We start from the raw sequence: 43907 nt of genomic DNA, 5'->3' as shown, positions 1-43907 counted from the left end.
CGATTGAGGCCGCCCGTGCGGGTGACGCTGGCAAAGGCTTTGCCGTTGTCGCCGCTGAGGTTAAAAACCTTGCCAATCAGACCGAAAAAGCGACCGAAGAAATCGCCGGTCAGATTTCCGGCATCCAGAAGGCAACAGGTGAGTCTGTGACAGCCATCGGTGATATCGGAACGATCATTGCCAGCCTCAATGAAATCGCCACCACGATTTCAGCAGCCGTCGAAGAACAGGGTGCAGCAACCGATGAGATCACGCGAAATGTGCGTGGTGCAGCGGACAGAACCCGTTCGGTATCAGCATCCATCACCGAGGTTGCCAACGAGACGGGTAAAACCGGTCAGTTGTCTGGCGAAGTTCTGACAACATCCAAGGTCGCATCCGAGAAAGTCCGTGAAATGCGCAACCGCATCACCAACATTCTTGAAGATCTGCGTCAGCAGGCACGCGACCGCGCTGCCTGATCATTTGATAAGGCGTCAAACACCAAAAACAAAGGCCCGCCGATTTGGCGGGCCTTTGTGATTCTCAGATTAATCTAACATTGATGGCTAGGCGCTTGGCCAGCTACCCTTTAGGCGTCCGCCTATCCGGACTGATTCAATACGCTTGGCCAATCCGGTGTTATTGTCGGTTTCGACAAAAACACCACAAACTGTCGCCGGGCCTTCTGCTGGTTCGAACCGGCCGGATGGCATTTTGGTCAGGAATTTCCGGACCGAGGTTTCTTTTTTCATGCCGATGACCGAATCAAAATCACCGCACATGCCAACATCGGTTTGATAGCCCGTACCATTTGGCAGGATTTGCGCATCAGCAGTTGGCACATGCGTATGTGTGCCCAAAACGAGTGACGCGCGTCCATCGCAATGATGGCCAAACGCCATCTTTTCGGATGTGGTTTCCGCATGGAAATCAAGGATGATGGCATCAACGTTCTTGCCAAGCTTATACTTGGAAAACAGTTTGTTCGCTCCCTGGAATGGGCACGACATCGGGTCCATGAACAAACGGCCCATCATGTTGATCACGCAGACTTTCTTGCCCGAACGGGTTTTAACAACGTAATCCCCCTTCCCCGGTGTGCCATCCGGGAAGTTCCAGGGACGCAGAAGTTTTTCATCTTCGTCGATATAGGCAATAATTTCGCGCTGATCCCAGACATGGTTGCCTGTGGTCAGAACATCCGCGCCAGCATCATAGAATTCCTTGCAGATTTTGGCCGTAACGCCAAAGCCATGGGCTGCGTTTTCGACATTCACCACCGCGACATCAACAGACAAACGATCGCGGAGCATCGGCAATGCTTCCAAGGCAGCTATACGACCGCTCTGACCCAGAACATCGCCGAGATGGAGTAAACGCATATTATTTCCTGTGTTTCTTCACATGACCAGAATGCGGACATGCTTTTTAAGGGCAGCACCCAAACCCGGGACGCACCGCAACTGCATTACGTAAAGGAGACGGGATATGTTCAGATATCTTCAATAAATAAAGCGGGAGCCACACTGCCGTTGGTCATATGGTAATTCCTCGTGACCTGCGTGTGCAGGTGGGCGCCGTTTAACGAGACCACGGCCTCGACAGGGACAGCTCCCTAGAGAAATGAGCATCGGCCCCGGGAATTAGCGAACCTGACGCACAGGGCAGCTCCCTTAATGCTGTCGTTCTTGATCACCGCGAACGGCGCATCGCAAACGGGTCAGCGAACGGAACTTAGTCCTCGATTGGGGTAATTTCAAGTGCCTTGAGAATTTGTACTTTGCCAAGGCCCCGTCTTTCTCAGGTCCATGCCCGGCCTTTGCAACACACTTTGGCCGTTCACAGGGGTAACAATGGCCCAGCCCCACCAAAAAAAACCAATCAATCCTTGATCAGCTTTGCGGCGATGCCTTCGATCCTACCAGCCATATTTTCAATATTTTCCGCCAACGCGTCGCTTTCAGCAGCCGAAAGACTTCCCGGCTCGGCAACGGTTGGCTGTTCTGGTTCTGGTTTTGGCGCACGCAGTTGCTCATGGGCATCACCCAGTTCATCGGCAATCAACAAACTTGTCATCACCAGCAAACGCTGTTCACCGATCTGGCCGACCGCGCCAGAGATTTCCTTAACCCGTTCATCGACATAATTTGCCAAAGAATGGATGCGTTCTTCCTGACCGTCATCGCACGCGATGTCATAACTGCGGCCATTAATGCGAATGGAAACCTGTGCCATGGGTTATGCCTGCTCCTTGACGGGTTCTTCTGAAAGAACGAGTTTTAGCTGGTCAACCGCGCCATCAAGCCGTGCCGAAACGGTTTCTGTGGTGTGGGTAAGCTTGTCGTAATCCGCACGCAGCGCTGAAAGCTGACTGCGCAATGCTTCGACTTCCTGCACGTCAGACGACAGGTCCTGTGCATCCTGATCCAGCACCGACTCCACGGCGGTATCAAGACGGTCCATTGCTGTTTTTAGCCGATCACTTGCCTGTTGCAACCGCGACATAAATTCCTACCCGATATTATACGTTTTCGAGGGCCACAGATCGCCATGATCTGCGGCGAATCATCACAATCGACCATAAAGCCAACCGATGATGTCATGAAAATGGCCGAAGTATCCGTTACCATTGCAGTGATCAATTTTTCTGCGCTACCACAAACGTACGAACGCGAAAATCAATTATTCCAACACAATGACGGTAAACCTCTGAAAACATAGTTCCTCAATCGCACCAACGTCAACATGCCGCACGAAAGCAATGCACCATGAGAATATCCATTAGCCAGATTTAAGGTAATCGGCGTCGTTTTTTGACAGAATCGGTTGACGGATGGCGCCCATAAGGGCATCTTCCGCGCGAATTCCGTTAATGTTTGAATAACCGTATTTAAGTGTTTTCATCGCCCGACCGCGAAACCCCCAGGAACCGCATCTCATGACGACGCAAACAGAACACAACCGCATGGCCAACGCCATCCGCTTCCTTTCGGCCGATGCTGTCGAAAAAGCTAAATCCGGTCACCCGGGCATGCCAATGGGCATGGCAGATGTTGCGACTGTTCTTTACACCAAATTCTTGAAGTTCGATCCGAAGCATCCGAACTGGCCGGACCGCGACCGTTTCATCCTGTCCGCAGGTCATGGTTCTATGCTTCTGTATTCGCTTCTGCACCTGACCGGATACGAAGATTTCGATCTTGATCAGATCAAGAATTTCCGTCAGATGGGCTCGCGCACGGCCGGTCATCCGGAATACGGCCACGGCGAAGGCATTGAAACCACCACCGGCCCGTTGGGTCAGGGCATTGCGACCTCGGTTGGTTTCGCCCTTGGCGAGCGCATCATGAATGCCCGTTATGGCAATGGCGTTGTCGATCACTTTACCTATGTGATCGCCGGCGACGGTTGCCTAATGGAAGGTATTTCGCAGGAAGCCATTTCGATGGCAGGCCACATGAAACTGTCCAAACTGATCGTCCTGTTTGACGACAACGGCATTTCCATTGATGGCCCAACGTCGCTTTCGACGTCTGAAGATCACACCAAGCGCTTTGAAGCTGCTGGCTGGGATGTTCAGGCAATTGACGGTCACAATCCGGCCGCCATCGAAGCCGCCATCGCCAAAGCAAAAACCACCAACACCCCGTCGATGATTGCCTGTAAAACCGAAATCGGTTTTGGCGCCCCGACCAAGGGTGGCACCTCGGCAACGCACGGCTCCCCACTCGGTGCCGAAGAACTTGCCGGTGCACGCAAGAAACTGGGTTGGACGTCTGAGCCGTTTGAGATCCCAGCCGACGTGCGTGACGCATGGACCGCTGCTGGTGCACGCGGTGCGGACGACTTCAATGCTTGGGGTGGTCGCTTCGAAGGTCTTGATGCCGCTTTGAAAGACGAGTTCGAGCGTCGCATCGAAGGCAAGCTTCCGGAAAACTGGATCGAAGCGTTTAACGACTATAAAAAGCAGATCACAGCAGATCAGCCGAAGGTCGCCACCCGTAAGGCGTCCGAGAACGTTCTTGAAGTTCTGACCAAGGCGATCCCGGAAATGATCGGCGGTTCTGCCGACCTGACCGGTTCGAACAACACCAAGACCAGCGTTCAGGCCCCGATCACCGCCGACGGTGGTTATGAAGGTGGCTACATCTATTACGGTATCCGTGAACACGGCATGGCCGCAGCCATGAACGGTTTGGCCCTGCATGGCGGCGTCCTACCCTATGGTGGGACCTTCCTGGTCTTTACCGATTACTGCCGTCCGGCAATCCGTTTGTCAGCGCTCATGAACCAGCGCATTGTTTACGTCATGACCCACGATTCAATCGGTCTTGGCGAAGATGGCCCGACCCATCAGCCGGTCGAACATGTTGCTTCGCTGCGCGCAATGCCGAACGTCACTGTCATCCGTCCGGGTGACGCGGTTGAGACCGCAGAAGCATGGGCAATGGCAATCACCAACGAAACCGGCCCGACCGTTCTGGCCCTTACCCGTCAGAACCTGCCGACCCTTCGTACCGAATACCGCGAAGACAACCTTGTCGCACGTGGTGGTTATGTGATTTCCGATTGTGACGGCGACCGTCAGGTCACCCTGATCGCGACCGGTTCGGAAGTTGAAATCGCCGTCGACGCACAGGCCAAGCTGAAAGCAGACGGCATCAATGCTGCTGTGGTTTCGCTGCCGAGTTGGGAACTGTTTGACGCCCAGTCACCGGAATACCGCAAAGACGTCCTTGGCAGCGCACCGCGCGTCGCCATCGAAGCCCTGTCGGTATTTGGTTGGGAAAAATATGTTGGCGATACCGGCAAGGTTATCGGCATGCATGGATTTGGTGCTTCTGCACCGGCTCCGGTTCTGTATGAGCATTTCGGCATCACTGCCGAGGCATTGGTCAAAGCGGCCAAGGAACTGGTTTAATTCAGAGGGCCGGATCGGTAATATGCCGATCCGGCCTTTTTTCTTTGGGTTTAAGCCCCAAGTCGTGATTGATACTCCCCAGGTAGCAATCAGTATAATTTTGGAGGGATGAATGGCTATTCGCGTAGCGATTAATGGTTTTGGTCGTATCGGCCGTCTTGTTCTGCGTTCAATCGTTGAAAGCGGCCGCACCGATGTTGAAGTGGTTGCCATCAACGACCTGGGTGACGTGTCCACCAACGCACATCTTCTGAAATATGATTCTGTTCATGGCGTTCTTGCCAATGACGTCAAAGCCGAAGGCGAAAACCTCGTCATCGACGGCAAGGCGATCAAGGTTTGCTCTGAACGTGATCCGGCGAACCTGCCATGGGCAGCACTGAATGTTGATATTGCCTTTGAGTGCACCGGTATCTTCCTTGACGAAGCCGGTGCTGGCAAACACCTGACGGCGGGTGCCAAACGCGTTCTGATTTCCGCCCCTGCAAAGGGTGATATCAAAACCGTTGTTTACGGCGTTAACAGCGACAGCCTGTCTGCCAGTGACGTGATTGTTTCGAACGCATCCTGCACCACCAACTGCCTTGCACCTGTTGCAGATGTTCTCAATAAAACCGTTGGCATCACCAAGGGCTTCATGACCACTGTTCACGCATTTACCGGTGACCAGAACACGGTTGATAGCCTGCACAAAGACATGCGCCGTGCCCGTTCGGCATCACTTTCGATGATCCCGACCTCGACCGGTGCGGCTAAGGCTGTTGGTCTTGTTCTGCCGGAACTGAACGGCAAGCTGGATGGCACTTCTGTGCGTGTTCCGACCCCGAATGTCTCGATGATCGATCTGACCTTTGTTGCTGGTCGCGACACCACGGTTGATGAAATCAATGCTGCGATCAAAGAAGCTGCTAACGGCCCGCTTAAAGGTGTTCTTGGCGTCTGCGACGAACCGCTGGTTTCGATTGATTTCAATCACAACCCGAACAGCTCGACCTTTGACATCACCCAGACTCAGGTCATCGGTGGCAACTTTGTGCGTATCCTGTCGTGGTATGACAACGAGTGGGGCTTCTCGAACCGTATGAGCGACACTGCTGTCGCCATGGCGAAGTTCCTGTAAGCATCTCTGATCAGATTATCTGATTGATGCTTTTGCAAAGTGCCCGAAGTATGTATCGCTTCGGGCACTTTTCTTTTCCTGGGCAGTACGGCACAGTTGAGCCCATCCCTGCCCGTCCGAAATGACGATGCCCGACCAAGCGCACAGGAGTCAATCGTGAGCCTTTTGTTCAAAGAACTTGATTACCGGCCAACCCCGATGGGGGTGCTCAGCCTGCGCAGGCGGCGTGAACTCAGCCTTGAGATCGATGTTTATGAAATCAAGCTGGATGACGAATATCTGATGTCGAGCCTGTTTACCGATGCCGAGGTGGCACTCGCCGACCTTGGGTTGGCCGAGCTTGACCGAAATAATTTGAATGTCGTGGTTGGCGGGCTTGGTTTGGGCTATACCGCCAAGGCAGCCCTTGATAACCCAAAGACCGGCAAACTTGCGGTTCTTGATACGTTAAACGAAGTTATCGAATGGCATCAGGAAGGGTTGCTGCCCCTTGGCGAGCAACTCGCGCATGATACGCGCTGTGCGCTGGTGCATGGCGATTTCTTTGCCGCCTCCTTTGCCGACACACCGGGCATGAACCCGGCCGAGCCGGACGTTAAACATGACGCCATCCTTTTGGATGTCGATCATTCACCGTCGAACGTTTTGCATCCCGATCACGCGCGGCTTTATACCAAAGACGGCCTGAAACGGCTTGCAAGCCATCTTGTGCCAGGCGGAATTTTTGCCCTTTGGTCGACCGAAATGCCCGAGCCGTGGTTTGAAGCAAACCTGAAATCCGCCTTTGACAGCATCCGGGCCGAGGTGATTACCTTCAAACATCCGGTTATGGACCGCGAAGACATCAATACGGTCTATATCGCGCGCACACCTTCATAAGGCGGCCTTAAAACCATATCGCCATGACATCATCACACGCAGATCTGATCATTCGCATTCACGGTATTGCCGGGGCCCGTGCGGCCTGCCGGGGGATGGCAAGCGTACCCTTTACGCTGCTGTCGCCGTTAAATGCCGCAATGTCGCTTGGGGCTGGTTGGTTTGGCGCTGTTATTGATCAGGTGCGTCAGGAATTTCCAAACTCGGACTTCAAGGCAATTCTTGATTGCCGTGGACGGGTATCGGGTGCCTTGGCTGCCATTGAAATTGGCCTTGATGGTGTGATTGTCGAGCCGGATACGTCTTCGCAATTTGACCGCTTGTCAGACCTTGGCGCACAGTCAAATTGCCACGTCGCCCTCGACCTTCCCAAAGACAGTTCGATCTATGAGATGGGTGATGACGTCCTGCCCGATCATGAATTGGACCGCCGGTTGCGGCTACATCTGACGGACTAGTATCAATTGCCAAACGCCGTGTCAGAGGTTACATAACTGACAGGAAATCATCAGGAATTATCATCGTGAACGCAGACGAGCATGCCGGCCTTTACCTTCTGACCCCGCCGAAAATCGAACTTGCCAGCTTTACGGAAAAGCTGAAGTCGGTTCTTGATACTGGTGCGGTCGATTGCCTGCAATTGCGCCTGAAAGATGTTGGCGATGACGAAGTCCGCAAGGCAATTGATGCGATTTTGCCCTTGTGTAACAGCCTCGACATTCCGCTTATTCTCAATGACCGGCCCGACATTGCCAAAAAGTCGGGATGTGACGGTGTGCATGTCGGCGAGGACGACGTCAGTTATGACGAGGCGCGCGCCATCATGGGCGAAGAACACAGTGTTGGTGTGTCGTGCTATGACAGTCGCCATCGGGCAATGGAACTTGGTGAAAAAGGGGCTGATTACGTTGCCTTTGGCGCGTTTTACCCGACCGAGACCAAAGAAGCCAAAACCAGCGTCACGCCGGAAATCCTTGAAATCTGGACGACATTTACCACCGTGCCCTGCGTTGCGATTGGCGGTATTACGGCGGAAAATCTGGCGCCAATCGTTCTGGCTGGCGCAGACTTTGTCGCGGTCACGGGCGGTGTCTGGAATCACCCCGATGGCCCTGAGGCCGGTGCACGGGCGATCAAGGCAGCAATCATCGCAACCGACATCGAATAATCCGCGAACCGTAAAAACGGCTGGGCGGACAAATATTTGCCGGTAGCCATGCGTGAACGATGGGGGGTTATGCGCGATCCCCCTGTTCAATCTGCTTGCAGCACAGACAGCAAACTGGTAGTTAACGCCTCTTAAATGGGGCAAGTGTCCCCTATTACATTGTGAATCTGTGATCTGAAAGAACGGTTGGTGCCATGAAAATCAACGGCAACGAAATCCGTCCGGGTAACCTTATCGAACATAAAGGTGCCCTGTGGCGTGCGGTAAAATGTCAGGCTGTCAAACCAGGTAAAGGCGGTGCTTTTAACCAGGTTGAACTTAAAGATATTCGTAGCGGCACCAAGCTGAACGAGCGTTTCCGTGCATCGGAAACCGTTGAGCGCGTTCGTCTTGAGCAGAAAGGATACACCTATCTGTTCGCTGATGGTGACATGATCACCTTTATGGACAGCGAAACGTTCGAACAGATCACAGTAAACGCCGACCTTGTTGGCGAGCCTGCTGTTTATCTTCAGGATAACATGGTTGTTACCATCGAATCGTTTGAAGATGAGCCGCTTGCCGTAACCCTGCCCGAGCATGTTGTCTTCAAAATTGTTGAAGCAGATGCCGTGGTAAAAGGTCAGACGCAGTCTTCTTCTTTCAAACCAGCCGTCCTTGAAAACGGTGTTCGTGTGATGGTGCCCCCGCATGTTGAATCGGGTACGCGCATCGTCGTGAACACTGTCGAAGGCACCTATCTTGAGCGTGCCAAGGATTAAGGATTTTTCCCGTCCTCTGGTTTAAGGATTGGGCCCATCCATATGAATGGAATGGGTCCCGACCCTCCTTTTAATTCAAATTCCGGGAGATATGCCGTGCGAGGCGCCGCCCGTCGTTCAGCAAATATCAACGTCATGTTCAAGGCCGTCGAAAAGGCTGCCTATGGACTAAAACGCGACTTCGGTGAAGTCGAGAACCTTCAGGTTTCGATGAAAGGCCCGGCAGATTTCGTATCTTCGGCTGATCTTCGTGCCGAAAAACGCCTGCGCGAAGAGCTTGAACGCTCCCGCCCCGGATACGGCTTCCTGCTTGAAGAAGGCGGTGAAATCAAGGGATCCGACCCTGAACATCGCTGGATCATTGATCCGCTTGATGGGACCACCAACTTCCTGCATGGCATTCCGCATTTTGCCATTTCTGTTGCCCTTCAGAAGGGCGATGAAATCATTGCCGGCATCATTTATGACGTCGCCAAGGATGAATTCTTCTGGGCGGAAAAAGGCGTTGGTGCGTTTCTTGATAACCGTCGCCTGCGTGTTTCGGGCCGTCGTCGGCTGAATGAATGCGTTTTGGCGTGTGGTGTTCCCCATATTGGCCACGGCGACCATGCCGTTTTCGAAAAACAGCTGCACACGGTCATGGACCGTTGCGCTGGCGTGCGCCGCATGGGTGCCGCATCGCTTGATATGGCATATGTCGCAGCTGGCCGTTATGACGGTTATTGGGAATCGCACATCAATGCGTGGGATATCGCGGCTGGTCTTATTCTGATTTCAGAAGCCGGTGGCTATGTCCGCGATGCCAAAGGTGGCACCAACATGCTGGGTACGGGCAGTGTCGTCGCTGCTAACGACTATATCCAGCCGGTTCTGGCCAAGGCGCTAAAAAAAGCAGTTACCGACTAACTGTCGGCTTTTATTACCGTTTTTTGAAAGGGCCCCTTCGCATTTTGTCGAAGGGGCCCTTTTTCTTTTGCCGTCAAAGCGGTTGTCCATTACCTGGCTCTAAGCTATGGTGCATGGTACTGCACGCCGTCGCCCAATGCGAGGCAACCAGACAACAGGGGGGGTATTCGATAAGAATTATCGGGTGCCTAACGATCGACACAAAACTGTGTGAAATAGAAAAACGTTATACAAGACGGTTTCAAACACAGGGTATTAAGGGGCCTGCGATTTGATGGGGTATTCCAAGATTTCGGTGCTGGCATTAATGACTGCACTCGGAACCAGCGCGTTCTTCGGCGGCAATGCTTCCGCACAACAATACTCCCCCGTTTCTGTAGACAGCAACGTACAGGTCAATTGGGACGTTGCCGACGGATATGGCGGACAGACAACCGTTCCGCAATATTTGTCCCCCAGTGTATCGCGTGAGCATATTGTCATGCCGGGCGGTGATTTGATCTATCCCGAAACACGCCCTCAGTCGGCTTTCCTTGCCAATGACCAGTTCTTATCCACAGGGAATGATTCATATGACGGTGGTTTTGAAACTGTTGTGATTGACGGTGCTGGCGGTAATGCCGTCCCAAGTCAGTCACAGTTCTATGGTGTGCCCGGTGTGTCTGATACCCCCATGTCACCCTCAATGGATGACGGTGCGAACCAGACAATCGCCTTGCGCCAGCCCGAGGCAACCACAGCCCCGCGAACCAAACCCGCAGCGCCGACAACAGTCGCAGCAGCACCCTCTTCATCCTCCTCATCTTCTGGCACTGCGCCAACGCCACTGACCAAACCTGCGCCTGCTCCGGCGGCTTCAACCATGACCGAGACAGCAAGCGCACCGGCCGCTCCGGCGACAGAAACCACCATGGTTGAACCGCCAAAGGCGCCGCCGCTTCCGAGTGCCGAAAGCAAGGCATCCGAAGCCCCCGCAGCACCGGTGGTTGAGCCAATTGGCAGTGGATCAGAAATTCCGGTTGCACCGACATCTGCGCCCGATACGACGTCTCAGCCAGCCCAAATGGCAGAAGTCGCACCGGCAGCACCCAAGCCTGAACCAAAACCTGCACCCGCTGCCGCACCGGCGGCTGAGGAAGCATCGCTTCCACCAGCCTCCAAAGCACCTGCCGCGAGCACCTCAACCGGTGCGGGCGAATACAGCCTTGGCTTTGCCAGTGACAGCTTTGAACTGACCAGTGCCGCCCAAAGCGAGCTTAATCAGGTCATTGCCGCCATGAGCAACGACGACAGCCTGCGCATTCAGCTGCAGGCATACGCTGAAGGCGACAGTGCAAATGCCTCTAAGGCGCGCCGACTGTCGCTTTCGCGTGCGCTTCAGGTTCGTTCCTATCTTATCGACAAGGGTGTGCGTTCCACACGCATTGACGTTCGCGCCTTGGGTGCGAATGTTCCGTCCGGCCCGGCAGACCGCGTCGATATCAAAACAGTTCAACGCTAGGATTAATCCGCTATGAGCAATCATTCGGCCAATGGTACCGGCACAGTTACGCCCATTACCAAACCCGGAAGTTATCTGACACGTATGGCCGTTTTTGTGGCCATTATTGTCGGGGTTGGCGCCCTGCTTTACCCGGCCCTGTCTGATGCCTTTATGGCCAATATTGTTCTGAACGGCCTAATTATCGGCGTCTTTTTCGTGGGTGTTATCTATACATTCCGCATGGCCGCAAGTCTGGCCCCGGAAGTCACCTGGATCGAAGATTTCCGCCGCAACCGCCCTGGCCTGACATCGCAAGTTCCGCCCAAACTGCTCGCCCCGATGGCCAGCATGATGACCGAACAACGCCGTGATCGCCCGCAACTCTCTACCATGTCGACCCGAACAATCCTTGATTCCATCCGTTCGCGTCTGGATGAAAGCCGTGAACTGTCGCGTTATATCGTCGGCTTGCTTGTTTTCCTTGGCCTGCTCGGCACCTTCTGGGGCCTTCTGCAAACGGTGAATTCGGTTGCCGGCGTCATCAGTGACGTCAATGTCGGCGGCGGGTCCAACATGGATCTTTGGTTCTCCGAACTTAAAAATGGTCTTGCTGAGCCACTTGGTGGCATGGGCACAGCGTTTTCATCTTCCCTGTTTGGCCTTGCCGGATCGCTTGCCCTTGGTCTTTTGGACATGCAGGCCGGTCAGGCGCAAAACCGTTTCTTCAACGATCTTGAAGAATGGCTTTCAAGCTTTACCCGTCTTGGATCGGGAAGTGCTGTTGGTGATGGTGAACAGTCTGTTCCTGCGTATCTTTCGGCCCTGATTGAACAGATGGCCGACAATATGGAAGGGTTGCAAAACTCGATCCAGCGGTCGGAAAGTTCACAGATCAAAAGCCATAACACCCTGATTGATCTGGCCGACAAGCTGTCAACGCTCACCGATCAGATGAAAGCCGAACAGCAATTGATGGTCAAACTGGCGGAGAACCAGATGCACCTCAAACCCGTTCTCGATCAACTTGCGGATTCGATGAAAATGGGTAGCTTTGGCATTGATGATAATACCCGCGCCCACATCCGGTCCCTTGATAGCCAGCTTGGCCGTATTGGCGAAGAACTGACCATGGGCCGTCAGCAATCGACACAGGAAATCAGAAGCGAAATCAAACTTCTGGCCCGGACCATCGCCGCCATCGCCGAGGAGGGCTGATCGCATGATCGGGCTTTCGCGCCGTCGTAATCGCGATGTAAACACTTGGCCGGGCTTTGTTGATGCGCTGGCAACGCTTCTGATGGTGATCATCTTCCTTCTGATGATCTTTGTTATTGCGCAGGTGTACCTTGGCGCGGCTCTATCAGGCCGTGATGAAGCGCTCAGTGACCTTACCGCACAGGTCAACGAGCTTACCAACCTTCTGTCGCTTGAGCGTGGCAACAATCAGCGCATGGAACTGGAACTGACCCAGCTTACGACCGAGCTTTCCAACACCAGTGACCAGCGCGACGACCTGAAATCACGTGCAGCTGCCCTTGCCAGCCAACTTGCCGATGCCCAGCTTTCGGCTGACGACATTGAAAAGAAACTGCTCGCAGCGCTGGCATCGATTGAAGACAAGGATGCCGAACTGAACGAGATCCGCGAAAGCAAGAACGAAAAAATCGAAGATCAGGACGCCCGGATCGCCGAACTTTCCGCCCTTCTGGCATCGCGTGCCGCCGCCCTTGAGACGGAAAAGAAACTCAGCACCGAGGCCAAGGCACAGGTCGCAGCCCTTAATCAGCAGATGCTTGCCCTGCGTCAGCAACTGCAAAAAATCGAAGCCGCCCTTGAGGCTGCCGAAATCGAAAACGCCGATAAGGAAGCCCAGATTGTAAACCTTGGGCAGCGCCTGAACGCAGCACTTGCGACCAAGGTCGCCGAATTGCAGCGCTATCGTTCGGAATTCTTTGGCCGGCTGCGCGAAGTTCTGGGCGATCGTCAGGATATCCGGGTTGTCGGAGACCGGTTTGTTTTCCAGTCCGAGGTCCTGTTTGGTTCTGGCTCAGCTGATCTTGGCGAAGGTGGCCAGGAACAGCTGGCGAAACTTGGCGAGACGCTCAAAACCATCTCCGCTGACATTCCTGATGATATCGACTGGGTGATGCGGGTCGATGGCCACACCGACAAAGTGCCAATCCGCAACCTGCAATTCGCATCAAACTGGGAACTGTCAGCAGCACGTGCGATTTCGGTGGTTAAGTTTCTGATCGACCAGGGTGTTCCACCCAACCGTTTGGTCGCAGCCGGGTTCGGGGAGTACCAACCCCTCGATAACCGGGATGACGAAATCGCCTATCGCCGCAACCGGCGTATCGAGTTCAAGATCACCGAACGATAAGTCATCGTGCGAAACAGTCCATCAACGGCACCCCATCGTGGGTGCCGTTTTCGTTTTTAGGCCGTTTTACGTCGTAGAAAAATCTTGGAACCAATCGACACATCGGCACGTTGGTCACAAAGGAGCCTTTCAGAATAAAGGAGGCCACGATGACCATTCTCAATCCCCGTCGGGAAACCGTTGGTGTTTTTCACGATCTCTCTGCTCTGCAACATGCAGCAGAAGACCTTGGTTCTGCGGGCTTCGCGCAAACAGACCTCAGCCTGCTGACAACCGAACACACCATCGAAGACAAGCTCGGCCACATTTACCGTAAGGCCGAAGACATCGACAACGACCCTAACATGCCGCCGCTAGCCTATACGACACCGACCCCGATCGGCAATGCCGAAGGTGCCCTTGTTGGTGCCCCAATGTATGCCGCAGCATTTGGTGCCGCAGGGGCTGTGATTGCAGCAGGCGGACCGATTGCTCTGACCATTTCAGCCATCATCGGTGCCGGTGGTGTTGGTGCCGCTGCAGGCGGTGTCATTGCCGCAATCATCGGGAAACGATATTCCACTGAATTACAAGATGCCCTTGATCAGGGCGGGTTGTTGCTTTGGGCCAAAACACCTGATGAACCAACGGAAAATCGGGCCAAGGATATCCTTACCCGGCATCAGGCCGAACTGGTCGGCACCCACGAAGTGGCAAATTCACACACCAAACGCGACATGCTTTAACGGGCCCTTCGTCAGCACCGTTCCCTGTTGCTATGACAGTGCCTGCGTATCGATCAAATCAATGATCAGAAAAACAGTCCTCATTTCCGGGGACTGTTTTTTTGTTCTCGAAGAGACTCGTATTATGGATTGGGCCACCACACGACCATAAGTCGTGGTTCTGGATAGAGGCAAGATTAAAAGTAGAATGTGTGCGAAAACCTCCACTTCAACCGTACTTAACACCTAGTAGAAGGGGAAAAACAACCCCCGCCAAAATATGACGGGGGTTGTAAGGAGCCTTGACCAGCAGTCTATTCATCAAGCTTTTCTGGCCGTCATTGCATTAAACAGATGAATCGTTAAACGGTTCGAACGTCGTCGAGGAAACCGGTCACATGGCTTCGCAACTCGTCATTGGCAGCTGCCAAACGACCGACACTGTCAAGCTGACCGTTGGATAGGTCCCCGCTTTCCGTTGTGGCATCTGCAACGTTCTTAACGGCATCAGTAATTGCGTTATTGCCATTGGCGGCCCCCTCGACGCTGCGTGAGATTTCCTCTGTTGCAGCACCTTGTTCTTCGACGGCGCTGGCAACCACCGACATCAGTTCATCGATTTTGTGAATGGTATCAGCAAATCCACGCACGGCTTCGGACGCAGCACCGGTTTCACTTTGCATTTCCGAAATTTTTGCCGTGATTTGCTCTGTGGCCTTAACGGTTTGTGATGCGAGGTTTTTCACCTCACCGGCAACAACAGCAAATCCTTTGCCAGCCTCACCGGCACGGGCAGATTCAATGGTCGCATTCAGTGCCAGCAGGTTGGTTTGGTCAGCAATATCGCTAATCAGGTTAACCACCTCACCCACACTTTGTGCGGCATCGTTGAGCTTCGCGACGCGTTCGTTGGTGCGTTCGGTTTCATCAACGGCCATCTGCGTGATTTCAGTAACACGCGCAATTTGCGCCGAAATTTCGGAGATGGAGGCCGACAGCTGTGCCGTCGCAGATGCAACTGTTTCGAGATTGGTTGAGGATTCCTCAGCCTGTTCCGACACATTCTGCGCATCATGATTGGCCCGCACAGCATGGGACGACAAGGTTTCGGACGCAGAGCGTACTTCATCCAGTGCTTTATTCACGGACGTCAGGACGTCTTGGATTTTCTCGTCAAAGCCAGCAGCCAAAACGCCCATACGCTTGCTGCGTTCAATTTGACGTTCGGCTTCGACTTTTTCCTGCTCGGCCATACGCGCCCGTTCGCGGGCATTTTCACGGAAGACTTCGAGAGATTTGGCCATCGCCCCGACTTCGTCGGCCCGTTTCATATCCAGAATTTCGATATCAAGATTACCGGATGCCAAACTGCCCATGGCGTCTGTCATTTTACGGATTGGCGTTGCAATCATGCGTGACAATGTCCCGCCAAACAGACCGGCCATCGCAATCAACAAAATGACCCCGACGCCCAATGTGATCTGGAAAATATTCATCGCCTGTGCGACCTGTGCTTCAACGTCGAGGACAAGTTGATCAATGTTCTTTGCCAACTCATCAGCAAGCATGCTGACCTCATCTGCCAAAGCACGGGGCTCACCGGATGCTTCAATTGCGCGCGCATGGTTGACGGTTAAATAATGGCGCATCAGCTTGGCCTGCTCGGCGGCGATTTCTTCCCACCGATCAATTGCGCCATCCATCTGCTCTATCAAGTTGCTGATTTCAGGGTTTATGGTTCCATATCCTTTGAGAACATCTGTTCGGATATCGATTTCCTGAAGCGATTCCTCGTAGCCTTTCAAACCTTCACGGTCACCAGTGGTCAGAAAGTAAATAAGCTCCTGACGCGCTTGAAGATATGAAAGATCAAGGCCGCGATAATCGCGTTCGAACTCAGACAAGTAATCACGCTGTTCGTTTGCGCCCTGGACCTTCATGGTCGCAAATATGCCCGCAGCAGCAACCATTAGAATAACTGCAATCATCACGGCAAAACAGGTTGTCAGTTTTGCTGGAATGGAAAGGTTCTTGAAAAAATTCATCACACTTCTCCCTACTGGCCACTGCGACGTGCAAGTTCGTTCAAATTGACTTCAATGGTCACAGCCCCGATTGGTTGACGCTCTTCGTTGCTCATGGTCATGCTGAGCTGTGAACGCCACGTGTCAGAGTCTTCGTTATATTCCGCTTCATCAATAAAGACGGCGTCAGGTCCATTCGGGAATGTGTTCTGGAACTTCGCTTCGTCACCCTGCCAAAAATCTGAGGTGATGGAGCTCTGCCCTACATTCAGACCGACAGCATCCATGACAAAAATTTCAGCAAGCAAGCCGCCCGACCTTGCCTGGACCTGTGTCAGATAGCCCGAGAGCGGATTGGTGACGATTGCAGCGACGAGAGGCTGATCTTCGGCTTCACGCTCTTCACGCCATTGCTTGTCGGCAGCATCGATCTTTTCCTGCGTCAAATCTTTTCGTAGGCGGTTCTGAGAGTTGATCGATAAAGAGACAACCGGGTTGGCAAGCCATTCACGCGCGTCCTGAATAAACTTGTCCGTAATAAGTTCCGATGGATCGCCGGGGAGTTCCGATTTGGCAAAGGAAACTTGCGGCAAACACAGGAACCCTGCGGCAATAATTCCCGAGCAAAACACATTTTTTAGAAACTGCATCGACCCCACTCCTACACCAAAATCGCCATCGCATGAAAGACACTAACTCAAAGTATAGGTATTTATACTAAAGAAATGATTTTCATACAACTTTTTTGCGAAAAGGCAGAACAGAGAAAACGTAAAAGACAGCATTACACATGTCTTGGTTGTTGTTTGGATCATCACAAAATAACAAAAAATTAGTGTGCATTAAGATTAGGCAAGAAAAAAGCGGCGGATTAAACCGCCGCTGAGTTTGGTTGGGACACGAGCAAACTGCAGAAGATTACGTTGTTCCAGGCGCGAAACGCGCCCCTGCAAAGAACAACTGTCCGCCATAACCTAAGCATGACGCGTGCCAACTTTCACCCAGCACAGAAAATCGCCTATTTAAGCGATTTAGAGACGGCACCCCGGCCCCTCATCATGCAGATCAAACAATATTTTCCCATTTTGCAAATCGGATATTTGCAAAATGCAAATATCATTATTTGCATTTTGCAACGTCATGCCTGTGAAAACTGATATCACCAGAGGACAATTTTCCCGCTACTTCTTCCGCTTTTTCTTTCTATCGCCGAAATTGAGCAAAGCTGGCGCGTGCTCAATGATTTCTTCGAGAATTTCCTTGGCCATTTCCAAGTCATCGCGCGCTGACTCATCAAGCTGACTGATGTAACGCGGATCAGAAATCATGCGCTCTGCCTCATAAAGCGTTCGAAGTTCGCTTTGAAACATTTCGCGCGCCCCGAGAGGCAACACTGTCTTTGCACTCATAACAAAGAAGAATTTCAGACTGGTCTTAATCACAATGCGCAGCATCACGACCTGAAGCTTATGAAACTGCTCTTCCAGCTCTTCTTTTTTTGGATGCTTTTCAAGCTTGGCAAAACGCTCCGAGATAACCAACGACAAGGCCTTGAAATTATCAATCTCTTCGCGAAACGGGCGATACCCCGTAACATCAGATTTACTAGCTTGACGCTCAAGCTCTTCGGCCAACGCAACCAGTATGCGTGCACGATGCTCAAGCCGTGACAGAAACTCTTCGACCTGCTCGCGATATTTTCTTTGGCTAGATTGATTCATTTTATTTTGGCGTCTTTATAAATTGGTGCCCGGGCTCGTATCCCGGACACCAACGTAACCCGTCATTCATTAACAACAAGCACAAAAAGACTTATTCAGCTTATCAATCAGCCAATTCAGGGTCTTTTTCCTGAAGCTTACCGCCCGGCGCACCATCCGGATACTTAAAGACAACAGCATCATCTTCAATATCAACCAACACAGCCCCGCCTTTTGAAAGCTTGCCAAACAGAAGCTCCTCCGCCAGCGGTTTCTTGACGTGCTCCTGAATGACCCGACCAAGTGGGCGCGCACCAAAAGCAATGTCATAGCCGCGTTCTGCCAGCCATGTACGGGCGGCTTCGGTAAGTTCGATGGAAACATTCCGGTCTTCAAGCTGAACTTCAAGCTGCAGAATGAATTTATCGACCACCATTTTGACGACATCGGCTTTCAGATTGGCGAATGGAATGACCGCATCAAGACGGTTGCGGAATTCCGGGCTGAAGGTGCGCTTGATTGCCTCTTCATCCTCACCAATACGCATTTCACGCTTAAACCCGATCGGTGGCTTGGCCATATCGGATGCGCCAGCATTGGTTGTCATGACCAACACGACATTACGGAAATCAACGGTTTTGCCGTTATTATCGGTTAGCTTCCCGTGGTCCATCACCTGCAACAGGATATTGAACAAATCAGGATGGGCTTTTTCGATTTCATCAAGAAGCACAACCGCATGCGGATGTTGATCAACTGAATCGGTCAATAAACCACCCTGATCGAAGCCAACATACCCCGGAGGCGCCCCAATCAGACGCGATACGCTGTGGCGCTCCATATATTCCGACATATCAAAGCGAATGAACTCAATCCCCATGACATTGGCAAGCTGCTTGGTGACTTCAGTCTTACCAACACCGGTTGGACCAGAGAACAGGTAACTGCCAATCGGCTTTTCAGGTTCACGCAGACCGGCACGGGCCAGCTTGATCGCACTGGCAACAGACTCAATCGCACGATCCTGACCGAACACAACCGTTTTCAAGTCACGCTCAAGATTGGCAAGAGCCATGCGATCGTCGGTTGAAACCGATTTTGGCGGGATGCGGGCGATCTTGGCGACGATTTCTTCGACATCGCGCTTGCTCACGGTTTTTTTCCGCTTACTCGGCGCCACCAACATCCGAGACGCACCTACTTCGTCAATCACATCAATCGCACTGTCGGGACGCTTACGATCATTGATATAGCGCGATGCCAGCTCCACCGCAGAGCGAATGGCTTCGTTGGTGTATTTGACCTTGTGATGCTCCTCGTAATAGGGCTTAAGGCCCTTAAGGATTTTGACGGTATCTGCTTCGGAGGGTTCTTCGACGTCAATTTTCTGGAACCGACGCACTAGGGCACGGTCTTTTTCAAAATGCCCCCGGAATTCCTTGTAGGTTGTTGATCCGATGCAGCGCAGCGTCCCGCTTGCCAATGCAGGCTTAAGCAGGTTAGACGCATCCATCGCCCCACCTGACGTTGCACCAGCACCGATCACGGTGTGAATTTCATCAATAAACAGCACGGCACCGTCGTAATCTTCGAGCTCTTTGACAACGGCCTTAAGGCGCTCTTCAAAGTCACCGCGATAACGCGTTCCGGCGAGAAGCGCGCCCATATCAAGAGAGAAAATCGTCGCATCGGCCAGAACTTCGGGCACGTCACCATCATTGATCCGGCGCGCCAATCCCTCTGCGATGGCGGTTTTGCCAACGCCGGGATCCCCGACATAAAGCGGATTGTTTTTCGTCCGACGGCACAGCACCTGAATGGTACGCTCGATCTCGCTTTGGCGACCGATCAGCGGATCAATTTTCCCGTTTTGCGCTTTGACATTCAAGTTCACGCAATAGGCCTTGAGCGCTTCGCCCTCGGCTGGTCCGGTTTCATCGCCTTCTGGCGACAGGCCGGATACGGCCTCTTCGTCAGCACCACGCGGGATGCGACGCTCATTGAGCTCAGACGCCTTGGCGATGCCGTGAGAAATGTAATTGACCGCATCAAGCCGCGTCATATCCTGAAGCTGCAGGTAGTAAACAGCATGCGATTCACGTTCGGAAAACAGCGCAACAAGTACATTTGCGCCGGTGACTTCTTCGCGCCCCGAAGATTGAACATGAATGGCCGCACGCTGAATAACACGCTGGAACCCGGCTGTGGGTTTCGGATCGACAAGACGCGCACTGATCAGACCGGAAAGTTCACTGTCGGCGAACTCCAAAAGGTCGGCGCGCAGGCGATCAACATCAACCCGGCAGGCTTTTAAAACGGCAAGTGCATCCTGGTCCTCGGTCAAGGACAGAAGAAGATGTTCGAGCGTTGCATACTCGTGCCGACGCTCAGACGCATAGGCGAGCGCACGATGCAGGCTTTCCTCAAGATTGCGCGATAGCATACGTCACTCCTTCTCTAAGGTGCACTGCAATGGATGCTGGTTCTGACGCGCCAGATCCATGACCTGATTGACCTTGGTTTCCGCAATTTCGTAGGTGAAAACACCACAGACCCCGACACCCTTTTGGTGGACCTGAAGCATGATTGCGGTAGCTTCTTCCCGACCCTTCTCGAAAAACCGTTCCAGCACGTGAACAACAAACTCCATCGGAGTATAATCGTCGTTTAACAACAGTACCTTGTACAACGACGGCTTTTTCGTTTTAGGCCGCGTTTTGGTAACGATCCCTGTATTCGGCAGATCAGTGCCGTCATTATCCTGTTCAGTCATCGTCTAATTACCGGAACCCTTATTTCCTGCATGAACTCCATGATAGGTCATTGCCTGTCTCTTTCAAAGGCCGCAGCACATTTTGTGGCGACTAATTTATTGTCTATCCAGAATTCATGTAAGCCGTGAATGTTCCGCTGCAAGATCAAGGAACAAACTTCCTTATTTTATATTGGATAATACGGCGCAAAACGGCCAAAAGATCTTATTCTTGGCAAATAAAAAGGCGGGCACAGCCAACTGCCATGCCCGCCTTTTCCGGCGAATAGAAAGATCTAGATTATTTCATGCCAGCATTTGCAGCCTTGTTCATTGCCGAAAAGCTATCCGAAAATGCTGAAAACATCATTTCCTGAACTTTCTCACCCTCGGCCAAACCACTTTCAACGCAACGGTTGAGAATACGCGAATTGACCTCTTGAATATCTGACAGACTTTCAGCTTTTGAAAGTGCCTCAATATCAGCCTGCGATGCATCCATCTCGCGCTGAGCCCAGGAAACCAGCTCAGTCCCAACACCACCACTTTTTTCCATCAGTGCGGCTGATGCGTGCCATATTTCTTCAAGTTTCTTCTGCTGCGTTTCGACCAGCTCTTCGTACTGGGCAACAACCCGTGACCCGGCACCGGAAAAAACATCAGACTGACCGGTCATTGTTTCAAACATTCTTGAAAAGGCCTCATTTGCCGCCGAAAGACTGTCTTCAAAGGCGTCATTGCTGGCCGTGAGAATCGCATCGACTTCAGGGGTTTTCCACATATCGAAAAACTTTTCCATCGCATTGGTATCCATAAACATCGCACCCATGCCAAAAACATCGCTTGGTGCACCTTCGGGGGCCTCTTTTGCCGCGGGCTTGGGCGAGGATGCCGTTTTAGGTGCCTGCGATTCTTTTTGGGTCACTAACTTTGGTGGTGAGCTTGGTGCTACCGTTTTCTGTGTCGTTGACGCTTTAGATGAGGAGGCTTGGGCCTTCGCGGGCGCAGCCGTTTTCTTGGGCGCGGTTACCTTGGCATCGGCCGACTTGGCCGCCGCCGCAGATTTGGTTGTCTGAGTCACGGTACTGACCTTTTCTGCTTTGGGGGACGGTTTGGATGCAGCCATTTTTTTTGACACCGGCTTTTTAGTCGCAGCACTTCGTGCCGCACCAGACTTCGCGGCCGGTTTTGGCGCAGATTTAACTGGCTTGCTCTGCTTTGAAGCGGGAGATGATGTTGCAGGTGCCTTGGCCCGGGTAGCGGTCGTCGATGCCTCAGCGGGGCTGGCTTTAACCTCAGCACCGGTGTCTGCATCAACCTTTACCACCGACGCAGAGTCAGGCGTATTCGCAACCGGCATTTGGTCTGCTTTCTCAGAAGATGGCGCAGAACTAATCGGCTTCACATCCTCCGCAGAGTGAGCCTTGTCCTTTGGCGGCGAAGCAGCGGGTTTTGCAGAATTTTTCTCCACCGACGAGATGTCATCGGGTTTCTTTGCAGCCGCTTCGATCTCGGACGAGGTCATGACCACACGTTTGGTCACAACATCGTCCTTATTCCCGGACGTCTGCGTACTTGGCGTCGACGCATTTTTTTTCGCGGCGACAGATGTTTTCTGTGGTTTTCCAGAAGCCTTCGGTTTGGAAACAGCCATTGCACCAACCTCCTGCTTATTGGGCTTTACGGCCCAATGTTATGTTGCGTTGCAACATAACCCTAGATGGAACAACCCTCCAACGTCAAGAACAGTTTGGTGACAGTTGCACGAAAGGTCTTTGTGAAAACGGTCCTAACCAAGTCACCTTGAAACGCCAAGTACCGCGAAGTTTTGTAAAACAGTTTCTGTTTGCAAACCCTTAGCGCCGTACCCCGAGCCTGATGCAACAACAAAAGGCGCGCCAAAACATGACGCGCCTTTAAAAATATTGTGTCCCGACATCAGGACTTGATCAAAATCTGCGGAATTTTGACGTCAAACTTTGTTCATCGCAACGTGTTGCCTCGCACAGTGCGATAAAAATTCCGGGAGTCGGCATCTCGGTCATTCTTGCTGTAAAACGGGTCAGGCAATTTGGGTGCGTCCGCCGCTGGTGGCTGTGGCAACGCGCGCTCAATACCTGAAAGGTTGGCGAGGACCGTGGGGAACCGCAGCGCATTCAGGTTATCTTTTGCCGATGTCCAAGCCGCCAATGTGATCTGCTTGGACGAACACCCGATTGCAACCCAATAGTAATCATCGGAATGAAGCCGCAACCCATCGCGCTCCTGATAGCCAAAACCATCTGACTGAAGCGCATCGGTTAACCGCACATACGACTCCCGATCCAGTCTGTCTGTCGCTTCATCGCCGCCAAACGCACCAAGCGGAGCATTCACATCCACGTTGATCTGACTAACTTCTGCCGGACCAAACACGCGCGACACCATGTTAAATTGATCAAAACCAACTTGCGGCTGGATTTCAAAGCTGCGGACTTCTTTATAATAATCGGCGTTGTAAACAAGCCTGATGCGGCCTTCTGCCTCACCGGCAGAACATGCAACGCGCAGATCATCGGCATTAAGGTATGAGAACCAGGATGCCTTGCGTGTCAGAGGGTTTGAGATATCGCTCCCTTGTGTAAAAGCACAGCCAGCCATCAAGGATGTGGCCAAGGTCACACCGGCGATACGGCTGAAAACTGCGGGGCTAAAAGCTATCTTACTGACAAATGGGAGAATTATTTTACGCATTCGATCCTCGATTTTTTCCCGTTCTGCGGATATAACTTGAGACTGATGTGAAAATAAGGCCAATGCAAGGCCACATATGGAATGTCACGCAATCCTGACTCGTTAAACGTTTGTTTAAGCCTACGGTGCGAGACTGTTCGTATTTAGATCTTGGGGATTACCGAAAGCCGAGCCCGATACAATGCGTTTTATGACCCTGTCAGGGCCAACAACAATGGCCAAATCAACTCCGTCGCGCAGCAGTGACCGCATGCGTAGCTTTGCCGTCGCACTTATGTGCCTGACGGTGCTTTTGTGTGCGACTGTTCTTGCACCTGCAAGTGCCGTTGCCCGAACGTATACGGCAATGGTCATTGATGGTGACACTGGCGAAGTTCTTCATGAATACCGCGCCGATCACAAAGTGTATCCAGCGTCGCTGACCAAGATCATGACGCTTTATATGCTGTTTGATGCACTCGACCACGGCAAGGTATCGCTTTCGACACCGATGAAAGTATCCAAGCGTGCATGGGGACAGGCGCCGTCCAAGCTTGGTCTTAAGCCAGGTGAAAGCATTTCGGTCAAAGACGCGATTCTGGCCCTTGTGACCAAATCGGCAAATGACATTGCCGTGGTTGTCGCCGAACACCTTGGTGGTACGGAAATCAAATTTGCGCAGATGATGACGTCGGAAGCGCGTCGCATTGGCATGACGCGTACGACGTTTCGCAATGCATCTGGCCTCCCCAACCGCGGCCAGATGACCACAGCACGCGATATGATCAAGATGGCCGTCGCCCTTCGCAAAAATTACGGTGATTACTATCACTATTTCTCGACCCAGAAATTCCGCTTTGGCAATCGCACTTATGGTAACCACAACAATCTTCTGGCGTCATATTATGGCACCGACGGGATCAAGACCGGCTATATCAATGCGTCGGGCTTTAACCTGGTTGCCTCGGTCAACCGCAACGGAAAACGTCTGATTGCGGCTGTCTTTGGCGGGCGCACTGCACGTACCCGTGATGATCAAATGAAAAAGCTTCTGGATCGGGCTTACCTGAAACTGAAGGAAGACGGTGAAATCATGCCACCGCGCCCACGTTTCAGCCCGGACGACAAAATCCTTCCGGCGGATGCGCAGCTGCTGATCGCCAAACTTGAATCGCAACGTGAAGCAGAACAGCCGGGTCGCGTTGACACCCAAACCGTTGTCAGCCGTATTAAGCCCGAAACAGCCACAGATGGCTGGGCCATTCAAGTTGGCGCCTTCAGCGACCAGCGGCGTGCACAGGAAGCAGTGCTTGCAGCGGCACGCACAGCACCGGATGTTCTTCGCCTGACCCGTGCAGCCGTTGAACAACAAGCCAGTGGAACTGGCGTAGTCTATCGTGCCCGCCTGCTTGGCTTTGAAGGTGAAACAGCGGCGCGTGCCGCCTGTGCCGCACTTCGCCGTGAAAAGGTTGCATGTATCCCGGTAAATGCCGGAGGCGCGGGATAAGTTAGATCAGCTCGCGCGATCAAATACGAAAAAGGCCGTCAGAACATTCTGACGGCCTTTTTAAATAGGGCACACTTAGCGCGTATCAGAAGCGATACGATTAGTGACCGCCGCCAAGTGCAAAGAAATCATCTGACGACAATCCGCTTTTCACCAGTTGATCGGTGACTTGCGCCTTCAAACGCACAAGTCCGGCATCATCAGCAGCTTCGCAGCGTGCGACAATGGCGGGCTGCGTGTTGGATGCACGCAGCAACCACCAGCCATCATCGGTACTGACACGCACACCATCAATGCCACTGACTTTGGCACCCGCCTCGGCCAGACGCCCGCGAACTTCTTCGATCAGGTCAAACTTGCGATCATCCGGGCAATCAATCCGCGTTTCCGGTGTGTTGACGGCAACCGGCATTGCAGCCCGCCATACGGCAAGGCTTTTGCCACTTTGCACCAGAATGCGGTACAGGCGCACAGCCGCGTATGTCGCATCGTCATAACCGTAATACCGTTCGGCAAAGAAGATATGGCCACTCATTTCACCGGCAATCGGTGCTTTTTCCTCGATCATTTTGGTTTTGATAAGGGAATGACCGGTTTTCCACATGATAGCTTTGCCACCTAGTCGGCTGACCTCATCGAACAGGGTCTGGCTGGCTTTAACGTCGGCGATGATCGCGGCACCGGGTTGGCGTGCTAAGACGTCGGCAGCATAGATCTGCAACAGCTGATCGCCCCAAAGCACATTGCCCTTGCCATCAATCACGCCAATACGGTCACCATCGCCATCAAATGCAACACCCCAGTCGGCATTGTGTTTGGCAACGGCGGCCTTAAGGTCCACCAGATTAGCCTCAACCGTCGGATCCGGATGATGGTTGGGGAACGTGCCGTCAACTTCATCAAATAGAAGATGATGCGTGCCGGGCAATTGGGCGGTTAACTTACGAACAACGTCGCCAGACGCACCATTCCCGCAATCCCAGACAATGGTCATTGGCTTTGCGACGTCGCAATCAAGCTCGGCAACAAGACGTGTTACATACCGGTCTTCGATATCAATGTCGGTAACCGACCCGGCCCCGACTTCAAAATCACCGTTTGCGGCAATCTGTCCAAGTTCCTGAATGGCTTCGCCAAACACCGATTTGCCGGCATTGAGCATTTTGAACCCGTTGTAGTTTGACGGATTGTGCGATCCGGTCACCATGATGCCGGCATCGGTTTTTTCGTCATATACTGTAAAATACAGCATTGGCGTTGGCCCACGGGCGATCCGTACAACGTCACACCCGGTCGAAAGGATCCCTTCGATCAGGGCTGCTGCCATTTCGGGCGAACTGATCCGTCCGTCGCGTCCGACAGCGACTTTCTTGCCGCCTGACCGACGTACTTTCGTACCAAAAGCCTTGCCAAGCGCGTTGGCATCCGCCGCATGCAGGGTTTCCCCGACAATGCCACGCACGTCATATTCACGCAGTACCGAGCTGTCAAACGTGTATACAGCAGATAAAGTCATATTGGTATTAGCCTCCAATTGATGCGCGCCCGACACAGGAATAGCTAAAGCCGTTTTCGGCCATTTCAGCCGGATCATAAACGTTTCGCAAATCCACAACGGTCGGGTGTTTCAGCGCGTCTTTGACACGGTCAAGGTCCATGCCACGGAACTCGTTCCATTCGGTCAGAACAACCATCGCATCAGCGCCATCGATGGTTTCATAAGCATTTTCGCAATAGCTCACGCCTTCCAGAAGCTTTTTGGCTTCTTCCATGGCCTCTGGATCATAGGCTTTGACCGTCGCCCCGGCCGCAATGAGGGCCGGTACAATATCAAGGCTGGGCGCGTCACGCATGTCATCGGTGTTTGGTTTAAACGCCAACCCCAGAATGCCGATCGTTTTGCCTGCAACCGAACCACCGCATGCAGAAACAATGCGATTGGCCATCGCCTTTTTACGTGCCGTATTCACATTTACCACCGTTTCGATGATCCGAAGCGGGCTATCATATTCCTGAGCGGTCCGCACAAGGGCCAGCGTATCCTTGGGGAAACAGGACCCACCATAGCCCGGCCCCGGATGCAGGAACTTTTTGCCAATCCGGCCATCAAGGCCGATACCGCGTGCAACGTCATGGACGTCCGCACCAACCTTTTCACAAAGATCGGCAATTTCGTTGATAAACGTGATCTTTGCGGCCAAAAACGTATTGGCGGCATATTTGATCATTTCCGAGGTTTCGCGTGACGTAAACACAATCGGTGTTTCGATCAGATACAGCGGACGATACAAGTCCGACATGACTTCGCGGGCCCGTTCATCACTGGTACCGATCACGACACGATCCGGGCGCATAAAATCACCAATTGCCGAACCTTCACGCAGGAACTCCGGGTTTGACACCACAGCAAATTCCGCATCCGGGCGTTTTTCACGGATAATGCGTTCTACTTCGCGGCCCGTGCCAACCGGCACGGTCGATTTGGTCACAATAACCGTAAAGCCATCCATCGCTTCGGCGATTTCTTCGGCTGCGGCATAGACATAGCTGAGATCAGCATGACCATCACCACGACGGGTCGGGGTGCCAACAGCAATAAACACTGCATCGGCATCTTTTACGCCAACCTTAAGGTCCGTGGTAAATGTCAGACGCCCTGCTTTGACGTTGTTTTCAACCAGAACATCCAGACCAGGTTCGTAGATCGGCATGATGCCGTCTTCAAGACGGGCGATTTTCTCCACATCTTTGTCGACACAGATGACGTCAGTACCGAATTCGGAGAAACAGGCACCGGACACAAGTCCAACATATCCGGTCCCGATCATTGCTACGCGCATGGATGTTTTACCCTAGTAAAGTTATTGTCGGCCGGAACAATTCAACAGACGATCCCGGCCGGTTATAATTGAAATGAAACGATTATTCGGCTGCTTCGCCTGAAGCAAAATCGTGAATAAGCTGACGAACGTCATCGCGCATGTCTTCACGCGCCAAGGCAAATGACATTGTGGCTTTCAGGAAGCCAATCTTGTTCCCGCAATCAAACCGCTGACCTTCGAAGCGATATCCATAAAAAGGTACTTTTCCGATCATTGCGGCCAATGCGTCGGTAAGCTGGATTTCGTTACCAGCCCCGCGCGGAATGTTTTCAAGGACTTCGAAAATACCCGGATCAAGGATATAACGCCCGATTGCCGACAGTGTTGATGGTGCTTCTTCGGGCTTTGGTTTCTCAACCATGCCACATGCACTGACCAGACGGCCATTCGTACCTTCGACTTCCAGCACGCCATACCGCGCGGTTTCTTCGCGCGGTACATCCATGACGGCAACCATATTACCGCCCGTGCGGCCGTAACTTTCGACCATTTGCTTCATGCACGGTGTTTTCGACTGGATAAGGTCATCTGCCAGCAGAACGACAAATGGCTCATCACCCACCAACGATTTTGCACACAATACAGCGTGCCCAAGACCCAAAGGATTGCCCTGACGGGTATAGGTGACGCGACCATTTTCCGGGATCATCTCAAGTGCCTTGGCCAGCGCGTCTTCTTTCCCGCGCTCTTTCAGGATGGCTTCAAGTTCGGCAGACCGGTCAAAGTGATCTTCGATCGCACTTTTGCCACGGCCCGTCACAAAGATGAATTCTTCGATACCCGCTGCGATTGCCTCTTCGACGGCGTATTGAATCAGCGGCTTGTCAACGACTGGCAACATTTCTTTGGGCATTGCCTTGGTTGCAGGTAAAAAACGGGTGCCCATGCCTGCGACCGGGAAAACAGCCTTTTTGATTCGTTTCGACATTCAAAAATTTCCTTTTTCAACCGCTGCAGGCCAGCCCTATCAAGAACTGTCTGCATGTATGCTTTTGCCACGATTCCAGAACGGGGATCAAGCAAGCGTAAGCATAATTGACGCTAATCTTTACATAGCCGTAACAAAAGGCTTCGTGCCGCATTGAGCTGCGATGCCAGATAATCTGACCCACCATGATCGGGATGGACCGTCTTGATCTGTTTTTTATAAGCCCGATTGATCTCCTCGCGGGTTGCGTCTTTGGCAACATCAAGGATTTTACAGGCCTCATCAGCAGTCATATCACCGGCATTCGAACGCCTGTTGTCATATTGGCCACTCTCGTTTTCGTTGTGGCCGCTTCCCCCGGTATATGCGCCATTGTTACCATTGTCTGTTTTGGACCAACCTTGCCACCCCGAGCAATCGGGACGACGTTCAAAATAGGCTTCCAAAACAGCTTGGCTTTGATCAGTTGCACCGCAACATTGAACATAAAGCAACCGCAGGTCGTCAAGCTCCAAGCTGTCAAGATCTGCTCCGGCGTAGGTCCCGTTATGCACGGAGCCTTGCATTTGGCCGGTTTCGAGATCAAGCAGCATATAAAGATAATCCGTTCTGATTTCTGACGTTCTGCCGGCACCACGCCCCTGCTGGCCAAAGCCACCGGGACGGGCAGTCCGACGCGACGACGCAAATATCTTGCGTAAAAGTGGCAATAAAAAGCCTAGTTTCATCACCCTAATCAGGAACGGAACGGCGGCGGCCAAAGCCGCAAACATCGCAGCCAGCTTGCCTGTCAGCAGCATCCAGCCCGCCAGAACCACCAGCAAAGTGATGGTCACAATCATGCCAACTTTGCGAATTTCTTTTGGTTCAGCCTCGGTCATCCAGCGAATGAAAAACCCAACCCCGACAAACAGCGCAATACCGACCAACAACCATTGCATTATGGTTTTTTCCGCAATTGATTGCCCAGCAACAGCACGTCATTTGATCCGGTTTTTTCCTGATAAACCGCAAGTCCGTCTTGCCCGCCAACGGCATAACTTGCCACCGCACCAAGTAAATCACGCAGTTTTTGGACGGCACTGGCATCAAACTGCATAAAGGCCCCATCGGTAATCCGGGCAATTTCCCCAAACGCAAATTGCGCCTTACGATCAAAGCCTTCCTGAAACATGAATGCCTTTACCCCCTTGAGCGCCAACTTACCGGCAATTGGGGCCAGATCATCGGGGTTTTCTTCGATACAGTCGCCGACATATATCAAGGCATCGATCTTCTTGTTCGCGGCTTCACGTTCAACATGAGCCAATACACGCTCGATCTGGGTATGCCCGGCGCGACAGCTGACTTTGGTCATGTAGTTGCCAAATACTGCCGCGTCGCGGCACCAGCCACTTGCCTTACATTCAGAAAGTCCGCGAAAGAAAACAAGCTGGATATCAAGCGCACCAAGCCCAGATACGGCGTCAAACATTTCTGCCTGCAGCATCGTGGCACTGTCCCAGCTCGGCTGGCGACTGGCGGTTGCATCCATGGCAAAGATCAGCCGCCCTTGTGCCGGGCCGGACGCAGGGGCCTGCACAGAAAGATCACGCGCCTTGTTCAGAAAGTCCGCGACGTCCTGCTTATTGGATGTTTCCGCGACGATGTTTTTGCGTGCCAAGTAAAATTCATCCGTTCAGCTTTTTGATCAGACACCATGATGTGCCCCTAAAGATATAGGTTGCAACCGGTCAGATCGGCAACTCTTCACCATCAGACGGTTTGAACCCGATCACTTCAAGCAAGGAACGGACTTCCTGACGTGCGGCCATGTGCGACATGCTCATCGGGATGCCCACACCCTTTTCGCGCAGATCTAGAAGGGTCAACCCTTTGAGGAACAATTCACGATAAATTACACGTTCGCCAAAACCCGGTGCCGGACGGAACCGAATGCGCCCTGCGAGCTTTTCAACAATTTCGGCGATATCGCGTTTATTGCGCGCATCAAGATGTGAAAGACGGTTGCGCATGACAATCCAGTCAATGGTCCCACCGTCAATACCAGCACGACGTTTACGGGCATCCCAGACCATTTCGGCATAGATGCTTGGCCCTTTGATATCCAATGTATCCGGATCAATCCGTGCGAGCATATCAAGGTCGATAAAACTGTCATTGATTGGTGTAATCAACGTATCGGCACAGGCATGCGCCAGACGTGACAGGTAATTGTCACTGCCCGGGCAATCCATCACGACAAAGTTGCATCCGACGACCATTTCGCCCAAGGCGTTGGTAAACCGGTCCCGCTCATCAAGTTTGGCCTCGTTGCCATCGGAAACTTCGCTGCGATAAATCGGGCGATGTTCGGGCGTGGGCAGTTTCAAACCTTTTTTGGCGTTGAACGCTGTACGGTTCTCGATATAGCGGGTCAGTGTTCCCTGACGCGCATCGATATCAAGTGATCCGACCGTGAAGCCCATTTTCATCAGGGAAACGATCAGATGCATCGCCGTTGTCGATTTGCCCGATCCCCCTTTTTCATTGCCGATAACAATTACATGGGCGCGGTTGGACTGCGGCTGCTTATCCGTCACAGTCTGCTGGCCTGCGCTGTCCCCGCCTGCGCTGGTCTCTTGCACCGTCATGGCTGTTTGCTCCGTTATTCAGGCATCTTGATATTGTCCCCAAGTCCAGTCTTCCCAAAGAGCCACTTTGTCCCCAAAAATCAAGGATAAAAGAAACCTGTCAGCATGACATCCTTGGACTGGCCGTCAGCACAAAACTCATTCACATCATCGCGCGCATCATCTGGATATCTTGAGGAAACGCTTTGCATCCCCATCTTAACCGGTGAAATACTCTGCTGTTAGTGCTTTTGCTTGTATTTCACGGTCATACCGGCTGTCGATGCAATCACATCAATGAGTCTTGACCCTAGCCAACTTAACAACACAAAGGTAAAGATAAGGGTAGCGCAAAATATAGATGCGCCTGAAAAACATATTGAAAGGACGCAAAGTGCAGTATCGGGGGGCTTTGATTGGTGGCGTTTTGGGTAGCCTTCTGATCGCAAACATGCAATGTGCATCCGCACAGCAAGTTGGCGGTTTTGAACAGGTTCCCGAAGACCAGAGCCCGATGGAATTTGCGTCAAAAGCGGACGGCAAAAACGTCTTCCTGCGCCAATACCGAGACAACAGCACCGTCTTCGTCGGTCGCTGGTTTGCTCCGCGCACGGCAAAAGAACTACCACAATCGGCAAGTGACCTGTATCTGGAAACCGTCTTTACGACATCTTCTGCCGGTTTCACGTTCAGTACGGCAATGGCCCCGAACCAGCTTTTAGACATGTTTGATTCACTCAAATCCGGAAGCAAGGTTAATGGAGCCAGTTTCACGCAGGAAACCCGGATTGGTCCGATTTCGATGGTGCCGTTTGCGCGCAATCAATCACAGTGCATTTCCTTTGTTGGCCAGTGGGACCCGCAAACCCAAAGCCAGCGCGGAAGCCGTCTTCTTGGCTTTTACTGTACGCCAGTAATGCAGCAGGCTGTGACAGGCTCGGCCACCGCATCCACGCCAATAAGCATGATTGATGCTCAGGAATTCGCTGCGGGCTTTATGAACCGGTTCACAGTGCAAATCCCCGACAATGTCGCCAAGCCTGTGGCTACGGCAACGCCCCCTGCACCGCAACCCGAAGGGTCGGTCACCACCCCGCCGGAAGATGGCATTCCAATCACCACCAATTGGCAAGGTGCACGGGGTGTTGGGACCTTGAAGTTTGATCAGCCATCGGGCGAAGGTACGATGATTGTTGATGACGACCAGCGTCATTGCGAGGGCATCTGGCGCCATGAAGGCGGCGCGTATCAAACCGGCACCCTGCCATTTGGCAGCTGGTATGTTTATTGTAATGACGGCAGCTTCGCGCGCGGAAACTACACCAGCGAGGGGCCGGCATCGGTCACCGGTGACGGTCAAGACAACAATGGACAGGCGGTTTATTTCCGCCAGCAAAACCAGGGTTAAGTTAGGCTACGGTCGCCCCACCCATATCGTATCGCCCCAAAGAAGAATTACCCAATTATGACCACAGATATCCAAACCATTATCATTGGCGCCGGTGTTGTTGGGCTGGCCTGTGCCCAATCTCTCGCCCGTGCAGGCCGTGAAGTCCTGATCATTGAACGTCATGACGCCATCGGCACGGAAACCAGCGCACGCAACAGCGAAGTCATTCACGCCGGGATCTATTATCCGAAAGGAAGCCTGAAAGCACAGCTGTGCGTCGAAGGACGCGACCTTCTATATCGCTACTGCGCCGAAAACGGCATCGACCACAAACGCACAGGAAAACTGATCGTCGCCACGAAAGATGATCAGATTGATGCCCTGCGCAGCATTGAAAAGAAGGCGCAAGAAAACGGGGTTAATGACCTTGTCTGGCTGAGCAAGGCCGAAACCCTTAATCGTGAACCGGCCCTGAAATGCGTTGGCGCACTGCACAGCCCATCTACCGGCATTGTCGATTCCCATCAGTTGATGGTGACCCTTTTGGGGGATGCGGAAAATCACGGCGCCACACTGGCATTAAATACGGATGTGATTTCGGTCAACCACGACAAGGATGTCTACACGGTCAATACCCGTGATGCTGATGGCGAAGAAATGAGCCTGACCTGCGCCGAACTGATTGTTGCAGGCGGATTGCACAGCCAGACGCTAGGACGTAATTTTACCGGCATGAACAAAAACACTGTTCCTGCACAGCATTACGCGCGCGGCTGTTATTTTACTCTGTCGGGCAAGGCGCCATTTTCAACCTTGATCTACCCTGCCCCGGAACAAGCCGGGCTTGGCATTCATCTTACCCTTGATATGGGAGGACAGGCGCGCTTTGGTCCAGACGTCACGTGGGTTGATGCGCCGAACTACGACGTACCGGAAGAACGGCGCCACGATTTTGCCGAAGCCATCCGTAAATATTATCCTGATCTTGATGAAAACGCCCTTCAGGCAGGTTACGCTGGCGTGCGTCCGAAAATTCAGGCCCCGGATGAAGCGGCCCATGACTTCATGATTGCCGATGTAAAATCGCACGGCCTTAATGGTCTTGTAATGCTCTATGGTATTGAATCGCCGGGATTGACCGCATCACTTGCAATTGGCGCATTGGTCTGTGACCGCATAACGCGCCAGAGCGACATACGTGTCGCATCCTGATGGTCGCCCTGCGACGGCCTAAAATGCCAAACCACGACGCGTCAGACGCGATAAATATCTGATAGTAGATACGAGAAGCAAAAATGGGCAAGGAACGCCAGATGACGGCACAAAACAGCAAGGATGTCCAAAACAGATCAGCAATGCATCCTGCTGACAAAGGAGTGTCACGGCGCCGGTTCATTGAAGGCAGCATGGCCGGGTTGGGCGCAGCGCTAATTTCAAATACCCCGTTACTGGCTCAGGCTCAGCAGCTTGAGCCCTTCACGCCGACCCCCAACAGCTTAAGCGCGCCAAATGCCCAAGGCAGCCAGAACAGCAAACCAAAAATTGATTTCACGGAACGCATGCGTGATTACGTGGTTGATATCAGTCGCTGGGCCAAGGGATATCGCAGTGATTTTTCGATCATCGCGATGAACGCACTTGAACTGACCGAGTTTCTTGAAACAACGCTATTTGCTACGCGCGGCACCGCTGAACCCGCAAGGGATTATCTGCGTGCACTTGATGGCATCCTTATCGAAGCCCCGTTTTACGGCTATGACAAATATGGCGAGCCGACCAATACCGAGGAAACTAAATATATTCTTGGCTATCTCGAACGGTTGAAGCTTGAAGGCCTGCAATATCTGTTGGTTGATTACACCAATAAGGTCGACGACATGCAAAAGGCACGTCAACAAGTAAGCGGCCTTGATGCCCTGTATTACGCGGCACCACCGCCAGGTATGCAGCTGTCATCTCTGGCATCGGTACCGCGCACGCCAATCGGGTCCAATCCACACATTATCGACAACATCAGGTCGGCCAAAAATTTTGCTATGGTGCTCGACAGTTCACCTTATGGCACCAAGACGGCCTATCTTGATGCTCTGGTTGCGACCAATTACGATACGTTGATCATTGATCCGTTCCACCGCGGCACCATTCCGCTGACCTATGAGGACATGAAACGTCTGCGATATAAAAGGGTTGGAACGCCGCGCACCATTATGGCCTATATCAATATCGCGACAGCCGAAACATATCGCTATTACTGGCAAAGCAACTGGCACGCCGGATCGCCTGATTTCATCAGCGAAGGCAATATGATGGCCCGCTGGGGACAGGAACATCACGTGCATTACTGGACACCTGAATGGCAACGCCTGATTTTTGGGAGCGAAGGCAGCTATCTTGGTGGCATCATGAAACTTGGCTTTGATGGTGTGGTGCTTGGCGGGCTTGGTGAATATGCTTGGTGGCAGGATTACTGATCACAACCACCTGAACTTTCCTTAAAAGCGCGACGGCATTTGACGCGCCCGGTTGTGTTGGGCACTGTTGCATGCAGTTAAGAACATATGCTGCAAGCACAGCAACAGGAGGCCAGTTTGTCCGACCCAATCATTCATTATTTCTTTGTTCAGTCCCCATGGTCGTTTTTCGGGTTCCGCCCGGCAGTTGAAATTGCCAGAAAACACGGCGTGGGAATCATCCATAAACCATGCCGGGCGGCGGATGTCTGGGAACATGGTGGTGGCGTGCCATTGGCAAAGCGTCCCAAAGCCCGGCAGGAATACCGGATGGCAGAACTTAAACGCTGGTCCGCACATCTGGGCATTCCAATTAACCTGCAACCGAAATTCTTTCCCGTTGATGAAACACTGGCCGCACGGACCATCATTGCCGTGCAGGATGACGGTAAAGATGCGTCCACATTGATTGAGACGTTGATGGGAGATGTCTGGCTGCACGAACGCGATATCGCAGAACCGCAAACCGTGCGCGATGCCCTGATCAAATGTGACCTGTCGGCCGAGTATCTGGAAAATGCCGATTTGCCCGCCATTGCCGGAATTTATGACGCCAACTGTCAAGCCGCACGAGATCACAATATATTTGGTGTCCCAAGCTATGTGGTCGGCTCCGAGCTGTTTTGGGGCCAGGACCGGCTTGACTTTGTGGACCGCGCCCTATCTTAGGCTGGCATCCGCTTGCCCCACCACTCCTTTAAAAAAACAAACCGGGCGGGAAAAACATCCCGCCCGGTTTGTATATGGCCTTTACCGGCCAGAATTCATCTTCCCCTCAGGCAAGGCGTTTGACGTGATCGACAACAAACCCATCTGATGACGGATAGGTGTTTTCGATCATGGCAAGAGCCTTACCCTCGTTGCTTGCGGCAACTTCGTGGATTTGCACGTCGGCCCAGCGATCATCAAAGATTTCGTGGGAACGGTTCTCTTTGACGCATTCGCGAACGGCCTGATTGTGCAGTTCAACCTCGAATACGGTCTGGCGATGGTCTGTGAACGCAGACATTTCCGCCGATCTCCTTACTTTTTTGTCCGGCGGCGCCGCCCAGACGCCGTCGTGTCCTGAACTGGGAATCTCAACCACAAGATACCCAACCATCACTCTACGTTTCGCACCTTAACGAGCCGTAAATTATCCGGTTGTTTTGTATTTCAACACAAATCGCTCCGGTTTCAAGCCCCAATTTGTCATAGCCCTATCACCTCAAACGCCGACAACTGGGGGTTTCAGAACTTATCCTGCCAAATGCGCCATTTTGGAAAATAAATCGCTGAAATATGGGATTGATACCCGCTGAGGTGCCGTTCCAGCCAGATGAAAAATCGAAAAAAGAATCATTTTATCGAGGGCTTTTACATAAAACGCCCTTTGCTTGCGATTGTGCAGCGCACACGTCGCGCAACAATATTTCAAAGGTAATCTGCAGGGATCATAAAGTTCCGTCCTCGATCCCCCTACCCAACCGAAACGATCTTTTTTCACTCTTGCCTGAATTTAAAATTGATCAAATGGCCAATGCATCAAACATACAAGGATAAGCAAGCCCGTCTTGCACCAGAACAAACATGCTGCCAGGAGGCTGCCGAGGATGAACGTTTTTTCCGATACCGCATTTGACGGCCACGAACAGGTTGTTTTTGCCAGTGACAACGCCAGCGGATTGAAAACCATCATCGCCGTTCACAATACCAATCTTGGGCCATCGCTTGGTGGATGCCGAATGTGGCCCTATGCCAGTGAACAGGAAGCCATCCACGATGCGCTGCGCCTGTCGCGCGGCATGACGTATAAGTCGGCCCTTGCAAACTTGCCCCTTGGTGGTGGCAAGTCCGTCATCATCGGTGATCCACGCAGTCAGAAAACACCTGAACTGTTCCGTGCCATGGGCCGTGCCGTCGAGCAGGTCGGCGGTCGTTATATTGTTGCCGAAGATGTTGGCACCAGCCCGGCAGATATGGAACAGATCGCCAGTCAGACAAAACATGTCGGCGGGATCAGCGATGGCAAAGACCCGGCACGTACCGGAGACCCGTCACCCTTTACCGCCTACGGTGTATTCATCGGACTGAAAGAAGCCGCGCGGTTTAAAAACGGGCACGATGACCTGACCGGCATGCGCGTTGCTGTTCAGGGGCTTGGCCATGTCGGCTATCATTTGTGTCAGATGCTTTATGATGCCGGTGCAAAACTTGTGGTCGCCGATCTTAATCAGGCCAGTGTAACCAAGGCGGTTGATGCATTTGGCGCCACCGCGGTTTCAGTTGAGAACATCCTGTCTGTGGATTCCGATATCCTTGCTCCTTGTGCATTGGGGGGCGTGATCAATGATCGAACCCTTGAAAAACTTCGCGTCGGGATCATTGCCGGGGCAGCCAACAACCAGCTTGAACACGCACGTCATGGTGACATGCTGCGCGAAGCAGGCATTCTGTATGCCCCTGATTACGTCATTAATGCTGGCGGTGTTGTTGAGGTCCATTATTGCCGCGAAGGCAAACCGGTGAGCGACACCAACAAACACATCGCAGGCATCGGCGCGACCGTGCGCGAGATCTTTGACCGCGCCAAACAGCAAAACCTATCGACCAGTTTCGTTGCTGACCGACTGGCCGAAGAACGGTTTGGTCTGCGCCAACACGCAGCATGATCGCCCCTATCATGCAGACATGAACCCAAAACGACAAAAGGCGAGGCCCATAACGGCTTCGCCTTTTTTTTCATTCAGATGCAGATTTGGAAAACGGCCTTTGCAGCGTTATTCCGCGGCAATCGGCTCGTAGTTTGCTGTAACTGCAGCAGCATCATCGCAATCGCAATTACCGCAGGTGTTTGAATTAATCAGTTCTGCGCGCATATGGCAGGCGCATTTACCGCATTGTGGCGCACAGCCATGAAAACGGAACACCTCAGCCGGACGCGTCGCACCACCTTCTTCGGCAGCCCGTCTAACGTCTTTTTCTCTAAGCGCATTACAAACGCAAACATACATGGTGCAAATGCAATCAGTTATTAGTTACAGAGCAAAAGCTGTACGGTAAATGCGAATAGTTTTCAAACACTTTTAATACACCTCGGACAAAAAAATTCCCCGCAAACCGACAGATTTGCAGGGAATTTCAAAAAAGTCGTTTAATCAGAAGGAGATCAGGCAAGCGTGATATGGCTGACTACGCGTTTAACACCTTTGATGCGACGCACGATCGAAAGCACTTTTTGCAGTTCCGGATCGGTCTGCGCCTCGCCCATGATGTAAACAACATTATTTACCGACTGCCAGCGGTAGTTCACCGAACTGACGCCTTTTTCAGCCAATAACAAGGCTTTGATCTGGCCTTCAATCCAGACATCGGACACGGTTTGGGTCGCCGAATCGGTTGGAACGGCATTTTTGCCATACTCGTCTTCAGCCGCGCGATAGGCCTCAATGGATTCGGCATCGGCAATCTCAAGGTGATCATGAACGGTTTTGATGCGGTTATCCTGTTTGATCAGGGACATCACGTCATAATATTTGCCTTTTGAGTCGACCATCCCGGTGACCATGACCTCCTGCTTCCAGATGTCGACATTCACATCCATCAGATAGGTGTGATCGACTTTGGAAAACTCGCCAAGGATACCGGATTTAATCTGGGTATCGAGCCACTGGTCATTGCCTGTGCGGTCTTCGAGAGGCATCTGTAATGGCCCACAGGCAGCAATTGGAGCCGCCAACAGCACACATACCGAAACCGTTTTGACAACACTGCGCCAGCCTCGGGAAACCTGGATCATTTCGGTACTCCTTTTACGCCCATTGGGCATGTTCAATTATTATTCGGACCGTCGAACGTTCATGCGGCCATTCTAATCCTTACCAGATAAACGCCGCATGGCGTGTTCTGTTCCGGGCTGTATCTATTGCAGTGAATTTTGACGAAAAAAAGCCCTAAACAGTTTTAAACCGGGCCACATTAGCGAAAAATTGATCAGCAACAAAAAATGGACCGGGAATTTCTTCCCGATCCATTATATCGATACATCAATCAGGCAGGCGTATTACCAGAATGTCTGGCACCTGCCAAATGAGTCTGGTCACCCCTCGTCCATCGACATCAGAGACGCGTTGCCCCCAGCAGCCGTGGTGTTGATCGTGATGGTTTTTTCCGTTGCGAAACGGTGCATGAACGCCTGATCTGGCAGTGCGCCGTCATCTTCCGCACCGCTATCAGAAATCAACGACAGGATCGCACCATCGCGCTTTGCCAACAGTTGTTTGAACGATGTCACACGATCAAGCGACGCCACGCACGAAACACCGGCAATATCACCATCATACATGGCACCAAGGCCGGTATTGGCACTGACCACAGTCAGAAGCTTTTTCGGCATACCAGCCGAAAATGCAAGGCCTGGAAGGTCAGCGAACCATTTCTGATCACCTGCCAGAATAACCGCATTGCCCGCCGCAAGTGCCGCCCCCAAATGGCGGATCACGTGGGCTGGGTCAGCATCCTTGTCTGCCTGCACCAGATAAACACCGCGACCAAGGCAATACAGATCGTTGGTTTCACCGGTTGGACCGGGCATCCGTTTTGGTGCCACAAATCCGTTTTCCGAAAGGGCGGCAAAATCAGCAATGTGGTCGGCACCTGAAACCAATTCATCTTTTGATGAGTCACTTAGTTTTGATGCCAGTTTTTCAAGGATGCGAACTCGTTCATTGCCATCGAAAAACTGCCACTCTTCCTGTGCTGACAGCATGTCGGCGTATTGGGTTTTGGACAGGACATCTTTGACGATGATCGGTGAACGGTCATCATGAATTTCCGCATTCTGTGTGCTGCTTGCCGTGGCAACTGGCTTGGCAAACCGCTCGACATAATGCGGGCCGCCCGCCTTAGGACCGGTACCTGATTTACCTTGTCCCCCAAACGGCTGAACACCGACAACTGCACCGATCTGATTTCGGTTCACATAGCAGTTACCAACCCGCAGCTTGTGCGAGATTTCACGCACCGTACTGTCGATGCGTGAATGAATGCCAAGGGTCAGCCCATAGCCAGACGCGTTGATCTGATCAAGAACCTTACCAAGATCACGCGCCTTAAAGCGGACAACGTGAACAACCGGACCAAAGACTTCGCGTTCAAGCACATCAATCGACGGGATTTCAAAGCAATGCGGGGCAAAGAATGTGCCGTCCTGGCATTCAGGCAGTACATCACAGGCATGAAGCAATTTGGCTTCTTTCTTCATGCGCGCAGCATGTTTTTCAAGAGTTTTGCACGATTTCTCGTCAATCACCGGCCCGACATCGATATCAAGGAATTTCGGATCGCCGACCCGAAGTTCCTTCATCGCGCCAACCAGCATATGACAAAGTTTGTCGGCAATGTCTTCTTGCACAAACAAAACGCGCAAAGCCGAACACCGCTGACCAGCGGACTGGAAACCTGAAATCACCGCATCCTGAACCACCTGTTCTGGCAATGCGGTCGAGTCAACGATCATCGCGTTCTGACCACCAGTTTCGGCAATCAACGGCAATGGAACACCCGGACGTTTTGCCAACGCCTGATTGATCAATTGTGCGGTCTCGGTCGAGCCGGTAAAGGCCACACCGGCAATACGCGGGTCATTGATCAACTGATTGCCGATCACACGCCCCGGTCCCGGCACCAATTGGAAGGCAGAACCCGGAACACCGGCCTCAAGGATCAGTTCGGCGGCACGTGCCGCAACAAGCGACGTCTGCTCGGCCGGTTTGGCAATAACCGCATTCCCCGCGGCAAGGGCTGCAGTCACCTGACCCAAGAAGATCGCAAGCGGGAAGTTCCATGGGCTAATGCAAACAAATACCCCACGGCCTTCAAGTGGACCACCTTCGCGGAAAGTTTCTTCGGCGCGGTTGGCGTAATAACGGCAGAAATCAACGGCTTCTCGAACTTCGGCAACACCGTCCGAATAAAGCTTGCCCGCTTCGCGCTGACAAATGGCAATGAACTCGTCCATATGATCTTCAAGCAGATCACCAAGACGTCGCAATGCTACGGCCCGATCCGCACCAGACGTTGCATTCCACGCGTCATAGCCCTTAACGGCGGCAACAATAGCCGCCTCAACATCGGCTTCGGTCGCCTGAACAAGGTCACCGACCTTTTCCCCAAGTTTGGCCGGGTTCATGACATCAATTGGCGTTCCCGAAACAAGCTTGCCATCAATCAGTGGTGCTGCGTTCCAGGTTTTGCCCTGCATCGCGGCAAGTTTTTCATTCAGCGGCAGAAGCTTGTTGGTATCGGTCAGATCAATGCCGCGTGAATTCACACGCCCTGCCCCATAAAGATCAACCGGTGCCGGAATCTTCGGATGGGCTTTCCTCGGAAGGGCCGCCATCTTTTCAACCGGATCGGCGATCATTTCCTCGATTGGTAGTTGTTCGTCCTGAATACGGTTTACAAAGCTGGTGTTGGCACCATTTTCCAAAAGACGCCGCACCAGATAAGCCAAGAGGTCTTCGTGGCTGCCAACCGGGGCATAGATACGACAAGGCACATTTTCACCCGCCTTATCAACGATCTGCTCATAAAGCGCTTCGCCCATGCCGTGCAGACGCTGGAATTCGAACGTGCGATCATTGCCCGCCATCTCAAGGATGGAGGCAACCGTATGCGCATTGTGGCTGGCGAACTGGCAATAAAATGCGTCACGGCGCGACAGCATCAATTTCGCACAGGCCAGATAAGAAACGTCGGTTGATGCTTTCCGCGTAAAGCACGGATAACCGTCAAAGCCGTTTTCCTGACTGAATTTAACCTCGGTGTCCCAATAGGCTCCTTTGACAAGACGCACCATCATCTTGCGACCGACCTTAGTTGACAAGTCCGCAAGCCATTCAAGCACATGGTAAGCGCGTTTCTGATAGGCCTGAACCGCAAGTCCATATCCTTCCCATCCGCTTAGGTCGGGATCGGCAAACACATCGCCGATGACGTCAAGCGACAGATCAAGGCGATTGGCCTCTTCGGCATCGACAGTGAAACCGATGTCATATTTCTTGGCCAGAAGGGCAAGTTGCTTGAGACGCGGGGTCAGCTCGGTGACAACCCGTTCGTAATTGGCAAAATCATAGCGCGGATGAATGGCCGACAACTTGACCGAGATTCCCGGACTGTTGATCGGACCACGGCCCTTGGCAACGCGGCCAATATCGTGAATGGCATCTTCGTATGCCTTGTAGTAGCGATCCGCGTCTTCCATCGTGCGGGCAGCCTCGCCCAGCATGTCATAGGAATAGCGATAGCCTTTTTCTTCGTTCGCCTTGGCGCGAACGGATGCTTCGTCAATCGTGCGACCCATGACGAACTGGCGGCCCATAATGCGCATGGCATGGTTGAATGCCTTCCGGATAACTGGCTCACCGGACCGTCCAATCATGCGTTTGAGCAACCGGCCCGGATCGGCTTTTTCTGCCTTACCAAATTTGATGACCTTCCCGGTCAGCATCAAACCCCAGGTCGAGGCATTAACAAAGAAACTGTCAGAATGGCCAAGGTGGCTCTGCCAGTTGGCATCAAACAGTTTGTCCTGAATAAGTTTGTCCGCAGTAACCGCATCGGGAACACGCAACAGGGCCTCGGCAAGGCACATCAAAATGACGCCTTCCTTGCTCGACAGCTCATACTCATGAAGCAGCGCATCAATCCCGCTTTTGCCATTATCGGCCTTACGGACACGTGCGACCAATTGATAGGCGCGATCCTGAACGCGGGCGGTTTGCTCGGGCGACAACCGGGCTGTCTCTATCAGGCGGGCGACGGCTTCTTCCTCGTCGGCGCGATAGGCGTTGCGAATTTCAGTACGAATATCGTTTGGTTGGGGCAACTCTGTACGAAACATTTTGTCTTTTTTCTCCCTGCGGTTCACTTGCAGCCTGTCAGAAGATAAATGCAGCGATTTCGTCTTCAGACCCTGATGGCACCTCTATAACGACCGAGAATAATATTCTATCTGAAAAATGTGCTGCCATTTTTACAAAAAATACGATATATCATCCATCAGTTTCCTTATTGAATAGTCACAAACACTGGTTAGAAAGCCAAAATGCAGAAGAATCAAAAAAATCTCGACAAAATCGACACACAGATCCTTCGTGAGCTGCAAAATGATGGGCGCATGTCGAATGTCGAACTGTCGCGCCGCGTTAACCTGAGCCCGACACCGTGCCTTGAACGTGTCCGGCGTCTTGAGCAGCAAGGCTTTATTACCGGCTATATGGCGACCATTGATCCGCGCAAGTTGAACCAGTCACTGGTCGTATTTGTCGAAATCACGCTTGATCGCACGACCCCGGATGTCTTTGACGTCTTTGCCGCTGCGATCCGTAAACTGCCCGAAATAGAAGAATGCCACATGGTTGCTGGCGGCTTTGACTATCTCGCCAAACTTCGGGTTGAAGACATGTATGCTTATCGTGAATTCCTCGAACGTCTGTCTTCGGTGCAGGGAGTCAGCCAGACTCATACATATGTCGTGATGGAAGAAGTAAAAGTCCGCCCCGGCATCGTAATCCCCTAAGCATCTGTTTTTTAATTGCTTTG

41 protein-coding genes and 1 other RNA gene are annotated in these 43907 nt (G+C 52.5%); 21 read left to right on the top strand and 21 right to left on the bottom strand.

The genetic code is table 11. The features are described 5' to 3' along the window. On the top strand, positions 1-461 hold a 461-nt coding region (locus AMM48_RS19395; protein ID WP_244271318.1), incomplete at its 5' end, for a methyl-accepting chemotaxis protein. An 87-nt stretch (positions 462-548) separates the two neighbouring features. Here the strand turns inward: AMM48_RS19395 and AMM48_RS19390 are convergent. From AMM48_RS19390 to AMM48_RS19375, 4 genes are all read right to left on the bottom strand, one after another. Further along, positions 549-1364 carry a TIGR00282 family metallophosphoesterase gene (locus AMM48_RS19390; protein ID WP_102785412.1) on the bottom strand — a complete coding sequence of 272 codons (816 nt, stop codon included), beginning with the start codon at positions 1362-1364 and terminating at the stop codon, positions 549-551. A 132-nt stretch (positions 1365-1496) separates the two neighbouring features. Continuing rightward, a non-coding RNA gene (gene ssrS, locus AMM48_RS19385) (6S RNA) lies at positions 1497-1656 on the bottom strand. A gap of 207 nt (positions 1657-1863) precedes the next feature. Then, on the bottom strand, positions 1864-2217 hold the full coding sequence (locus AMM48_RS19380; protein WP_102785411.1) for a cell division protein ZapA: 354 nt from the start codon (positions 2215-2217) through the stop codon (positions 1864-1866). Positions 2218-2220: 3 nt separating this feature from the next. Continuing rightward, positions 2221-2487 carry a hypothetical protein gene (locus tag AMM48_RS19375; protein ID WP_102785410.1) on the bottom strand — a complete coding sequence of 89 codons (267 nt, stop codon included), beginning with the start codon at positions 2485-2487 and terminating at the stop codon, positions 2221-2223. A 433-nt stretch (positions 2488-2920) separates the two neighbouring features. On the opposite strand from AMM48_RS19375, the gene tkt reads away from it, so the two are divergent. The 11 genes from tkt (at position 2921) to AMM48_RS19320 (ending at position 14328) form a co-directional block, all read left to right on the top strand. Continuing rightward, complete coding sequence (gene tkt, locus AMM48_RS19370; protein ID WP_102785409.1) at positions 2921-4903, top strand: transketolase; 1983 nt, start codon at positions 2921-2923, stop codon at positions 4901-4903. A 112-nt stretch (positions 4904-5015) separates the two neighbouring features. Next, the gene (gap, locus tag AMM48_RS19365) at positions 5016-6023 is read left to right on the top strand and encodes a type I glyceraldehyde-3-phosphate dehydrogenase (protein ID WP_102785408.1); all 1008 of its coding nucleotides are present in this window, start codon (positions 5016-5018) and stop codon (positions 6021-6023) included. 156 nt (positions 6024-6179) lie between these two features. Next, entirely contained in the window at positions 6180-6902 is a 723-nt protein-coding gene (locus tag AMM48_RS19360; RefSeq protein WP_102785407.1) for a spermidine synthase, read from the top strand. Between the two features lie 23 nt (positions 6903-6925). Beyond that, positions 6926-7360 carry a hypothetical protein gene (locus AMM48_RS19355; RefSeq protein WP_102785406.1) on the top strand — a complete coding sequence of 145 codons (435 nt, stop codon included), beginning with the start codon at positions 6926-6928 and terminating at the stop codon, positions 7358-7360. Between the two features lie 65 nt (positions 7361-7425). Then, positions 7426-8070, top strand: a complete 645-nt coding sequence (gene thiE, locus AMM48_RS19350; RefSeq protein WP_244271317.1) for a thiamine phosphate synthase — start codon at positions 7426-7428, stop codon at positions 8068-8070. Positions 8071-8264: 194 nt separating this feature from the next. Next, positions 8265-8831 carry an elongation factor P gene (gene efp, locus AMM48_RS19345; RefSeq protein WP_102785404.1) on the top strand — a complete coding sequence of 189 codons (567 nt, stop codon included), beginning with the start codon at positions 8265-8267 and terminating at the stop codon, positions 8829-8831. 96 nt (positions 8832-8927) lie between these two features. Then, positions 8928-9737, top strand: a complete 810-nt coding sequence (locus tag AMM48_RS19340; RefSeq protein ID WP_022730327.1) for an inositol monophosphatase family protein — start codon at positions 8928-8930, stop codon at positions 9735-9737. A 307-nt stretch (positions 9738-10044) separates the two neighbouring features. Then, on the top strand, positions 10045-11238 hold the full coding sequence (locus AMM48_RS19335; RefSeq protein ID WP_244271316.1) for an OmpA family protein: 1194 nt from the start codon (positions 10045-10047) through the stop codon (positions 11236-11238). A 12-nt stretch (positions 11239-11250) separates the two neighbouring features. Beyond that, positions 11251-12435, top strand: coding sequence for a hypothetical protein (locus AMM48_RS19330; protein WP_022730325.1), 1185 nt, complete (start codon positions 11251-11253; stop codon positions 12433-12435). A 4-nt stretch (positions 12436-12439) separates the two neighbouring features. Beyond that, positions 12440-13603: a peptidoglycan -binding protein gene (locus AMM48_RS19325; protein ID WP_102785402.1), complete on the top strand. Its 1164-nt coding sequence runs from the start codon at positions 12440-12442 to the stop codon at positions 13601-13603. A gap of 149 nt (positions 13604-13752) precedes the next feature. After that, on the top strand, positions 13753-14328 hold the full coding sequence (locus tag AMM48_RS19320; protein WP_102785401.1) for a hypothetical protein: 576 nt from the start codon (positions 13753-13755) through the stop codon (positions 14326-14328). A gap of 341 nt (positions 14329-14669) precedes the next feature. Here AMM48_RS19320 and AMM48_RS19315 read toward each other — a convergent pair whose 3' ends face one another. The 6 genes from AMM48_RS19315 to AMM48_RS22230 all read right to left on the bottom strand — a co-directional run bounded on the left by AMM48_RS19315 (position 14670) and on the right by AMM48_RS22230 (position 21909). Beyond that, positions 14670-16352, bottom strand: coding sequence for a methyl-accepting chemotaxis protein (locus tag AMM48_RS19315; RefSeq protein WP_102785400.1), 1683 nt, complete (start codon positions 16350-16352; stop codon positions 14670-14672). An 11-nt stretch (positions 16353-16363) separates the two neighbouring features. Beyond that, positions 16364-16981 (bottom strand): hypothetical protein, encoded by a 618-nt coding sequence (locus AMM48_RS19310; protein WP_102785399.1) that lies wholly within the window; start codon positions 16979-16981, stop codon positions 16364-16366. Positions 16982-17512: 531 nt separating this feature from the next. Then, positions 17513-18052 (bottom strand): hypothetical protein, encoded by a 540-nt coding sequence (locus AMM48_RS19305; RefSeq protein WP_102785398.1) that lies wholly within the window; start codon positions 18050-18052, stop codon positions 17513-17515. A 103-nt stretch (positions 18053-18155) separates the two neighbouring features. After that, the gene (gene clpA / locus AMM48_RS19300; protein WP_102785397.1) at positions 18156-20474 is read right to left on the bottom strand and encodes an ATP-dependent Clp protease ATP-binding subunit ClpA; all 2319 of its coding nucleotides are present in this window, start codon (positions 20472-20474) and stop codon (positions 18156-18158) included. 3 nt (positions 20475-20477) lie between these two features. Next, positions 20478-20804: an ATP-dependent Clp protease adapter ClpS gene (gene clpS, locus AMM48_RS19295; protein WP_022730317.1), complete on the bottom strand. Its 327-nt coding sequence runs from the start codon at positions 20802-20804 to the stop codon at positions 20478-20480. A gap of 280 nt (positions 20805-21084) precedes the next feature. After that, positions 21085-21909, bottom strand: a complete 825-nt coding sequence (locus AMM48_RS22230) for a phasin family protein (RefSeq protein ID WP_158246494.1) — start codon at positions 21907-21909, stop codon at positions 21085-21087. Here AMM48_RS22230 and AMM48_RS22225 point away from each other — a divergent pair. Both AMM48_RS22225 and AMM48_RS22220 read left to right on the top strand, forming a co-directional pair. Then, on the top strand, positions 21896-22204 hold the full coding sequence (locus AMM48_RS22225) for a hypothetical protein (protein WP_158246493.1): 309 nt from the start codon (positions 21896-21898) through the stop codon (positions 22202-22204). The two genes, AMM48_RS22230 and AMM48_RS22225, sit on opposite strands and share 14 nt — an antisense overlap. Before the next feature lie 3 nt (positions 22205-22207). Continuing rightward, positions 22208-22540: a hypothetical protein gene (locus tag AMM48_RS22220; RefSeq protein ID WP_158246492.1), complete on the top strand. Its 333-nt coding sequence runs from the start codon at positions 22208-22210 to the stop codon at positions 22538-22540. Between the two features lie 226 nt (positions 22541-22766). Here the strand turns inward: AMM48_RS22220 and AMM48_RS19285 are convergent, their stop codons facing one another. Beyond that, complete coding sequence (locus AMM48_RS19285; protein ID WP_244271315.1) at positions 22767-23516, bottom strand: hypothetical protein; 750 nt, start codon at positions 23514-23516, stop codon at positions 22767-22769. 214 nt (positions 23517-23730) lie between these two features. Between AMM48_RS19285 and AMM48_RS19280 the strand changes: the two genes are divergently transcribed. Then, positions 23731-25002, top strand: a complete 1272-nt coding sequence (locus tag AMM48_RS19280) for a D-alanyl-D-alanine carboxypeptidase family protein (protein WP_102785395.1) — start codon at positions 23731-23733, stop codon at positions 25000-25002. Between the two features lie 100 nt (positions 25003-25102). On the opposite strand, the gene AMM48_RS19275 is transcribed toward AMM48_RS19280, so the two are convergent. The 6 genes from AMM48_RS19275 to AMM48_RS19250 form a co-directional block, all read right to left on the bottom strand. Beyond that, on the bottom strand, positions 25103-26518 hold the full coding sequence (locus AMM48_RS19275) for a phosphomannomutase/phosphoglucomutase (RefSeq protein ID WP_102785394.1): 1416 nt from the start codon (positions 26516-26518) through the stop codon (positions 25103-25105). 7 nt (positions 26519-26525) lie between these two features. Next, positions 26526-27842: a UDP-glucose/GDP-mannose dehydrogenase family protein gene (locus AMM48_RS19270; RefSeq protein WP_102785393.1), complete on the bottom strand. Its 1317-nt coding sequence runs from the start codon at positions 27840-27842 to the stop codon at positions 26526-26528. 82 nt (positions 27843-27924) lie between these two features. Continuing rightward, positions 27925-28812, bottom strand: a complete 888-nt coding sequence (galU, locus tag AMM48_RS19265) for a UTP--glucose-1-phosphate uridylyltransferase GalU (RefSeq protein WP_102785392.1) — start codon at positions 28810-28812, stop codon at positions 27925-27927. 113 nt (positions 28813-28925) lie between these two features. Beyond that, positions 28926-29753 (bottom strand): DnaJ domain-containing protein, encoded by an 828-nt coding sequence (locus AMM48_RS19260; protein ID WP_102785391.1) that lies wholly within the window; start codon positions 29751-29753, stop codon positions 28926-28928. Beyond that, a complete protein-coding gene (locus AMM48_RS19255) occupies positions 29753-30475 on the bottom strand; it encodes a hypothetical protein (RefSeq protein WP_102785390.1) in 723 nt (240 codons plus the stop codon). The genes AMM48_RS19260 and AMM48_RS19255 overlap by 1 nt, the downstream gene beginning before the upstream one ends. Before the next feature lie 70 nt (positions 30476-30545). Further along, the gene (locus AMM48_RS19250) at positions 30546-31445 is read right to left on the bottom strand and encodes a division plane positioning ATPase MipZ (RefSeq protein WP_102785389.1); all 900 of its coding nucleotides are present in this window, start codon (positions 31443-31445) and stop codon (positions 30546-30548) included. 358 nt (positions 31446-31803) lie between these two features. On the opposite strand from AMM48_RS19250, the gene AMM48_RS19245 reads away from it, so the two are divergent. The 4 genes from AMM48_RS19245 (at position 31804) to AMM48_RS19230 (ending at position 35993) form a co-directional block, all read left to right on the top strand. Beyond that, positions 31804-32832: a hypothetical protein gene (locus tag AMM48_RS19245; protein WP_244271314.1), complete on the top strand. Its 1029-nt coding sequence runs from the start codon at positions 31804-31806 to the stop codon at positions 32830-32832. Between the two features lie 57 nt (positions 32833-32889). Continuing rightward, the gene (locus AMM48_RS19240; protein WP_102785388.1) at positions 32890-34026 is read left to right on the top strand and encodes an NAD(P)/FAD-dependent oxidoreductase; all 1137 of its coding nucleotides are present in this window, start codon (positions 32890-32892) and stop codon (positions 34024-34026) included. A gap of 83 nt (positions 34027-34109) precedes the next feature. Next, positions 34110-35285, top strand: coding sequence for a hypothetical protein (locus AMM48_RS19235; protein ID WP_244271313.1), 1176 nt, complete (start codon positions 34110-34112; stop codon positions 35283-35285). A 117-nt stretch (positions 35286-35402) separates the two neighbouring features. Next, positions 35403-35993, top strand: a complete 591-nt coding sequence (locus AMM48_RS19230) for a 2-hydroxychromene-2-carboxylate isomerase (protein ID WP_102785419.1) — start codon at positions 35403-35405, stop codon at positions 35991-35993. 106 nt (positions 35994-36099) lie between these two features. Here the strand turns inward: AMM48_RS19230 and AMM48_RS19225 are convergent, their stop codons facing one another. After that, positions 36100-36333, bottom strand: a complete 234-nt coding sequence (locus AMM48_RS19225; protein ID WP_022730303.1) for a hypothetical protein — start codon at positions 36331-36333, stop codon at positions 36100-36102. A 583-nt stretch (positions 36334-36916) separates the two neighbouring features. Here AMM48_RS19225 and AMM48_RS19220 point away from each other — a divergent pair. Further along, positions 36917-37975: a Glu/Leu/Phe/Val dehydrogenase dimerization domain-containing protein gene (locus AMM48_RS19220; RefSeq protein ID WP_102785387.1), complete on the top strand. Its 1059-nt coding sequence runs from the start codon at positions 36917-36919 to the stop codon at positions 37973-37975. A 108-nt stretch (positions 37976-38083) separates the two neighbouring features. Here the strand turns inward: AMM48_RS19220 and AMM48_RS19215 are convergent, their stop codons facing one another. The 3 genes from AMM48_RS19215 to putA all read right to left on the bottom strand — a co-directional run bounded on the left by AMM48_RS19215 (position 38084) and on the right by putA (position 43206). Beyond that, positions 38084-38317, bottom strand: coding sequence for a (2Fe-2S)-binding protein (locus tag AMM48_RS19215; protein ID WP_102785386.1), 234 nt, complete (start codon positions 38315-38317; stop codon positions 38084-38086). A gap of 155 nt (positions 38318-38472) precedes the next feature. Next, positions 38473-39102 (bottom strand): BON domain-containing protein, encoded by a 630-nt coding sequence (locus tag AMM48_RS19210; protein ID WP_101304490.1) that lies wholly within the window; start codon positions 39100-39102, stop codon positions 38473-38475. 300 nt (positions 39103-39402) lie between these two features. After that, positions 39403-43206, bottom strand: a complete 3804-nt coding sequence (gene putA / locus AMM48_RS19205; protein WP_102785385.1) for a bifunctional proline dehydrogenase/L-glutamate gamma-semialdehyde dehydrogenase PutA — start codon at positions 43204-43206, stop codon at positions 39403-39405. A 204-nt stretch (positions 43207-43410) separates the two neighbouring features. Between putA and AMM48_RS19200 the strand changes: the two genes are divergently transcribed. Beyond that, a complete protein-coding gene (locus tag AMM48_RS19200; RefSeq protein ID WP_022730298.1) occupies positions 43411-43884 on the top strand; it encodes an Lrp/AsnC ligand binding domain-containing protein in 474 nt (157 codons plus the stop codon). Positions 43885-43907: the final 23 nt, after the last annotated feature.

It is taken from the genome of Thalassospira sp. GB04J01 (assembly GCF_000751115.1).
Taxonomy (GTDB): Bacteria; Pseudomonadota; Alphaproteobacteria; order Rhodospirillales; family Thalassospiraceae; genus Thalassospira; species Thalassospira lucentensis.
This window is presented reverse-complemented; position numbering and strand designations above follow the sequence as displayed.

Coding starts and splice junctions, on each gene's coding strand:
- AMM48_RS19210 (WP_101304490.1), bottom strand. CDS start 39,102: ATGATCCAGGTTTCCCGAGGCTGGCGCAGTGTTGTCAAAACGGTTTCG.
- AMM48_RS19260 (WP_102785391.1), bottom strand. CDS start 29,753: ATGCAATGGTTGTTGGTCGGTATTGCGCTGTTTGTCGGGGTTGGGTTT.
- AMM48_RS19315 (WP_102785400.1), bottom strand. CDS start 16,352: ATGAATTTTTTCAAGAACCTTTCCATTCCAGCAAAACTGACAACCTGT.
- efp (WP_102785404.1), top strand. CDS start 8,265: ATGAAAATCAACGGCAACGAAATCCGTCCGGGTAACCTTATCGAACAT.
- AMM48_RS19280 (WP_102785395.1), top strand. CDS start 23,731: ATGGCCAAATCAACTCCGTCGCGCAGCAGTGACCGCATGCGTAGCTTT.
- AMM48_RS19355 (WP_102785406.1), top strand. CDS start 6,926: ATGACATCATCACACGCAGATCTGATCATTCGCATTCACGGTATTGCC.
- AMM48_RS19375 (WP_102785410.1), bottom strand. CDS start 2,487: ATGTCGCGGTTGCAACAGGCAAGTGATCGGCTAAAAACAGCAATGGAC.
- AMM48_RS19320 (WP_102785401.1), top strand. CDS start 13,753: ATGACCATTCTCAATCCCCGTCGGGAAACCGTTGGTGTTTTTCACGAT.
- AMM48_RS19390 (WP_102785412.1), bottom strand. CDS start 1,364: ATGCGTTTACTCCATCTCGGCGATGTTCTGGGTCAGAGCGGTCGTATA.
- AMM48_RS19200 (WP_022730298.1), top strand. CDS start 43,411: ATGCAGAAGAATCAAAAAAATCTCGACAAAATCGACACACAGATCCTT.
- AMM48_RS19310 (WP_102785399.1), bottom strand. CDS start 16,981: ATGCAGTTTCTAAAAAATGTGTTTTGCTCGGGAATTATTGCCGCAGGG.
- putA (WP_102785385.1), bottom strand. CDS start 43,206: ATGTTTCGTACAGAGTTGCCCCAACCAAACGATATTCGTACTGAAATT.
- AMM48_RS19380 (WP_102785411.1), bottom strand. CDS start 2,217: ATGGCACAGGTTTCCATTCGCATTAATGGCCGCAGTTATGACATCGCG.
- AMM48_RS22230 (WP_158246494.1), bottom strand. CDS start 21,909: ATGGCTGCATCCAAACCGTCCCCCAAAGCAGAAAAGGTCAGTACCGTG.
- clpA (WP_102785397.1), bottom strand. CDS start 20,474: ATGCTATCGCGCAATCTTGAGGAAAGCCTGCATCGTGCGCTCGCCTAT.
- AMM48_RS19305 (WP_102785398.1), bottom strand. CDS start 18,052: ATGAATCAATCTAGCCAAAGAAAATATCGCGAGCAGGTCGAAGAGTTT.
- AMM48_RS19285 (WP_244271315.1), bottom strand. CDS start 23,516: ATGCGTAAAATAATTCTCCCATTTGTCAGTAAGATAGCTTTTAGCCCC.
- AMM48_RS19225 (WP_022730303.1), bottom strand. CDS start 36,333: ATGTCTGCGTTCACAGACCATCGCCAGACCGTATTCGAGGTTGAACTG.
- tkt (WP_102785409.1), top strand. CDS start 2,921: ATGACGACGCAAACAGAACACAACCGCATGGCCAACGCCATCCGCTTC.
- AMM48_RS19250 (WP_102785389.1), bottom strand. CDS start 31,445: ATGACGGTGCAAGAGACCAGCGCAGGCGGGGACAGCGCAGGCCAGCAG.
- AMM48_RS19330 (WP_022730325.1), top strand. CDS start 11,251: ATGAGCAATCATTCGGCCAATGGTACCGGCACAGTTACGCCCATTACC.
- AMM48_RS19335 (WP_244271316.1), top strand. CDS start 10,045: ATGACTGCACTCGGAACCAGCGCGTTCTTCGGCGGCAATGCTTCCGCA.
- AMM48_RS19275 (WP_102785394.1), bottom strand. CDS start 26,518: ATGACTTTATCTGCTGTATACACGTTTGACAGCTCGGTACTGCGTGAA.
- galU (WP_102785392.1), bottom strand. CDS start 28,812: ATGTCGAAACGAATCAAAAAGGCTGTTTTCCCGGTCGCAGGCATGGGC.
- AMM48_RS19215 (WP_102785386.1), bottom strand. CDS start 38,317: ATGTATGTTTGCGTTTGTAATGCGCTTAGAGAAAAAGACGTTAGACGG.
- AMM48_RS19270 (WP_102785393.1), bottom strand. CDS start 27,842: ATGCGCGTAGCAATGATCGGGACCGGATATGTTGGACTTGTGTCCGGT.
- AMM48_RS19325 (WP_102785402.1), top strand. CDS start 12,440: ATGATCGGGCTTTCGCGCCGTCGTAATCGCGATGTAAACACTTGGCCG.
- gap (WP_102785408.1), top strand. CDS start 5,016: ATGGCTATTCGCGTAGCGATTAATGGTTTTGGTCGTATCGGCCGTCTT.
- AMM48_RS19220 (WP_102785387.1), top strand. CDS start 36,917: ATGAACGTTTTTTCCGATACCGCATTTGACGGCCACGAACAGGTTGTT.
- clpS (WP_022730317.1), bottom strand. CDS start 20,804: ATGACTGAACAGGATAATGACGGCACTGATCTGCCGAATACAGGGATC.
- AMM48_RS19240 (WP_102785388.1), top strand. CDS start 32,890: ATGACCACAGATATCCAAACCATTATCATTGGCGCCGGTGTTGTTGGG.
- AMM48_RS19235 (WP_244271313.1), top strand. CDS start 34,110: ATGGGCAAGGAACGCCAGATGACGGCACAAAACAGCAAGGATGTCCAA.